Consider the following 49,739-nt stretch of genomic DNA (forward strand, 5'->3'; position numbering starts at 1 on the left):
GATGAACCTGTTCGCAAATGGCTGCAAAAAAAGCTGGCTTAATCAGAGCTAATCTGCTTTATTGTTTATGTAATCAAATTAAGCTATTGCTAATCTGAAAAAGNCCCTGCTCAACTTATTTCAGTCATTCACACCAAGTCGTCCTGCTGAACTCGTTTCAGCATCTATCAGTACAAGTAAACAGATCCTGAAATAAATTCAGGATGACGGTGTGATCGAAGAAGATTCTAATTACCCAGCTCCGTGTTGTTAAAAAACTCAAAATTCGTAAATCAACGATATATAGTTAATAGTAAACTAGCTTTTTAATTGTAAATAATTGATATATAGTATTTTAACTGATGGTATGTTTCTTGAAAAGAGGATAGAAACAAAAAATATTATAATTATGAAACCATCACCAGACTTATTATCCCCAGAAAACCACGCCTTAGTATTAATTGATTTTGAAGGACAAATGGCTTTTGCAACAAAGAGCATTGCCATTACCGAACTCCGTACCAATGTAGCCATTATTTGCGGTGCATCTAAAATTTTTAATATACCAACCATTGTAACCACTGTTGCTGAAGAATCTTTTTCAGGACCAGTTTTTCCGGAAATTGAAGAATTTTATCCTCAGGCCACTTCAAATTATATTGATAGAACTTCGATGAATACCTGGGAGGATGAACCTGCTTACAAAGCAATTACCGGAACAAGAAAAAAGAAACTTGTATTGGCTGGCCTTTGGACAGGCGTTTGCATCGTTGGTCCGGCATTATCTGCTTTATCAGAAGGTTTTGATGTTTTCGTAATTACCGATGCCTGTGGCGATGTAAGCAATGAGGCACACGAACGTGCAGTACAACGAATGGTACATGCAGGGGTAAAACCAGTAACATCGGTTCAATATCTCCTCGAATTGCAGAGAGATTGGGCAAGAACAGAAACCTATGAGCCTGTAACTACATTGATGAAAAAATATGGTGCGGGTTATGGTCTTGGCATTCAGTACGCACACAAAATGTTAAAACACTAATCCTCATTTACAATAAAAATGAGAACCAATTATCCCCATTTGGCATTTATTTTGGCTATTTGTTTTTGCTTATCAACAGCAACTGCATTTGCCCAGAGCATTAAATTAATGCGCTACGATGAGGATTATAGCAATCTGAAAGATTCGGACAGGAATTTCTACAATACATTAAAATTCCTGCCGCTTTCTGCCAATAAAAAAGTTTACTTCAGTTTTGGAGGTGAATTAAGAGCCGAATATGGGGGCAAAATAAATGAAGATTGGATTAAAAGCCAGGGTTATAACCAGTCATTTCTGCAAAGGTATTCGCTTTATACCGATTTAAATATTGGTACAAGATTGCGTTTTTTCGCCCAGGTAAACAGTGCCCTCGAAAATGGCAGTAAATACGGACCATCTCCGGTTGATGAAGATCAGCTTGCGGTACAAAATTTATTTGCAGAATACAGGATTCTTAAAGATTCTACGCAAAAATTAGCCATTAGGGTAGGCAGGCAGGAGATTAATTATGGTTCGGGCAGGCTAATATCTGTTCGCGAGGGTACAACGGTGCGCCAGTATTTTACAGGAGCCAAACTGATGTATAAAACACCCCGTTTTACTGTGGATGCATTTGTGCTGGCGGCTGATGAAGTTAATTTCGGCGTATTCGATAACCATACAAACCACCAGGCCAACCTTTGGGGCGCATATTCAAATTTAAATATCCAGCAAGGTGGAAACTTCGATTTTTATTATTTAGGCATCAGGCGTGATAATGCCAAATTTGAAGAAGGTATTGAAAAAGAAATCAGGCATACCCTGGCTACACGTTATTGGAAAGGTGGAGGTGGCTTTATTTATAACCTGGAAGCGGCCTACCAGTTTGGAAAGTTTGGAAACGGAAATATCAATGCCTGGACAATGGCCATTGAGTTTGGTTATACTTTTGAAGATACCAAATTTAAACCTTCTTTAAACCTGCGTAATGATTACATCTCCGGAGATAAAAAAGCTGGCGATGGAAAGCTTCAAACTTTTAATCCTTTATATCCAAAGGGAGGTTATTTTGGATTTAACCCACTCATCGGGCCTTCCAATTTAATCGATCTGCACCCATACCTAACCCTCAAAATAACCGATAAATTAAGTGCACAGGCAGATGTTGTTTTCAACTGGAGATACTCCTTAAATGATGGGATTTATCGCCCAAGCGGAAATTTTAACACAGCAGGCTCACTTTCAAACCACCGCTTTATCGGTACAACTTATTTGCTCAGTGCAGATTATAAATTCAATAATAATCTTTCATTCAGCTGCGGAGGGCAATATTTTAAGGTAGGTGGCTTTATTAAAGATCTCGTACCACTCAACGATAACTCAAAGTTTTTTAATGCACAAGTATCATACAAATTTTAAATAAAAGAAAATGAAAAATAACTTCACAAAACAATCAAAATCTGCTTTTAAAAGCATTAGGGTAGCTATAACAATATTTTGTGTATTTGTAGCAGGAACAACTTTTGCACAGAGCACAACAACCGCAATTGGAACCTCAAAAGTATGGGGAACAGTAGATGGAATTGCAATCGAAGGCGTAGTTCAAGGTCCTTCAGCGCAGGTTAGCGAATTACAGGTAGCTTGTGTTTTCGAATACACAGAAGGTGATATTTTTAATTCGCCCCCAGCGCTGCCACCAGCTTTAAACGGTTTGGTGCATTTAGATCAGGATACCAAAGGTTTATTAACTGAAATCCGCAAGAGTGGTAAATTTCTTGGTCACGCCAACGAAACATTACTAATTACACCCCCAAAAGGCATAATCGGCGGCAAACATTTGCTTTTAATCGGTTTGGGCGATCGCAGCAAATTTACACCAGAACTTATGACAGGCGTAGGCAGCGTGGCGATGAGAGAGGCATTAAAACTTGGTGTTAGCAATTTTGCTTTCGCAAGCGATTTAAAAGACGCCGGAATTGATTCGCCAACAGCTTTGGTTGCAGGCAATGTGGTAAAAGGTATTTTCGAAGCGTACCGTACCCAGGTTTGGTTAAAAGAAAAGAAAATGACTGCAATTAAACCCATCACAAAGGTAATTCTACTTGCAGGTCCGGCATTTTTTACCACAGCTGGAGAAGGAATTCAGCAAGCCATTGCATCAATTAAAAATTAATCACCATAAAACTGATGAACACGATGAGTGCAGACATGATTTTATTCAATGGTAAAATACATACCATTGCCAAACATAAAAGTGAAATAACTGCGGTTGCCATTAAAGACGGAAAGTTTGTTGCCGTGGGTGCCGATGCAGATGTAATGGCTTTTTCAGATTCAGAAACCAGGCTGATCGATCTTGGAAAAAAACGTGTGGTACCTGGTATAAACGATTCGCATATCCATTTAATCCGTGGTGGGTTAAACTTCAACCTCGAATTGCGTTGGGATGGCGTGCCATCACTTGCCGATGCACTCAGGATGCTTAAAGAGCAGGTAGATGTTACCCCTTCGCCCCAATGGGTACGCGTGGTAGGAGGTTGGTCTGAATTTCAGTTCGCAGAAAGAAGAATGCCAACGCTGGAAGAAATAAATGCCATAGCACCCGAAACCCCGGTTTTTATCCTTCATTTATACGACCGTGCTTTTATGAACCGCGCTGCCCTTAAAGCAGTTGGCTATACAAAAGATACGCCTGCGCCTCCGGGTGGCGAAATCCAGAGAGACGCAAATGGCGAACCTACAGGATTAATTATCGCCAGCCCCAATGCCATGATTTTATACTCAACTTTGGCCAAAGGACCGAAACTATCGTACGAACACCAGGTGAATTCTACCCGTCATTTCATGACTGAGCTAAACCGCTTTGGTATTACCAGTGTAATTGATGCAGGGGGTGGTTTTCAAAATTTTCCTGATGATTATAAGGTAGTAAACGAACTCAACGAACAAAAGCAACTCACCGTTCGTATTGCCTATAATTTATTTACCCAACGCCCAAAGCAGGAATTTGAAGATTTTGACAACTGGACCAGCTCAGTAAAACTTTACCAGGGAGATGACATGTACCGCCATAACGGAGCAGGCGAAATGCTTGTTTTTTCTGCAGCTGATTTTGAAGATTTTCTTCAGCCAAGGCCCGATCTTTCTGATAATATGGAACCCGAACTAGAGCGTGTAGTGCGTTTATTGGTGGAGAAAAGATGGCCGTTCAGATTGCATGCTACCTATAACGAAAGCATTGGCCGTTTTTTAAATGTTTTTGAAAAAGTAAACCGGGATATCCCTTTTGCAGGCTTGCCGTGGATATTCGACCATGCCGAAACCATTGATGAGCGGAATATCGAACGTGTAAAGGCGTTGGGTGGAGGTATCGCAATTCAAAGTAGAATGGCTTATCAAGGCGAATATTTTACCGAACGTTACGGTGCTAAAGCGGCATTGCAAACACCGCCGGTTAAAAAAATGCTCGAAATGGAAGTTCCTGTAGGTGGTGGATCTGATGCTACCCGGGTAAGCAGTTACAATCCATGGGTTTCGATGTTTTGGCTAACTGCTGGTAAAACAGTTGGTGGCTTAAAAATATACAATGAAGAAACTGTTCTTTCAAGAGCAACCGCTTTAGAACTTTATACCCGGGGCAGCGCATGGTTTTCCAATGAACAGCAAAAGAAAGGTGATATTGAAGTGGGCATGCTGGCCGATTTAGCCGTACTTAACCACGATTATTTCGAAGTGGCTGATGATCAGATCAAAAGTATCGAATCTGATTTAACCATTGTTGATGGTAAAATTGTGTATGCAAAAGGAGATTTTTCGCCTTTTTCGCCGCCAAAAATTCCAATTCTGCCCGATTGGTCACCAACAAACAGTTACAACGGCTATTATTCAGCAGCTACCCACAAAACAAATCAGCAGGGAAAAACAAAAGGAGCGAATGGAACAGATGCTGTTTTAGCCATGGTGCACTCGTGTGTAGGCAGTTGCAACGTGCATAACCACAACCACGATGCAGTAAGAACCAGTAACCTACCTGTAAACAACTATACCGCTTTTTGGGGCGCACTGGGTTGCTCATGTTTTGCTTTTTAATTATGGAAAATATCATCAAATACCTGCTTTATTCTGACTTAGGGTCAGACATAAACAATTGGGCCGTACTTATTTTCAGGGTGTTGCTCATGCTTGAACTTTTCAGGGTTCATGGAATGAAAAAATTCCGTGTACAAAACGGAGAAAAAGAGCATGTTCCCAATCCCCTGGGTTTACCAGATAAACTGAATGGGCTTGTGGCTACTTTTTCTGATACCATTGTGCCATTTCTGGTTGCAATAGGGTGCGGAACCAGGCTTTTTCTGCTGCCTTCAATAGGGGTAACGGCAATCGGCTATTTCGTGGTGCACCGTAAAGATTCGATAGAAGTACGTGATGTACCTTATATGTACACACTCGCCATGCTTTTTTTATGGCTCATCGGACCAGGAACATTATCAATAGATCATTACATATTGAACAATTTTTTTAACTAATAAATAAACATCAAAATCACAAAAACATGGAAGCTAAAATTGGAATCAGCGCAGAAAACCTCGCAGAGGTGGCACATTCATTAAGCAAAATTCTTGCTGATGAGTACGTTTTATACACCAAAACACGCAAGGCACATTGGAATGTAGAAGGACCGGATTTTTACAACAAACACAAGTTCTTTGAGGAACAATACACGCAATTGGAAGATATTGTAGATGAAGTTGCAGAACGGATCCGCAAACTCGGTCACTTTGCCCCAGCCTCACTTAAACAGTTTCTGGAATTAACCCACTTAACAGAAGATGACCGCGGTAAAAACGATGCTCCAACTTACATTAAAATGTTACTGGCCGATCATGAAAGTATTTTAATTCATTTGAGAGAGAACATCGATAACTATGCTGGCGCACTTAAAGATGCCGGAACCAGCGATTACATTACAGGTTTAATGGAAACGCACGAAACCATGGCCTGGATGTTAAGGGCACACTTATCATAAATTACAAATAGAATGGAAGAAAAACAGAATAATATCTGGTTTGTAACCCTTGTATTAACCATCATTGCGGGTTATTGTGATACGATTACTTTTGTATCTGCTGATAAAATTTTTTCGGCGCACGTTACCGGGAACTTTATTGTATTTGCCTATCAAATGATTAAAGGCTCAGATGGTGATGCATGGATCAAACTGCTAACTTTTCCAATATTTATGCTCTCGGTAATGGCTGGCGGCTGGATATCGGCAAAATTTTCGAACAGGCATTTTCTGCTTTTATGCGAAGGGATTATTCTTTTGCTCGGTGGCGCATTGGCCTACTCATTAGGCTATATCGATAATACCGAAATTACCTGGCCAATGTACCTGGTTACCATGATAGTGGTTTTTGCTATGGGTCTTCAAAATGCTTTCGGAAAACTTTTTGCGAAAGAAACCTACGGACCAACTACCATGATGACGGGTAATGTAACGCAGTTTGCGCTAGATATCAGGTCTTTTTGCAACTCAGGATTTAAAAATACCGATTTCCTTTCGGGTATAAACAAAGGTTTAATTACGCTTGGAGGGTTTTTAACCGGCTGTATTTTAGGCGCGTGGATTGGGCAGCTTTTTGGCCTGGTGGGTATTGTGCTGCCAGGTATTGCCATGGTAATTTGCTATTACAGCACAAAACCTGTTAAAAACGATGTTATAAGCTAAAGATGCCAACCCATAACAAAATACACCATTTTTGCAGCCATAGCTTTAAGTTTTGGTTAATTACTTTAATGCTAATCAGCCCTGCCCTTGCAAAAGGGCAGGGCATTAGAACCGCAAAAGAAGTAGAAACTGCAGAAATTAAACTCCGCAGGCTTGGCCAAACAGAAAGTAAAGTAGATTTATGGATCGATTTGGGTACTTATTACCTCAATTTACCCGGCGAATTAAAAACCGACCTCGCTAAGGCGATGCAACTCCGTGAACAGGCTTTTGCGCTTGCAGGCAAAATCGAATATCCTAAAGGCATTGCTAAAAGCTTGGTGCTTAAAGGCGATATTTTACGTGAATCGGGTAATAAAATTTTGGCAACAAAAATATATGAACAGGCAATTGCTTACACCTCAAAGTTAAACCTGAAAGATCAATTGGCAGAGGCATATTCTGCCATGGGTAATCTGTATGGTAACGAAGGGGCAGATCTGGACAAAAAAATCGCTTACAATGAGAAATCGCTGAAATTATACCGCCTTACAGAAAATAAGTTAGAAGAAGGTAATTCGCTTAAAAACCTGGGCGATTATTACAATATAAAAGGTCAGCCAGCCTATGCCATAAAGCTGATGGACACTTCGCTTGCCGTTTATCAAACTGTTGGTTTTAAAGAACTGCAAGGGGTTTACAATAACATGTGTATTACCAATATCAGTCTGGGTAACTTTTCAGAAGCCCTAAAGTATGGTTTACTGGCCGAAAAAACTGCCGATCAGCTGGCTGATACAAGTTTGCAAAGGAGTTCAATAAACAACCATTTAGGTTTAACCTATTATTACCTCAGGAATGATCAAAAAGCCCTTGATTATTGGTTAAAAGCAAAAAATATAGCTGAGCGATACAAAGATCCCGGTTATATGCAAACCATCATTGCCAATGTGGCCACAATTTATGTCAGGATGAAAAGGTTTGAAGAAGGAATTGCAGTACTGAAAGAGCTGATAAAAAAATATCCGCCAACAGATACACAGATGAAGCTGCGCATTCCCTACATTTTATTCAATACCTATTATGATATAGCACAGTATGCGAAGGCAGAACCTTATTTTAAAACCCTAATTAAATTTCACCATGAACTACCGAAAGATGATCCGAACCAGATTTATTTATACCGGAGTATTATCAGGAAACTGATTCATGATAAGCAATTTATAGCTGCCGACAGCTATTTAAAAGAACACGAAAAACAAAGTATACAGCAAAAAAACTTACTCGCGCTTTCGCAGCTGCACAGGCTTTGGTATGACGTAGATTCTGCATTAAATAAACCATGGTCTGCTGTGGCGCATTATAAAACCTATAAAAGGTTAACAGATTCCATCTGGAACAATGATAAAAACAAACAGATTTCAGGATTGGAAATCGAATATCAAACAGAGAAAAAAGACAAGGATATTGCGCTGCTTCATCAAAAAAATCAGTTGCAACAGGCACGTATCGGTAATGAGGAACGGGCAAGGTATTTTTTTATCGTTGGCTTAATTATAGCAGCACTTTTTGTTGGCCTCATTTATAACCGTTACCGTTTAAAAAAACGGAGTAATCTTATTTTAGAGCAAAAGCAGGAAGAAATTAACACACAAAACGAACTGCTGCGAAAAATACTCGGCGAAAAAGAATGGTTGCTGCGCGAAATTCACCATCGGGTAAAAAACAACCTTCAAATTGTAATCAGTCTGCTCAATACACAATCCGCTTATCTCGATAATGAAGATGCACTGGTTGCCATAAGGAATAGCCAAAACCGGATGCACGCCATGTCGCTCATTCATCAAAAACTGTATCAGTCTGATAATCTGGCAGAAATAGACATGAAGTGGTACATCAAAGAACTGGTAGAATATATGATCGAATGCTTCGGAACCGAAAAAAGAATTCAGTTTGTTTTAGATACTGAAGCCATCAAGTTAGATGTTGCACAGGCAGTTCCGCTAGGGCTGATTTTAAATGAGGCGATTAGTAACGCAATTAAATATGCTTTTCCTGCCGGAAGAAAGGGAAATGTGAAAATAACTTTTAAAGCAAAAGACGATGGAACCTGCATACTCAGTATTTCTGATGATGGAGTAGGTTTGCCCCTGAATTTTGATGCCGATGATAGCGAATCGTTGGGCATGAGTTTAATGACGGGGCTTACCGATCAGCTAAACGGTAAAATAGAAATGTGGAATGATAACGGTTTAACCTTAAAGGTTTCTTTTTTGCGCCACAATGAATTGTTAGTAGAAAACACCTGATAACCATATATAAATAGTCAATCAATAAAATAAATTTAGCAATATGAACAACAATATTTTAGGCTTGCACCACATCACAGCGATAGCGGGCAATGCGCAACAAAACTTCGATTTTTATACCAAAACAATGGGTTTAAGGTTGGTTAAAAAAACCGTAAATTTTGATGATCCTGGTACTTACCATCTATATTATGGCGATGAAACCGGCTCAGCAGGTACCATTCTTACCTTTTTTCCATGGGATGGAATAGGCCCGGGTACCGAAGGTGTTGGTATGGCTACTGAAATTGGTTACTCAGTACCCGAAGGCAGTCACCAGTTTTGGCTCGAAAGATTTGGTGCGGCAAATGTTAAAACCAAAGAAATTATAGAGCGTTTTGGTGAACAGGTACTGGCTTTTAAAGATCCCGATGGTTTATCATTAAGTTTAATTGTACCCAAAAATGCAGATGTTAGAAATCCATGGGAAACTGCTGAAATAAAGAAAGATACTGCTACCAAAGGTTTTCACAGTACCACGCTAACTTTGCAAAGTATCGATCAAACGGCAAAAATTTTAACCGATTTATTTGGTTACCGATTACTGGGGCAGGAAGAAAACCGCTACCGTTTTGTTACCGATACAGTAGAAAATGCAGCAATTGTAGACCTTTTAGAAGTGCCCGCAGGCCATAGAGGCAGAAATGCAGCAGGTACAAATCACCATGTTGCTTTCCGCGTAAAAAACGAGGATATTCAAATGGAATTAAGGGAGCAGATACTAAGTAAAAACCTGCAGATTACCCCTAAAATCGACCGCGATTATTTCTATTCACTGTATTTCCGTGAGCCAGGAGGCGTGCTTTTCGAAATTGCGACTGAAAATCCTGGCTTTACTGTTGATGAACCGCTTAATGAATTGGGAACACATTTAAAATTACCACATCAGCATGAGCATTTACGCGAAGATTTAGATAAATTACTTCCAAAATTAATTTAGAAAGTTATGGCACAAGTAAAATTAAATATCCAGGAAGGCGAACCAAGTTCATTCGATATCTACGATGAAGACGGAAAAGTTGGCGAAATGATTTTTGATATCAAAGATGCAGACCTAACCGTTTACCACACCGAAGTAGAACCTGCAAAAGAAGGAAAAGGTTATGCCAAAATGTTGCTCGATGCAATGGTAGCTTATGTACGCGAAAATAAATTAATGGTTATTCCAATGTGTCCATACGTGCATGTTCAGTTTAAACGACATGAAGCGTTGTATGCAGATATCTGGAATAAAACAAACGAAGAAGAATAAAATGAAAGAACTTATAAAAGCCGGTAAAAACTTTAATCAGGCAGAAAAAGTGCTGATCATGATTCATGGTCGCGGCGGTACTGCGCAGGATATATTATCAATGTCCGAATACCTTAATGTGTCTAAATTTGCACTCGTAGCCCCCCAGGCAGAAAATAATACCTGGTACCCACAGTCGTTCCTTGCACCACGAACTGCCAATGAGCCATCGCTAGGCAAGGCACTACAAACCTTAAAAGATACCGTCCTTTATCTCGAAGATGAAGGTTTTTCAAAAGAACAGATTTACTTACTAGGTTTTTCACAGGGTGCCTGTTTAACGCTTGATTTTGTTGCAGCCAATGCTGCCCGCTATGGTGGTGTGGTGGCTTTTACAGGTGGACTTATCGGCGAGCAGGTAGATCACCGCAATTATCATGGTAATTTCGATGGCACCCCCATTTTTATTGGCAGCAGTGATCCTGACATGCATGTGCCTGTATCAAGGGTAAAAGAATCAACAACTTTACTCGAAAGTATGGGGGCACAGGTAACCGAAATTATTTACGAAAACATGGGACATACCATCAGCCATTCGGAAATTGAACAGGTAAATAAGCTGATTTTTAAAGATTAGTAAAGCGAATGGAAAAGGAAACAGAAAGAATAGAAGCCTTTAGTGATGGTGTTTTTGCCATTTCAGTAACCCTTTTGGTGCTCGAATTGCATGTGCCAGCACTAAAAGAAGGCAATACTGCCCTTCATTTGTTTGAAGAACTGAGGCTCCAGTGGCCCGGTTATATCGCTTTTATCATCTCTTTCTTTAGCATTTTTATTATTTGGGTTAATCACCACAAGGTTTTTAAACAGATATACAAACGAAACACAGGGCTGATGTTTGCTAACGGGCTCATTTTGTTCCTGGTTTCGCTTGTTTCTTTTCCCAGCGCCTTATTGGCCAGGTTTTTTTTAACAGATTCCAAACAGCTTTCAGTAACCATCTATACCGGCTTGTTTGTTTTAATTAACCTTGCTTTTAACCTGCTATGGCAACAGGCCACTGCTGATAAAAAATTATTGCGCCCAGGGATAAGCAACGCTGCCATCAGGCAACTCAGAAATAACTATCGCTATGGCTTCCCCACATATTTACTCGCATTTTTGCTCTCATTCTTTTATCCCAATTTTGCGCTGCTCATCTGTATTCTGCTTTGGGTATTCTGGGCAGCATCATCAAAGAAAATTAATTTTATCGAAACACAACCCCTGTAGTTACAGAGCTTTAAATTCATAAAATATGCAAAAATACAAAATTGCCGTACTTGATGATTATCAGGATGTGGCGAAATCATATGCCGATTGGACCGTACTTAGCGAATATGCCGATATTAAAATATTTACCGACCATTTGCACCAGGAAAATGAAATTGTAAATCGTTTAATGCCTTTTGATATCATTTGCGTAATGCGTGAGCGTACTCCTTTAACCGCAAGCCTGTTGATACAATTGCCCAACCTGAAATTGATAGTATCCACAGGTGCCAGAAATCGATCTATCGACCTTGTGGCAGCTGAAAAACTGCAAATTGAAGTGCGAAATACAGGTTATTTAGGTCATGGCGCACTAGAGCTCACCTGGGCTTTGTTGATGGCTATTGCCAAACATATTCCGCAAGAAAATGCCAATCTCCGTGCCGGCGGATGGCAGCATATGGTAGGCAACGATTTAAAAGGTAAAACCTTGGGTATTTTGGGCCTTGGTAATCTTGGTGCACAGGTTGCAGCAGTAGCCAAAGTTTTTGAGATGGATGTAATTGCCTGGAGCGAAAACCTAACCACCGAAAAGGCAGAAGCAGGTGGGGCAAGGTATGTTGAAAAGAAAACGCTATTTGAGGAATCGGATTATTTAACCGTGCATATGGTATTAAGCGATAGGAGCAAAGGAATTGTTGGTGCTGATGATTTGGCTTTAATGAAAACAACGGCCTACCTGATTAATACTTCAAGAGGACCTTTGGTTGATGAAAATGCATTAATTAAATGTTTGCAGGAAAATAAGATTGCCGGAGCAGCTTTAGATGTTTTTGATAAAGAACCACTAGATGCCGATCATCCTTTTAGAACATTAAAAAATGTGCTGGCAACACCGCATATTGGCTTTGTTACGCAAGATACCTATCAGCTTTTCTTTAACGATATTGTTAAAGTTTTGGAGGAATGGCTGCCGCAACATTCAAAAAATTAAATTTGGTATTTGAATTAATTCCCCTCTTTCAGAGGGGTGTCCGCAGGACGGGGTGTTCTTTTATTGGAGCCTTTGCTTTATATGTTATAAGGTCTTCATTCCCGCGCATGCGGGAATCGTAATGCGATCGCTATGTTTCACAGACATGTTGACCTCTATGTCTAAGAAGATCGTCATACTGATCCGATTGCTATCGGATTTATTTCAGTACCTTTCCTGCTGTGTTTAAAATGTTGAGGGGCAACATAAATTCGTCCTTCTCCAGCATGGATGGATCCTATGTTTTTCGCTCCGCTCGGGCTTGCCTCGGTTAGCCACCGAAGGGCTCTTACCTTTTTCTTGATAAAAAGGTAACCAAAAATCAAGGCTTGGAACTGATGTCGGATAAATTCGTTAAAGCTTTTTGGTCGTCAGCACAAGTTCCGCCGAAGGGGGCGGAAAGTGTGTGCTGCCTTAATGCAACGATGGAAGGAAAGGTAATGATAAAGCTTTAACGTTTTCTCCTTCCATCATTTCCTATGCCGGATAGCGTGGTGGAAATAGCGAGGTTCAGATAGCGAGGTGCAAATAGCATGATGCAGGGAATGCGTTAAATCCGTGATTGCGAGGCTGGGGAGCGCGAGCCGAAGCAATCTTTAATGTTTTTTAACGCACGGTCGTCATTCTCGCGCATGTGGGAATCTTAATGCTGATGCAATTTTAATACTACTTCGTCATGCTGTTGCTGTTTAAAATGTAGAGTAATCGTCATTGCAGTTAATTCCACATTCTGGAAACCTACTTTACTTACCTAAACAGCCGTTTTAATGGGTAATGATAAAGAAACTTTAGATTAACAATTCAATCATACTCTAAATCATTCAATACTAAAAACCTCCTTACTTTATTTCGTCTCCAAAGTCGCTTTTTAGCGAAATATCGTGAGCCGTTTACGGTAAATAGAGCATCCTTTAGCCATACAAGGCACATTTCTTCCTTTGGCATGTTCTTTGAATTCGCAGAATAAATAATCACAGCAAAAAATCCCTATTGAATCTATATTCAATATGCTGTAATGTCTAAAAATGCAGCATTTGGTTCAAGATGGTGATTGATGTAATATTTAGTCAACCCAATTCCTTTAGGTATTTGGGAAAATCAATTTTGAAAAGAATGAGAAAGCAAGAATCAGATTATCGCTCTACTACAAATGTTGATGAAAACGATGCTCAGCATATTGCAAACACTTATTTTAAACAAAGGGCAGAAACGATTGCTGAACTTGAAAAGAATTTTAGTTTAGGTGAACTGTTTCAAGGCGTGTTTTCTAAGTTGAACCCCTTATTTTCGATTGATTGTGCTGCATTGGTATTGTATAATGAAAACATGGATCACATTACGCGTGCTTACCTCACCGAGGCTATTTCCGGCCAGGTATCCTGTACCGAAATCATATCCGATCCCATTAGTCTTTCGCTCATTACAAAAGAAATTTCGGATTTTGATTTTCCTGTGCTTAAATCGCGGCTAGACTGGATTGCCGATTTTGGCGAAAACCATTGCTTAATCAATCATGCTAAAGAGTACCATTTTCATTGCTATATTCCATTAGAAAATAACGGACGCATATGGGGCACTTTCGAGCTTCACAACAATAATCGGGAATTAAGTGCAGAAGGCTTAACTTTTTGTTGTAACATAGCCGATTTTATTGCAGGCTTATTGGCCGTAATGGAAAAACGGAATACTTTGGATTTGAACCTTGAAACAGTTCACAAAACTCAGGTTACAGATGTTTCAGGAATATTGCTTGCCGAAGCAAAAATTAAAAATTTAGAAGACGAAATTGAAAGATTAAATACACAATTGGCCCAATTTTTAGTTTTTACACCCGAAAACGATGTGGAAACCTTTACAAGCACCGAAATTGTAGGCACCAGTGCAGAAATGCAAGAAGTTTACAAATTACTCAACAGGATCTCTTCCTCAGAAACAACCGTATTAATTTTAGGTGAAACAGGCACCGGAAAAGAACTGATTGCAAAGGCTATTCACAATGGATCACAACGAAGAGAAAAAGAAATGGTTAAAGTAAACTGTGCCGCCATTCCGCCAAATTTAATAGAATCAGAACTTTTTGGCCACGAGAAAGGAAGTTTTACCGGTGCCACAGAAAAAAGAATAGGTAAATTTGAACAGGCCCACAAAGGCACCATATTTTTGGATGAAGTAGGAGAATTACCGCTCGATTTACAAGTAAAACTCCTTCGGGTTTTACAGGAAAAAGAAATAGAACGTGTAGGTGGCAAAACAACCATTCCGACTGATGTACGCATTATATCAGCAACCAACAGAAATCTTTTAGCAGAAGTAGAAGCAGGAAGGTTTAGACGTGATTTATTTTACAGATTAAATGTTTTTCTTGTTTCGCTGCCTCCGCTTAGAGATAGAAAATCTGATATTCCGGTACTCGCGTCTTATTTCCTGGATAAATTTGCAATAAAATCAAATAAAAAGCTCCAGGGATTATCAAAAAAAGCAATTTCAACAATGATGGCCTACAGCTGGCCTGGTAATGTTAGAGAGTTGGAGCACCTGATAGAAAGGCAGGTAGTAATGGCGCAAGGAGCTTTAATTAAAGATGTCGAAATTCCTGCCAGCACAGAAAAATCCAAATCTGTTGTTGCCGGAGTTAAAACCATTTTTGAAAATGAACGCGATCACATTTTTGCTGTTTTAGAATTGTGCAACGGAAAAATCTCTGGTAAAAATGGCGCAGCAAAATTATTGGGTGTTCCTGCAACAACACTTAATTCGAAAATTAAAAGACTTGGTTTAGCTAAAAAACACATTTATTAATCACTGTAATGCAAAAGCATTTGCGCCGGCTATTTAAAAAGTCTTGATAAAAAATGGCGATACCTTGTAATTAAAGATATCGCCATTAATTTTTTAAGTTACAATTGGCTTAAATATCCAATTCGTAAGATGATCTTGAAGCTTTATCAGCTTGATCGAGTAAATCAGCATCGTGTTCGCCAGCCATCTCATCACTTATTACCGTGCTTTGATTTAAGGCATCTTCTTCACTTGTTAATGCATCTTCCTTATCGTCAGAAAGTTCTTCTTTATTTGGGTCTATAATCATGGCTTTTTTATTTAAAGATAGCCATTTAAAATAGTTTAAAGCTAATTTTTTTGCATCAAAAAACTCAATTTTTAATTGTCTTAATTACTGTAAAACACATTTCCTGAAACTGATCATAAATTCACTTTATATCGTCAGTTTTATAATTGTTGTATGTATTTAAGTGTTTGTTTAGCAATATGTTGTGTGTTGGTTTGTTTTTTGGTAAATTAAACACGTCATCCTAAAACAGTACACGATTATGGCCAACGATAATTTGAAACACATTGGAGAAATGACTTCACTTTCTGAAGTAATCAATGCACTTGCAGCACAAGGTTATACTTTGGATTTTAACCTGAGAAGTAGCCAGATCGATGGTGGAGAAAATCCACTGCAAGAATTTCCTGAGCAATTTTTGATTGATAAACATTACCGCTTCGAAGGCGAATCAGACCCGGAGGATGAGGCCATTGTATATGCCATATCTTCTGTGGATGGCAAAACCAAAGGAATACTGGTAAACGGTTACGGAACTTCATCCGAAAATTGTGGTGAAGAAATAATCAGCAAATTAAAAACAAGAACCGAATAATATTTTATCCATGAATAAACTGAAGCTCTACGGTAAACCAGATTCTCCAGAAATTTATCCAATAAGGGATTTTTTAAAACGCAGTGTTGTCGATTTTGAATGGTTTGATATTACCCATGACGATTTGGGCTGGGGACAGGGAATAACCTCCTTTAATAATCCCGATAAACTTCCAGTTATAGAATTTCCTGATGGCAAAGTTATCATCAACCCCAGTTTATCACAAATTGCCTGCAACCTCGGCTGGATTACGCAACCAAAATATACAGAATACGACCTTTCCATTTATGGAGCAGGTCCCGCCGGTTTAAGTGCTGCGGTTTATGCAGCATCAGAAGGTTTAAAAACCATCCTGATTGAACGCGAAGCTATTGGCGGGCAAGCGGGAACAAGTTCCCTGATCGAAAATTATTTAGGCTTCCCCGAAGGTATTTCCGGAGCAAACCTTGCTGAAAGGGCCAGGCAGCAAGCCCTGAAATTTGGTGTAGAAATACTGCTTTTAAAAGAGGGGATTAAAGGCACATTTTATAATAACAGAATACATGTTGATTTTGCTTCCGGTGAAAAACTGGTTGCTAAAACGAATATTTGTGCCACAGGTGTAGAATATGCAAGGTTGAACCTTCCTGATGAAAACCGCTTTTTTCATAAAGGTGTTTATTACGGGGCTGGTGCAAGCGAGGCGTTTTTCTGTCAGGATAAAGACCTGTATATAATTGGTGGCGGTAATTCGGCAGGGCAGGCAGCCACTTATTTTTCTGGCTTTGCCAAACGGGTTTTTATGGTGATCAGAAAAGGAAATCTTGCAGAAACCCTCTCTGAATACTTAATTAAGCGCATAGCTTCTATCAAAAATATTCATGTATTGTATTATTCGCAGGTAACAGCACTCGAAGGAGATGATTATTTGCAACGCATTAAAATTGTTAACAGCCAAAACGGAACTGAAACTTGGCACGATACCTCAAAATTGTTTATTTGTATAGGAGGGAAACCGAATACCGAATGGGCCGCCGAAACCGCAATCTGCAGAGATCGGAACGGATACCTGTATACCGGAAATGATTTAATCAATCTCGATCAATATCAGGGGTGTTGGACGTTAGACAGACCACCTTATCATTTAGAAACCAGTGTTCCCGGATCATTTGCCGCTGGCGATGTAAGGTTTAATTCAGTTAAAAGAGTAGCATCAGCCGTTGGAGAAGGGGCCATGGCCGTTACACAGGTTCATCAATACTTATCAAAACTATAATTATGGAAAGCAAAAATATATGCAGCCATATAATGGCCGTAAAAGCTTTAAAAACAGCAAAAGAGCGCGTTTGTGAAGAATGTATAAAACAGGGTACCGATTGGGTACACCTTCGCACCTGCCAAACCTGTGGAGTTACTTTATGCTGCGATTCATCTCCAATGCAGCACATGTCGCACCATTGCCGTGCAGAAAAACATCCGGTTGTTATTTCATCAGAACCTGGAGAAAGATGGTTATATTGTTTCGTAGATGATGAAATGGCAGAATATTAGGTTTTGCCATTCATCAATTTTTAGCTTTTTGTTATTTGCATCCAGACAAGATTAAAACAGGTCTCGTTACAATTTTCCCTTGTTTATCGGTTATTTCTTCAGTAATTTTCTTTAAGCCGAAAGTTGTAAAGCCTGCTTTATAAAAGAAATCCTGTACCTGGTCGGTTTCATAAAAAGTAAAATCCATTTGCGTCCATGGCAAATCTCCCCCGAATTTTTTTTCAATAAAAGCCAGGTCAAATCTCCCACCAGGAGTTAAAACCCGATAAATTTCTTTGAAATATTCTACCGGATTCTTCCAGAAATAAAGGCTGTTTACCGAGAAACAGTAACTGAAAAAATGATCCTCAAAGCCTAATTTTCCACTTTCTTCAATCCTGATGAATTGTCTCCACTTTTCTTTATTCGTTAATACATTGCTCGATAATGCCTGTTGCAGCTGAATTTCGGAAATGCTAGCACTGTAATATTGACTTTCGGTTATTTTTTGAAATAAAAAAGGAAGATGTTCCCCATCACCAGCACCAATTTCCAATACTTTGGTGTCGGCCTCTAATTCCAGTTCATGTATAAGTTTAAAAACAATTTTATTTTTAGGCAGCGGTGTATCAATTTCAACATCTTTAACACCCGTTTTGCTAACAATAGCCATTTGTTTGCCTTTTGCTGTAATATCTGTCTGCTCGTCCATAATCACATTTTTTTCTCCTCCCGGAATTTTTTCCGTTCAGCGGTTTAACAAGTCGGCAAAGGTGGATAATGCCCATTTTATGTATTTACACAAAAGGGATTTTCTTTTACAAAAAATAGAATTGTTGATAACCGATTTATAATAGTTCCGTTTTTTTTATGATAATTGTCATTATGGGAATCAATGTTGGTAAGGATTACGGGAGCTGGAAAAAGGTAGGGGGCAGTTTTGATGATTTTCCGGTAGAGGAACAATTGGTAACTGAACGGAAAGAGAAATACAGTTTTTCATTTAGTGATGCAGAGCTCGTTCAGATTAATACACCAGATATTTATATCGTTTATGGCGACATTCTTTTTAAACAGCATTATATGTACTTCAGGCCAACTTATGATGTTCCTGATATGATAAAATTGCGCTTTACACTATCCGGTAAGGGAACAATATTTAATAAGGTTAACAATCAGAAATATATTTTTAATTCCAATCAGCAGAACATCATTTATATGCCTGAGTTGGATGGCACCGGTGAATATGATACCGGAAGCAACTATCGTTTTTTTGAAGTACATTTTTCAAAAGAGAAATTTTTGCAGCTCGCTGAAAATTCTTGCAGAACGCTGCAGGTTTTAGCCGAACATATGGATTCAGGTCATTATGCCCAACTGGCAGAATATAATCTTCCCATTTCTTGGGCAATGCAAAATTGTATATCCGGAATACTAAATTGTAAGTATTCGGGAGAATTAAAACTCATGTTTCTTGAATCAAAATGTATCGAATTGCTTGTATTGCAAGCCAATGCTTTTGAAGCAAACACATTTAAAATGAAACAACCTTTATTGGCCACATATGAAAGAGATTGTTTGTTTTACGCACGGGATTATTTAATTGACCATATTGATCAACCACCATCAGTAGCTGAACTCGCTAAAATTTGTGGTATTAATGAATTTAAACTTAAACAGGGGTTTAAAAGCCTGTTTGATAACAGCATTTTCGGTTACTTAAGCGATTACAGGTTAAATTTTGCAAAAACTTTATTAAGTGAGGGTACGCCGATAAAATCTGTTGCTTTTGAAATGGGGTATTCCTCTGTTCAGCATTTTAGCAACGCATTCAGAAAGAAATTTGCAACATCACCAGGGAAATATTGCCATTCTTAATTCAATATAAAAGGTTATCTCTGTAATGGATTGATACTACACCCAATATCTAAAAATTAAATATACAATTTAAATTAATTCCCCTTTTTAAGAGAGGTGTCCGCAGGAAGGGGTGTTCTTTTACTTTAGTCTTTGCTTTTCTAAAACGGTCCTCATTTCCGCCTATCAAGCAACCACGTAGTGCTCAGTGCAACTAATCTTAATGCAGACAGTTATAACCCCTCCTTTTACACCGCGATATTATTCGTCATTTTATATTCAGAAGGAGTGATTCCTGTTTGCTTTTTAAAATACTTGCCAAAAAACGAAGAATTACTAAAACAGAGTTCATTGGCAACTTCTGAAATATTCATAACATGACTCGTTAACAGTAGTTTAGCTTCCCTGATTACCATTTCGTCGATAATTTCCCCTGCTGTGCGGTCTGTAACCTGTTTAACAACCTGCGACAAATGTCTTGGCGTAATACGCAGGCAATTTGCATAAAAAATTACCCGTTTTTCCTCTTTAAAATTTTCCGATACCAAGGCCAAAAAACGGTTTGTGAGCTCTGTTTGGCTATTATGCACAAATGGAGAAGTCTCTTTCTGCTTGTTTTTCAATAGAAATATATCATAAACAAGCTCTAAAAAGCTGTTATGTACAATATTTTGAATTTGCGGCATGTCTTTAGGCACATTCAGTTTTTTGTGCAATGCCAGCATATCATAATAGATAAAAGTATATTCCTCTTTAGATAATGAAAATTTATGCGATTGGCTATCCTGCGACATTCGATAAGTTTCGCCGCTATTAAAGAATACGCCTTTGTTTTTTAAGTAACTTTTATTGAAGTGGATGCTGATAAATGAAACGCTGCTATTATCGGTAATTTCGTAAACAGAATGTGGCAAAACCAATAAAATATCACGGTGATTGAGTATATGATCCACAAAATTAATCTTAATATTCAGCTTACCTTTTGTGATCAGTATCAAGGCATAACTGGATACGCGGAAAGGTTCAGAACTGCAATAATTTGGATCGTTGCTGTTGTGGATTTTGGCCATCAATCCATCATTTAAAGACAGCGCTTCCTCATGGTTTATTTTTGAAAAAGTTTTATTAAGTAACTGTTGTTGCATAAAATCGTTCAGCGGTTTTTTAATAATTTCTTAACAGATACGATCATCTTTTACACACCAATTCCAGCCATCTTCTTTTTGATGGATTTTGCCCTTTTATCTGTCGGATTTTGTAATGGCAAATGTAATATTCGAGATCAATTTTGCAAGTATTTTTTTTTAAAATGACTAATTCGTGATTGATTTTTAAGTTTTTGATTAATAAACACTTTTTCTGTATCGTGCTTTATTACAGTATATTATGTTGTTTTAAACGAATTTTTGACTGGTTTTTATTTTTTTACTATTTTATAATAAAAGTCAGATTGTCAATTGGTCAATTCATTTGAATGTCACATTTTGCCAATCCTACATTTTGACCAATATATCCCACATTTGAACCTTTTTTTCGCTTCAATTCCGCGTTAAAATTGTGTTATCAAATCGTATGGTTAATGCAACCTTAATCTACAGGGTTGATTTCGGTATCAACATATAGTTACAGGAGCAGGCCAAACTTTCAGAACAGGGTTTTAAAAAACTGAAGAACAATAGCGTTCAGTATGCGTAAAAAATTACAAGATAGAATTGCCTCTTTTAAGGATGCAGCTATGATAAAGGAAAAGGGATTATATCCTTATTTCAGGTCGATAGAATCTGCTCAGGATACCGAGGTAGTAATCGACGGGAAAAAGGTATTGATGTTTGGTTCAAACTCTTATTTAGGGCTTACCAATCATCCCAAAATAAAGGAAGCAGCAAAAGCAGCCATCGAAAAATATGGTACAGGTTGTGCCGGCTCAAGGTTTTTAAACGGATCGCTTGATATTCACCTCGAACTGGAAAAACGCCTTGCCGATTATGTTGGTAAAGAGGCTGCTGTGCTTTTTAGTACAGGCTTTCAGGTAAATTTAGGGGTAATATCCTGTTTGTTGGATCGTAACGATTATTTATTGCTTGATGAATACGATCATGCTTCAATTATTGATGGGAGTCGCTTGGCTTTTGCGCGCACCATTAAATATGCACATAACGATATGCAGGATCTGCGCCGCAAAATAAGCCGTTTGCCAGAAGATGCAGCTAAATTGATTGTATCAGATGGTATTTTCAGTATGGAAGGTGATCTGGTTAATTTGCCCGAAATGGTAGAAATAGCCAATGAATTTGGTGCAAATATTATGATGGATGATGCGCACAGTTTAGGGGTAATTGGCTTTAACGGATCAGGAACCGCTTCACATTTCAACCTTACCGATGATATAGATTTGATTATGGGCACATTCAGTAAATCGCTGGCCTCATTAGGCGGTTTTATTGCTGGCAGCACCGAAACTATCGAATACATTAAGCACCGCGCCAGATCGTTAATGTTTAGCGCAAGTATGCCTCCATCGGCTGTAGCGAGTGTTATTGCAGCCCTTGATATTATAGAATCGGAGCCAGAGCGCATCGATAAACTTTGGGCCAATACCGAGTATGCAAAAAAACTTTTAATCGAAGCTGGTTTCGATATCGGGCATAGCAACAGTCCGATTATTCCGGTTTACATCCGCGATAACATCAAAACTTTTATGATAACAAATATCCTGCAACAGAATGGGGTATTTGTAAATCCGGTGGTTTCTCCTGCGGTTCCTTCAGATTCATCATTAATCAGGTTTTCTTTAATGGCCACTCACAGCTTCGATCAGATCGAATCGGCTATAGAAAAATTAAGTGCAGCTTTTAAGGCCGTTAACGTAGAATTAGTAGGAAGCCAATCATGAGAGAACTTATAAAGGTTTCAGGTAAAAAAGCATTGGCCGCATTTGTCGATTTTCCACATGAACTTTATGCGGGCGATGTAAATTACGTACCAGAACTTTTTATTGCCCAGCGCGATCTGCTTACCCCAGGCAAACACCCTTTTTACGAACATTCTGAAATACAGCTTTTTTTGCTGTACAATGATGGCAAAATAATAGGCAGAATTGCCGCAATAAATAATACCAACCACAATAAGGTTTACGGCGGACAAGATGGTTTTTTTGGCTTTTTCGACTGTATAAACGATGTGGATGCTGCCCAACAACTGTTAAAAGCAGCACAAGACTGGCTTTTGGAAAAAGGGCTTAAAAAGGTTTTAGGACCGGTAAATTTCTCTACCAATGAGGTATGCGGATTATTGATTGAAGGTTTCGATGGACCTCCAGTAGCCATGATGCCTTACAATCCGCAGTATTATTTGCCGCTTTTGGAACAGATTGGATTTAAAAAAAATGTTGATTTAAGGGCTTACCGTTACACTGCAGGTAATTACAGTGAACGATCAGTTAAACTGCTGGATAGGATAGAAGAGCGTTTACTCCGGAATGATATCGTGTTGCGCAAAATCAACATGAAGAAATTTAAGGAAGAATGTAATGCTGTAAGAGAGGTGTACAATAAAGCGTGGGATAAAAACCTGGGTTTTGTACCCATGACGGATAAAGAATTCGATTATACAGCAAACGATCTCAAAATGATCCTTGATCCTGAGTTTTGTATTCTTGCCGAACAGCATGGTAAAATTGTAGGCTTTGCTTTGGCCATCCCTGATATCAACCAGATCCTAATCAAGATTAAACGAGGCAGGTTGTTTCCTACAGGGTTGATTAAACTATTGGCCAATAAAAAGAAAATAGACGGCATCCGTATTTTATTGCTGGGTGTGGTAGATGGTTACCGTAAAATGGGTATCGAAGCCTGCTTGTATGGTCGTATCATTAAACATTTCAAGGCCAAAAACATGAAATATGCTGAAGCCAGCTGGACTTTGGACCATAACGACATGATTAATAAGCCTATTGAAGATATAGGTGGCAAACTGTACCGAAAATACAGGATTTTGGAAAAAGCGATATGAAAAAGCGCGTGTTGATAACAGGAGCAACGGGATTTGTGGGCTATCACCTGATTAAATCCGCTTTGGCCAACAATTTGGAAGTTTATGCAAACGTTCGCCACTCTGCTAACGCAACGCATTTAAAAGATTTTCCAATCAACTATGTAGATCTCGATCTTTCTTCGATATACCTGTTAAAAGAGAATATTGAAGATAAAAAGTATGATTATATCGTGCATGCTGCTGCGGTTACCAAAGCAAAAAAACTGGATGATTACAATCAGGTAAATGCTATTTATACCCGAAACCTTGCTGTAGCGGCTTCAAAAGCAACACACCTTATTAAAAAATTTGTATTCATCAGCAGTTTGGCTGCATTGGGGCCTTTAAATCAAAAAAGCGAACGGTTAACTGATAAAAGTGCATCACATCCGGTAACCAATTATGGCATCAGCAAGGCACTTGCAGAAACGTACCTGGCTCAGGTTCCAAATCTGCCCTTAATTGTATTCAGGCCTACTGCGGTTTATGGTCCACGGGAAAAAGATATTTTCATCCTTATTAAAACCATAAAGGCTGGTCTGGAGCTTTACATCGGCAAACAGGAACAAGACCTTAGTTTTGTGTATGCTACAGATCTGGCCAATATCATTGTTAACGCATTGGCCTCTGATGTGGTTGGTAAAAGCTACAATATTTCGGATGGAGCGGTATATAGCCGCTCATCGCTCGCAAATTATGTAAGTAAAGCACTTGGCAAAAAAACGCTGACTGTTAATGTACCTGTGCCACTTATTAAAGGCTTAGCATGGTCTATGGAACGTGTATACAGCATATTTAATAAAATTCCGGCCTTAAACGTAGATAAAATTAAAGAACTCACTGCCCTGAACTGGGGTTGCGACATAAAAAATATCCAGAGAGACTTTGGCTTTACACCTCAATTCGGGCTTGAGCAAGGTATTAATGAAACGATAAACTGGTACCGTAAAAACAATTGGTTATAAGATTTTAAATAAAAATAGAATGAAACAACAAGTAAAAGCAGCTGAAGGCAAGTTGGGTATATTAATGCCAGGACTTGGCGCTGTAGCAACAACCATGATTGCCGGAGTTGCTGCAATTAAAAAAGGGATATCTAAGCCTATTGGTTCGTTAACCCAGATGGGAACAATCCGTTTAGGTAAAAGAACTGAAAATAAACAACCAAAAATTAAAGATTTTGTGCCTTTGGCAGGTTTGGAAGATTTAGTATTTGGTGGCTGGGATGTTTACGAAGATAACGTTTACGAAGCAGCATTAAATGCCCGCGTACTCGATGCAAACCTTTTGCGCGATGTGCGTGAAGAATTGCAGGCCATTAAACCAATGCGTGCAGCTTTTGATAGAAATTATGTAAAAAACCTTGATGGCAAATACGTAAAAGATATTGATAACCGTTACGAACTGGCTTTAGCCGTAATGGAAGATATTAAAAACTTTAAAGCAGAAAACAATTGCGATCGTATTGTTTTGGTATGGTGCGGTTCTACTGAAATTTATTTCGAAGCATCGGAAGTGCACGAATCGCTTGCTGCATTTGAGCAGGGTTTAAGAGATAACGACCCACGCATTGCACCGAGTATGATTTATGCTTATGCTGCTTTAAAATTGGGTATTCCGTTTGCCAATGGTGCACCAAATTTAACGGTAGATATTCCTGCATTAATCGAACTGGCTAAAGAAACCAATACACCAATTGCCGGTAAAGATTTTAAAACCGGACAAACTTTAATGAAAACCATTTTAGCCCCAGGTTTGGCTGCGCGCTCTTTAGGTGTAAACGGTTGGTTTTCTGATAATATTTTAGGTAACCGTGATGGTTTGGTACTGGATGATCCGGATAACTTTAAAACAAAAGAAGTATCTAAACTAGGTGTACTGGAAGATATCTTCAAACCAGACGTTAACCCGGATTTATATGGAGAAATGTACCACAAAATCAGGATCAACTATTATCCGCCTCACGGTGATAACAAAGAAAGCTGGGATAACATCGATATTTTCGGTTGGTTAGGTTATAAAATGCAGATCAAAATCAATTTCCTTTGCCGCGATTCTATTTTAGCTGCACCAATTGTGTTGGATCTTGCCTTGTTTATCGATTTGGCTAAACGTTCAAATATGTCGGGCATTCAGGAATGGTTATCATTCTACCTTAAATCGCCACAAACGATACCAGGTGTACCTGCAGAAAACGATATTTTTAAACAGTTAATGAAACTTCAAAATACCTTGCGTTACATCATGGGCGAAGAATTGATTACCCATTTAGGTCAGGATTACGAAGAAGAACTGATAGAAACCGTATAGTGTTCATCCACAAATTTCTTTCAACGGCTCTGGGAATAGGTTATATCGGCAAAGGTGCTGGTACTTATGCTGCAATAGCAACCTGTATCTGCTGGCACCTTACCCAGAGCCCTTATAGCAACCCCTACTTATGGCCTGTATTAATCACCATATTAATTATAATGCTGGGCATAATGAGTGGAGATCGGGTTGAAGAAATTTGGGGAAAAGACCATCAAAGGGTGGTAATTGATGAAGTTGCCGGAATGTGCATTACGCTGTTATTTGTGCCATTAAAGTGGCAATACACGCTTATCGGATTGATACTTTTTAGGTTCTTTGATATCCTTAAACCTTTTTATATCCGCAAAATGGAAGAATTGCCAGGTGGCTGGGGTGTAATGGCTGATGATGTATTGGCTGGCATTTATGCCAATGTGGTTCTTCAGCTTGTTGTTGTTTTAGCACTCTTTTAATACCATGTTTACTTTTTTAAAGGCACAGGGTTCTTCATTAATCGCTTCAGCAATTGATTTTGGCGTAACGGTTATGGCTGTAAATCTTTTAAGTTGGTGGTACCTCGCAGCAAGCATAACCGGAACCGTTTGCGGTGGGATTGTTAATTTCTCCATAAACCGGAAATGGGTTTTCGAAAGCCAGTCTAAAGCCATTAAATGGCAAATATTAAAATACATTTTGGTATGGGCGGGCAATTTGGCCATAGTTACAACCGGTGTATTTGTTTTTACCCACTATTTTAACCTCAATTACGTACTCGCCAAAGTTTTTAGCTCTGTTTTAACGGGCATAAGCTACAATTATATCATGCAAAAGCAGTTTATTTTTTCAAGTTAAATGAAACCCAACTATTCGTTTTTTCTCACTGTAGCGCTCAGTTTTATCCTGCAGGTAAATGCTTTTGCTCAACGCACCGCAGTTTCGGGTACCGTACGCGATGCCGTAACCAAAGAAACTTTACCTAATGTTTCTGTTTTTTTTAAAGATACCCAGATTGGTACACAAACAGATGTAAACGGAAAGTATACCCTGGTTTCGCCAAATCCGCAAAGCGAAATCAGTTTTAATTATGTAGGGTACCGTACAGTTTATAAAAATATTCTGCCAGGTACAACTCAAGAATCTGATGTGGCCCTTGTGCCTGATGCCAAAGCTTTAGATGAAGTAATAATTGTTGGAGGCAAAAAAATAAAATACCGCAATAAAGATAATCCAGCGGTAGAACTTATCCGCCAGGTAATTGCCCATAAGGAAGAAAACCGCATAAAAAGTTACAACACGGCATCGTACAGGCAATACGAAAAGATGTTGTTTTCGCTAAGCAACGTTTCGGATAAGTTTAAAAACAAAAAAATGTTCCGCAATTACCAGTTTTTGTTTCAGGAACAGGATTCGACTTTAATTGGTGGAAAAAATCTGTTGCCGGTATATATCCAGGAGAAACTTTCTGATAGTTACCTCAGTAAAAATCCTGAAAAAAATAAAACCATTGTAATTGCCGAGAAACAGGTAAACTTCGACAGTAGATACATTGATAATAAGGGAATGAAAACTTATTTCGACCGGATGTATCAGGATATAGATATTTACAAGAACAACATTTCGGTTATCAGTAACGAGTTTTTAAGTCCCATTTCGGATGGTGCACCAGCTTTTTACAAGTTTTTTATCACCGATACACTAAAGAATCAAAAACCTCAGATCATTGAGCTTTCTTTTACGCCCCGTAATACGAATGATATGTTGTTTGAGGGCAAAATATATGTAACCAATGATAGTCATTATGCCGTTACCGGTGCTTCATTTGGGGTAAACAAAAACATTAACCTCAACTTTGTACGCTCACTAAAAATCGACCTTAATTTTGAAACAAATGACAAAGGGAAATACAGCCTGAGTAAAAGTAACCTATTGGCCGATTTTGGTATTGGTAAAACCAAAGGTATAGGCTTTACAGGAGAGCGAACGGTTACTTTTAAAAATTATCAGTTCGATACCGTATTGCCTGATACCATATTTGAGGGTAAAAGTACTGTTGTACTGGCCGATGCAGCCAAGAGAGACGATAAATTTTGGGAAAAGAACCGTTTGGATACGATTTCGAAAGATCAGTTAAAAATTTATGGCAACATAGATACCCTGCAAAACCTGCCGTCGTTTAAACGAACAATGAAAATTGTTACCCTTTTATTTGCAGGTTATCAGAATTTAGGACCCTACGAAATCGGACCGGTAAATACCTTTTACAGTTTTAATAACGTAGAAGGTTTAAGGTTGCGTGTTGGCGGAAGAACCACACCAGAGCTGAGCAAACGATATTATTTCGAAAACTATCTGGCTTATGGCATAAAGGATGAAAAATGGAAGTTTTTCCTATCGGCAACCTATTCGTTAAATAACAAATCGATCTATGAATTCCCTCAGAATTATGTAAGGGCAAGTTTTCAGCGCGATACCAAAATACCAGGGCAGGAGCTACAGTTTGTACAGGAAGATAACTTTTTACTATCCTTTAAAAGAGGGGTTAACGATATGTTGCTGTACAACGATTTTTACCGTTTAGATTATGTAAAGGAATTCGAAAATCATTTTTCTTACAATCTTGGCTTTAAAAAATGGAGTCAAACACCAGCTGGTGGACTTAATTACATCAATTCCAATAATCAATTCGTTAACAGGTTAACCACCAGCGAAGTTTCCTTACAGTTAAGGTATGCACCAAATGAGAAGTTTTACCAGGGAAAAATTTACCGCGTGCCCATTGCCGATCGTTATCCGGTATTTAATTTGCGCTATACCGCAGGTTTAAAAGGAGTATTGGGTGGCGAATACAATTACCATAATATTATGGGTAGCATTGATAAACGCTTTTATTTATCGCAGTTGGGTTATAGCGATGTAACTTTTGAAGGCGGTTATATTGCCGGCAAAGTGCCTTTTCCATTGTTGGATATACACCGCGCCAATCAAACCTATGCTTATCAGCTCAACTCATATAACCTGATGAACTTTTTAGAGTTTGTGAGCGATCATTATGTAAGCATTAATATCGATCACAACTTTAACGGCTTCTTTTTTAATAAGGTGCCTTTAATAAAACGTTTAAAACTAAGAGAAGTGGTATCATTCAAAGCATTGTATGGTGGTTTACGGAATGAAAATAATCCAAATTTTCAAAGCGGATTATATCAGCTTCCCATTTATGAAAACGGTGCACAAAGAACGTATGCTTTAGGTAACGAACCTTACATGGAAGGAAGCGTTGGCATAGGAAACATTTTTAAATTATTAAGGGTTGATTTGGTAAAGCGTTTCAATTACCTCAACAATCCAGAAGTTTCGGAATGGGGAATAAGGGCAAGGGTTAAATTCGATTTTTAATAAAAAGTTATGGAAACTAAATTGCGCGACAGACTGCAGCAAGGCATCTACAAGGTAATTAATCCTTTTGTTAAAGGGTTAATTAAGATTGGCTTAACACCAAATATGGTAACCTTAATTGGCTTAATTCTGAATATTGGAGTGGCGGTTATTTTTGTACTTGGTGCCGAAAAATCAAACCGTGGCGATATGTCGTACATCGGTTGGGGAGGAGCATTGGTACTCTTTGCAGGCCTTTTTGATATGCTCGATGGCCAGGTAGCCCGGTTAGGAAACATGAGTTCCAAGTTTGGTGCCTTGTTCGATTCCGTTCTTGATCGTTATAGCGAAATGATTATGTTTTTGGGCATTTGTTATTACCTGGTAGCGCATCATTATTTCTTAAGTTCCTTGTTTGCTTTTATTGCACTAATTGGCTCAATGATGGTAAGTTACACCCGTGCCAGGGCAGAAGGTTTAGGGGTAGAGTGTAAGGGCGGTTTAATGCAACGGCCAGAAAGGGTAGTTACTATTGGTGTATTTGCCATTGCCTGTGGTGTTGCAGGGCATTTTATTGGCGGCAATTATAAGGTGTATATGCCGGGTATTTCATTCCATGTGTTCGAAACGATATCTATTTTTACCATGCCCATTACCTTAATGGCGGTATTAACAAATATTACCGCTGTAAAACGTTTGCAAGATGCTAAGAGGGGCTTAGAGGCGCAGGAGTTTAACGAGCGTAAAGGCAATAACAGGGCAGCCCTTGTTGCTGGTTTGATATTGATGGGAAGTTTAAGCCTTGGGTTATCTTTCAATGCAAATGCACAGGGGGCAGATCCTTCTCCAATTACTTTTCCTACACCGAATGGCATCAATAACCAGTTGTTTTATTTACAACGCGATCCGAATACAAATACCATTATCTGCCAGTTAAATGTAGATAAACGCGGTGTAGTGGATAAAAACCAGCCCGTTAATGTATTTTGGATGCGGTATGGTGACAATGGAGAGAAGAAAGATTTAAGTTATATCCAGCGGAAATTCGCCTACGGAATTATTAGTAAAGATTTGGGCAATGGCCAGTTTGAGCTTCGATTTACCTCGCACAAAAAGTTACCAATGTACCTCAATAAATTAGGTGCAGATAAAAAATACCATGTATTTGCCACCATTAACAATAAAAAAATGCAGGTAGAGCGCATATTTCTTCGCATTGAAGGAGGTACATTTTGGTTTCCGAATGTGAAATATGTAGAAATAAAAGGGTTTGATGCTTCAGAACCGTCAAAAGTGTTGGTAGAGCGGATTAAGGTTTAGCGGAGGGTGTTGAGCGTTTTGCGGGTGGCGTCCCCACCTAATCCGTCATTGCGAGAAGGCTTTTTCAGCCGACGAAGCAATCTCTCTTGAATCGTCATTTCGAGCGGACCCGATAGCTATCGGGTGCAATGGAGCCGGGAAATCTAACTAGATAGATCTCTCAATTCCGCTACCGATGAAGAATCGGCAGACTTCAGTCGAGGTGACGACCGAACATAAATAGAGTTGAATGTCAGTCAAAGCGTAGGCGAAGACAAAAAATAATTTTATCAAATGAAAAAGAATTTTGTATCTAATTCAACTGCATCCATCAGGATGTTTAAAAACGACTTTTTAGAAAGCCTGTCGAAAGTGCGGTTTTACGTACCATTGGTTGTTTATATCCCTGTAATTGCCTTCCTTTTCTGGAAAGCACTTGGCGAATTACAAATGCCTGTCTTAATTTTTGCGGGTTGGTTTCTGCTCGGTTTGGCCATCTGGACCATCACCGAATACATCCTGCACCGTTATGTTTTCCATTTTGAACCTGATGTAGAATGGGGTAAAAAGATCCATTTTATTTTCCACGGCGTACACCACGATTATCCCAATGATGCCAAAAGACTGGTAATGCCACCTTCGGCCAGTATCCCTATGGCTTTGGGCTTTTATTTTCTTTTCGATTGGTTATTGCCAGAAACGATGGTCTATCCTTTTTTCTCTGGCTTTATGATTGGCTATTTATTTTACGATATGGTGCATTATGCGCTTCACCACGCCAATTTTAAAAGCGGTTTCTGGAAACAGTTAAAACAGCACCATATGCTTCACCATTATTCTGATTCGACAAAAGGCTATGGGGTAAGCTGGACTTTCTGGGATCATATTTTTAGATCTAACTTTGATAAAAAATAATATGCAGCAAGAGATTTTGCTCAAAAACAATTTTTTTACCATTCGCAATGTTTATCTAACAGTTGCTATATCTGTTGGGTATCTATTGTTATCAGCATTTCTGGTCGGCTTTAAAACCGATCAGCTCGTATTGATTTTTATTTTTAACAGTCTTTTTTACCTCTCTGAAGGTACCCGTCGCTTTATACTGGGCTTTTCGATTTTCATCGTATACTGGATTCTTTTCGATTATATGAAAGCATTTCCAAACTATCTTTTTAATGTAGTTCACATTAAAGATTTATACGAAATGGAAAAAAATGTATTTAGCATACATCAACATGGCCTAACGCTTACGCCCAATGAGTATTCGAAACTGAACAGCAATTCATTTTTGGATGTATTAACAGGTATTTTCTACCTGATGTGGGTGCCCGTTCCCCTTGCTTTTGCCACTTACCTTTTCTTTAAAAATAAAGAACAGTTTGTACGGTTCTCGCTCACTTTTGTTTGGGTAAATTTATTGGGTTTCGTGGTTTATTATGCATTTCCGGCAGCGCCACCTTGGTATATTCAGGAGCATGGCTTTACATTTATTGCCAAAACTGCAGGCAATACAGCAGGCTTGGCCAGGTTTGATCATTATTTTAATATTACCCTTTTTCAAGGGATTTACAGTAAAGGATCTAACGTTTTCGCAGCTATGCCCTCGCTGCATTCATCATATCCGGTTATTGTGGTATATTATGGGTTAAAGAACAAGCTTGGAAAAATTAATGTTTTCTTTTTGGTAGTAATGATCGGCATCTGGTTTTCTGCTGTTTATACCAGTCACCATTACTGCCTTGATGTTTTGGCTGGAATAAGTTGCGCTGTAATTGGGATTATTAGTTTTAACTACCTGGTTAAACAAACCAGATTAAGGGAGTTTATCGGGTATTATGTTAAGGTATTAGCAAGGCACTAAGATCACAGAAGTAGCGATAAATCGTTATTGTAAAGATGCTTTTTCTGCCCGATGAGCAATCTTCCAATGATCGCATTAAGATTGCTTCCTTCAATAATCGGCGCAGACTATGCTTCGAATTTCCGAACGCTCTTTGGGGTTAGTTAATGCTAGCGAATTGAAAACCACTTTAACTAATTGGCGTTAAAATTATCCATTGAACCAATTTTTTTTATGCGGGGTATTAAAAAGTTGTAAATTGAGTGCTCAAACCCTGCATGAACATGAAATACAACCGACGGAATTTTATCGGAGGAAGCCTAGCCTTAACGTCTGCTTTATTTTTAACCCCAACAGATACATTCAGTTATCCTGATATTGAACCAGTAAAAACATCAAATGGATTTGCTTTACTCATTATGGCACCATATTGGGGATTTAATGGCTCGGTATCTGATTTTTGCAAAAAAGCAAAAAAGGATGGTTACGATGGAATAGAAATTTTATGGTCGGCAGAAATTGCAGATGAATTATTTAAGGCCTTAAAAGAACATCAGTTAGCAGTTGGTTTCCTTTGCCGAGGAGATGAACCTCAGTTCGGTACACATTTTACAACGTTTAAAAAAGTATTAAAAGAAGCTGCAGAAAATAAAGCGCAAAAACCACTTTATATCAATGTTCATTCGGGCAAAGACTTTTTCACTTTCGAAGAAAATAAAAGATTTATTGATTTTACTGTACAGTATGCAAAAGAAAGCGGTGTTCCGATTTATCATGAAACCCATAGATCCAGGATGCTGTATTCGGCACCGGCATCTTTACCGTATTTAAAAGAAAAGCCTGATTTAAGACTTACGCTTGATATTTCTCACTGGTGTAACGTAAGCGAAAGCCTTTTAGAAGATCAACCCGAAACAGTTGCACTCGCCATTTCCAGAACAGACCACGTACACTCAAGGGTTGGCCATGCGGAAGGACCACAGGTAAGTGATCCAAGGGCTCCGGAATGGAAGGAGGCCGTAGATGCCCATTTTAAATGGTGGGATAAAATAGTGGCCATTAAAAAACAGCAGGGGAAAATCCTTACGATGTTAACCGAGTTTGGCCCACCCAGTTATATGCCAACAATTCCATATACCAACCTTCCAGTGGCCGATCAGTGGGCAATAAATGTTTACATGATGCAGGTTTGGAGAAAAAGGTACCAGTAATTTAGCAATTGCTTTTTTCCATAAAATCACGAAATCCGCTTTGGCCAGCAAATTATTTAGCCAATTGTACCAGTGATTGTGCAGTTAATGTTTCTTGAGATTTATCAACATTTGGCAAACGCATTTTAACCACTTTAGTTTCCAGATTTAAAGATGGGTTGTTGGTTTTTGTAAGTGCTGCAATGTCTCTGGTGGTTGTAGATAACATTTTTAATGAAAGCAGGAATAACCTTTCATTTTGAAAATCGTTATCAGATTTTTCACTGTAGCTGTATTGAGCACTATCCAGCAACACTAGTTTTTGCGTAATTTGAGCAAGTACCTCCGTAGATAAAGCTAAACCTTGTATGCCTATTACGCGATTATTTTTTATAAGGTAATCAAGGCCGTTAAAGGTAATGATGGTTAAATTTTCTCTGTTGATAAAATACTCAGGTTTAGAAAGTTTTCCTTTTTTACGGTTCTTAATAAATTCGTCACCCAATCTTTCGATCATGTGATTCCCATTTATTCTGTCAACATTTTCGAAAGAAACAGCTTGTTTATTTAGGTTTTGAGCCAACACCTGGATTGATGTTGAAGAGATTGAAGTAATTACAAGAAATATAAATAACGTTTGTTTGGCAATTTTCATGGCACAAAGATAAAATTTCATTTTCTATTTTGGAACTTTATGTATTTTTAATACTACAGATTTAAACGATTTTTGAAATTTTAATGATGATAAAAATCAACAATTTAATTTTTACACATTATTTGCCTCATAATACCCTGATAATTGTAATTATAGTGTCAGCTAGCTCCTGTATGCGTTATTTTTCCGTTTCTGTAACACCTACTCTGCAAAAAGAGGTTAAGCGATTTTAAATGCTTAAATTTTGGCAACAAATTTTAAGGCATCGCCTGCTTCATTTATGGTATATCTAAATGCCTGTGTTAAATATCCTGATATTAACACAACCTTAATATTTGGTTTATAATTCAGTCCTACTTTTGTGGTGTAAATATTTGGTTAGTATTATACAGTTTAGTTAGTTGATTAGTAAAAGGCTACAATGGATATTGTAGCCTTTTGCGTTTTAATAACTTAAATAATCTATTTTCTGAGCTATAGAGCAAGCCAATTAAGGGTTGTTAATAATTAATTTCTGGTAATTTTTCTTTGACACTCCTTGCTTTTTTTGTAATACCTGGTTAGTTAACTTAAAGAAGATCAGGCAATATCGCTTAAATAAAGAAATAGATAAGTGTTAAAAGAAAAGGATTAATTGATGTGAATGCTTCATTGTTAATAAAATTATTAGTTTTGCGGTCCGTTTATTGTAGATCGGAAAGAATATATTTAATTACGGATGGTCTATCATCCTATTAAAAAGAAAACATTATGGACAAATTTAAAGAAGTACAAGATCTGATTTCTTCAGTTGAAGCAGATGTAACCAAGTTTTATGATGGTGGTAATGCAGCTGCTGGTACACGTGTACGTAAAGCAATGCAAGACCTTAAAGTTTTAGCTCAAGATATCAGAGCTGAAGTAACAGAAAAAAAGAATAGCGCGAAATAATAACATTATTGCGTTTTGGGAAAACAAAGCCTCCTGCCTCACGGTTGGAGGCTTTGTTGTTTAACAGTCACCCATAACCTTACACTGTTGCGTGTGGAACAAACTTTAACTCGCGGTCGTCATTCTCGCGCATGCGGGAATCGTAATGCAGTCGCTATGTTTTTGCCTCCGCTCGGGCTTGCCTCGGTTCGCCGCCACCGAAGGGCTCTTACTTTTGGCTTGGCCCAAAAGTAACAAAAACCCAAGGCTTGGAACTGATGTCGGATAAATTCGTTAAAGCTTTTTGGTCGTGTGCTGAGCTTTTTGGTCGTCAGCACAAGTTCCGCCGAAGGGGGCGGAAAGTGTGTGCTGCCTCTACGCAACGATGGAAGAAAAGGTAATGCTAAAGCTTTAACGTTTTATCCTTCCATCATTTCCTATGCCGAAATGCAGGAAGCAGAAAGCAGGGTGCAGATAGCGGGAGTTTAAATAGCATGATGCAGGGAATGCGTTAAATTCGTCATTGCGAAGCTGGGGGAGAGCGAGCTGAAGCAATCTTTTTAGTTTTAACTCGCGGCCGTCATTCTCGCGCATGCGGGAATCGTAATGCGATCGCTATGTTTTGCCTCCGCTCGGGCTTGCCTCGGTTACCGATATGAAATCGGTACAGGTCAGCAACCACCAAGTGGCTATTACTTTTGGCTTAGCCCAATATTAACAAACCTGAGCGTAGCGAAAGCATGACTACCTATAAAAATAACAATCATCAATGCATAAACCCAAGGCTTGGAACTGATGTCGGATAAATTCGTTAAAGCTTTTTGGTCTTCAGCACAAGTTCCGCCAAAGGGGGCGGAAAGTATGTGCTGCCTAAATGCAACGATGGAGGGAAAGGTATTGATAAAGCTTTAACGTTTTATCCTTCCATCATTTCCTATGCCGGAAAGCAGGGTGCAGATAGCGAGAATTAAATAGCATGATACAGGGATTGCGTTAAATCCGTCATTGCGAAGCTGGGGGAGAGCGAGCTGAAGCAATCTTTTTAGTTTTAACTCGCGGTCGTCATTCTCGCGCATGCGGGAATCGTAATGCAGTCGCTATGTTTTGCCTCCGCTCGGGCTTGCCACGGTTACCGATATAAAATCGGTACAGATCAGCCGCCACCGAAGGGCTCTTACTTTTGGCTTGGCCCAAAAGTAACAAACCTGAGCACAGCGAAAGCATGACTACCTATAAAGACAACAAACAACAAGGCATAACTGAAAGGCTTGGAACTGATGTCGGATAAATTCGTTAAAGCTTTTTGGTCGTCAGCACAAGTTCCGTCGAAGGGGACGGAAAGTGTGTGCTCCCTCAATGCAATTATTAAAGAAAAGACATTAATAAAGCTTTAACGTTTTCTCCTTCCATCATTTCCTATGCCGGAATGCAAGGAGCAGAAAGCAGGGTGCAGATAGCATAATGCAGGGAATGCGTTAAATCCGTCATTGCGAAGCTGGGGGAGAGCGAGCTGAAGCAATCTTTTTAGCCTTAACTCGCGTAGTCATTCTCGCGCATGCGAGAATCGTAATGCGTTTGCCGTTTTTCGCTCTGCTCGGGCATGCCACGGTTATTGATATGAAGTCGGTACGGGTCAGCCACCGAAGGGCCTCTTACTTTACCAATGTATAAACCCAAGGCTTGGAACTGATGTCGAATAAATCAATTAAAGTGTGTGCTGCCTCACTGTAATAACAGAAGAAAAGGTAATGATAAAGCTTTAATGCCCTGAGCGTAGTCGAATGTCTCCTTCCATCGTTTTGCAGGGGCCCAAAATCGCGCATAATTGGCAGCCGCAAACTTGCAGGAGATCAAAATCGCATAAAATTGGTCGTTACATTTCTGCAGGTGCCTAAAATCGCGCATAATTGGCAGCTGCAAACTTGCAGCAGAGTAAAATCGCATAAAATTGGTCGTTACATTTTTGCAGGGGCCCAAAATCGCGCATAATTATCAGCTGCAAACTTGCAGGAGATCAAAATCGCATAAAATTGGTCGTTACATTTTTGCAGGGGCTTAAAATCGCGCATAATTGGTAGCCGCAAACTTGCAGGAGATCAAAATCGCATAAAATTGGTCGTTACATTTTTGCAGGGGCTTAAAATCGCGCATAATTATCAGTCGCAAACTTGCAGGAGAGTAAAATCGCATAATATTGGTCGTTAACGATATGCACATTGATTAAAAGTTTGGAAAATTTAAGTCCGCTGATCATCAGCTGTATTTATTCGGGATTCCACTTGGATGATATGCCGGCTCAAGTTAAAAATATGAGCAAGGGCAAACTTGTTGGGGTTTGAACAGTCGGATATAGCATGTTTTACAGCTCAACCTTTCGATGTTTGGTTTGCTGCAAATCTTAAACAATCATTATCTTGGTACTCAAATCAAATCCCTGATAAAAAAATAAGCGCATATCCCATGACAGATTTCAGCAAACTTAAAATGCACATCCAAAAACGCCATGCTTTCACAGATAGCGAAGCCGATGATTTTTGCGGGAACTTTAAACTGATGAGGGTAAAGAAAAGACAGTTTATTGTTCAGCCCGAATTTATTGCGAAGAATAGGTTTTATGTAGTACAAGGAAGTTTCAGGGCTTATGTAATTGGTGATGAGGGGCAGGAACATACCATTCAGTTTGCCATAGAAGATTGGTGGATAACCGACTACAATAGCTACATTTTTCAACAGCCGGCTTCAATGTTCGTAATGGCCCTGGAAGACAGCATTGTTTTGCAAATCAGTTATGAAACAGAGCAGCAACTAAAAAAACAGAAACATCTCTTCGAAACTTTCTTTCGGGTGCTGGCCGAGCATACCGCTGCACACATGGCCCGCCGTGTAATTTTAAACTTAACCAAAACGGCAGAACAGCGTTTTGAGTTTGTTCAGGAACGTTATCCCGATATTGTAAATAGAGTACCACAGTATGCACTGGCATCTTTCCTGGGCATTACTACAGAATACCTTTCAAAGTTGCGCAATAAGCGTGTAACTCAAAAAAGTTAATCTACTTCAACTTTTTACATTGAACCAGTTTGTGCTCATTTCCTAAACCAGTTCATCGTTAGAGAGATAAAGACTTGCCAACTTTGTATTGTTACTTAAACATATTTTAAAAAGTAAAAACACAAAATATAATGGCAAATCTAACGAAAACCCAGGTATTGATTATGGCTACTACAGCAGGAATTGCAGTTGCCAACGTTTATTACAGCCAGCCTATTTTACAGGCCCTGGCAACACATTTCCACATCAGCATTGAAAAGGCCGGTAACATTTCTGTATTTTCTCAAATCGGCTACGGGCTAGGCCTGTTCCTCCTTACACCCATAGGAGATATGATTGAGCGTAAGCAACTAATATTTTATCTTCAAATTGGATTGATAGTTTCTCTTCTGCTCATGGCTTTTGCGCCTAACATCATACTTCTTTATTTAGGCAGTTTACTGATAGGAGTTTTTTCAGTAGTGGCTCAGGTAATTCTGCCCATGGCTGCCAGTTTAGTAAAAGAAAACCGTGGTAAAATAGTAGGGCAGATATTTACCGGTCTGTTAATTGGAATTTTGGTTGCAAGAGTGTACAGCGGTTTTATAACAAGTATGTCAGGGTGGCAATACGTATATATTATTTCTGCAATTATGGTATCGGTTACAGCAGTGTTAATGCAGCGCGATTTCCCTTCAACTGCAGAGCGTTTTAGTGGTACATACACAGGTTTGCTAAAATCTACCTTTGCCCAGCTTGGCAGGTTCCCTTTATTGCGAAGAACTGCGCTTACCGGTATGTTGGCATTTGGTACCCTTAGTGCTTTCTGGGTAAGCCTTACTTTTTACCTCAGTAGTTCTCAATTTAATTATTCATCATCAAGCATCGGCATGTTTGGTTTGCTTGGAGCCGCAGGTGCCCTGGTTGCTCCGGTTTTTGGTAAGATGGCAGATAAAGGATCTCATGCAAGATCACTGATATTTTCAACCGCACTAACCCTCATCAGTATACTGCTGCTAAAGCTGTTTCCAGGATCAATTGCTGTTATCTGGGTTACTGTTATGCTTTTGGATATTGGTGTACAGGCCACTCAGGTAACCAATATAGCCGTAATATACACACTTGATGAAAAGGCAAACAGCCGCATAAATACGGTTTACATGACCAGTTATTTTATTGGTGGCGCATTGGGTTCTTATATTGCTATTCAATTTTACCAATTGGGAGGGTGGGGCTTATCCACTACATTCATGGCCGTGCTGGCTTTGGTGGCCATTGCAAATGTGGTACTCACAAAACGTTTTTCTAAAAACACTCAACAACTTAAGAAATGAAAATAACAATAATAGGAGGCTCAATTGGTGGGCTATGTGCCGGAATTGCACTGATTGAGAGGGGCTTTGATGTAGATATTTATGAACGCTCAGCTAATGAATTGAAAGATCGGGGTGCAGGGCTTGTAATCCAGCCCGATATGATGGATTACCTTATCGAAGCTGGCGTGTCTACAAAGGAAATCTTTGGTGTTTTGGCAGCGCAACGTCAGGTACTCGATGATAATGGGAATCCATCATTGATTTATCCAAACGATACGGTTTTTACTTCATGGAATTACCTGTGGAAACAACTCAGAAATGCTTTCCCATCCTCAAAATATCATCAGGGATATGAGTTAACAAGTATTCGTAATGAGGAAGGGCAGGTTTGGGCGAGCTTTAAAAATGGCCGGGTTATCCAGGCCGATCTGCTTATCGGTGCCGATGGAGTAAACTCTGCAGTAAGAGCACATTTATTTCCAGAAATTCATCCGAGGTATGCAGGTTACATTGCTTACAGGGGTTTGATTTCGGAAAGCGAGCTCAGCGCAGCTGAAATTGATTTCTTTTCAGATAAGTTTTCAATATATCCCTATGCTAACTCACATTTGCTTTGTTATACCATTCCTGGGCCTGGTGGTGAACTCGGAGAAGGAAAACGTATCCTGAACTGGGTATGGTTTCAGAATAAGTCATTACAACAGCTTAAAGATCTTCTTACCGATAAAAATGGAACCGTCCACGAATTTTCCCTTCCCGCCGGTTACCTGAGTGATAAAAACTTAAGTGAGCTTAGGGCAAGGGCAGATGCCGAACTACCAGAAATTTTGAGAAAAAGAGTGTACCAAACTAAAGCACCCTTTATACAGGCTATTATGGATATGGAAGTGCCAAAGATGTTTATAAGGCAGGTTGCTATATTGGGCGATGCAGCCTTCCTGGTGCGCCCCCATACGGCCTCAGGTTCGGCCAAGGCATATAGGGATGCAATTACGTTAGCCATGGCTATTCAAGATGTTGGCAATCTTCAAAACGCACTCGAAGGCTGGAACAATCAGCAGATTGTACATGCAAGAGCGTTGGCTATCCATGGCACACAGCTTGCATTAAGGAGCCAGCTAGGCCAGTAATATCAGTGTATATCATCATGAATGGTAGACTGGCAAGTCAGAAAGGTTGGATAAAATGCTGGCAATTGTGGCGGTTTAGCTATCAGGTTATTTGTAGGTATCGATAACAAATCGTTATCCTTCCAGATCAATACCTTTCGAAGTATGCAGGCAATTAAATGCTACTATTTTTATTGTGGACGTAAATCCTCGTTTTCAAGAACGGAGCTGCTTAATTTAGGCAATATAATTAGCCCTTCCTCCGGATCACCTATCGACTCATATTGACCAGCAATGAAAAACAGACCAGCTATAGCAGCTGTAAGGGCATCTGCTTCATCATGGCTTATATTTGTTTTTAAATACTCACCTCTTATACCCAATGCCGAAATGCCTGCAATAAGTTCTGGCAAACCTTTTTGCTTGCGTGTTAAGCCAAGTATATCCTGGCAGCCACCGGGAAAAGTCTCAATTACAGTATACCCAAGTTGCCTGAATTGCAATGCCAGTGATTTACCTCTTTGGGTAAGTTGTTGCATGCTTTTAATCAACGGCGGATAAGATCTGATGCCACGCTTTAACAACAACCGTTCGCACAACCTGGTAATTCCGAATTCACTTCTTCCAGGGTCGTCGTCAAAAACCGTAAGCCTGCCATGGGGCAGTGTAAGCGGAGCATCAATGGAGATAACTGCTGGTTGTTGTTCAATAGCCAGGTCAATCATTTCCTGGTCAGTTTTAACCCTTTTGGTTTCAACAATATTGTTCTTCAAAACTGCCCAGCCAGAAGGTTTCTTTTCGGAACCGGTAAGATCAATACCAATTACCGCTTGTTGAGCAATATTACCAGTTTCAGCATTGTTTTGTTTATATAAGGATGTTAACATTTTCTTAGTGGGCTCTATAATAAATTGCTGCTCGTTTGGTCGTAGTCATTTACGCGTTCGGCTTTCGCCTTTTACAACGAACGTTACAGATGGCAAATATCGGTGAAAGTAAAATGATTTACTGAAGGATTTATCCTGCCGAACATTTTAAAGGAATCATGATTTTAGCTTATAAATTAACATCATTTTTTAATAGGATAGGAAGTTGGAAGCTTCTATAGAAACATAAAGTGGGAGGTTTTTTCACATTATCGTTTGTTTAAGTTAAAAAGGTGCGAAAAAACACTTTCGTAGCGGTTTATTATCAAACTGTTAAGCTTTTGGTCAATGCTTTTTAATGTCAGCTAAGTCACTACTTTTGCGGTGATCAATAGAAAATGATCGATGTAGAGCGCTTTTTGGTAGCAGGCCGAAGGTTCGATTCCTTCCTCTACAACTCCAATAATGAAAGATTTGTCGTTCATCTGTTCAATACCATGTATTGATAAAACTTCATTTATTTTTCATCTTCCCGTGTTAGTTTTGAAGAATAAATATCATAGATATTGGTTATATTTGGTTAGTAATAAGCTGCAGTGGATGTTGTGGCTTATTCTGTTTTACCTCAAACCATAATTCAGCTAATTGAAATCAGGCAGTTACATTCTTCTCGAAGTAGATGATATTATTATCGAACTTACCCTGGTAAGGATTCCCTTTTTGCCTAAAACCATTGAACAGCAAAAAACGCTGACTGCTGGGAGTGGCCGTAGTTGAAAACAGGATGCCCTGGTGATCATTGATTTTTTTGAGTAACATTCGTTTCAAGGTACTGCTGATTCCTTTTCTGCGGACAGATTCACGCGTAAAAGAGTAACCTACCTCCAGAAAATTTTGATGGATTCCATTGCTTATACCAGCTTTTTGATGTACATCTTTCAGATAAGTTAAGCTCGGCTTTTTAATGGCTGAAATACCAACCAGCCTTTTGCCATTGTAGCAAAATGCCAGAAAAGCTGCATTGAAAATCTTTAGCGGCAAATCTACAGGCGAAACCTTGTTACCCTTTTTTAACAACATATAAAAATGGTGGAGTTGTGTGATCGAGCAATCTGCCGGTTTTTTGATTTCGAAATAGCAATTGCCAAGAAAATTCGGCTCATCGTATTGGTCCTGGTAATATACCAGGCCGGTAGGGATATGCTGGTTCATAAGAATAGGTTTAGGTAAAAAGCAGAGATGGTTCAGCCTTTAGGCCAGCTTATCTGCGTTTGGCTCTCATTGATTCTTTTAATGATCCGGACAGCGAAAGCATTTCACAAACCTTATCATTCCAATCGATTAGTGCGTCTTCAGGCGAGGTTCCCAAGCCCGAAACATCGTGTTCATCTTCGAATGATAATACGGCATAGTAAGAATCACCATCCTGATAGACGGATGGTTTAAATTGCATCACAAATGTAGGTAGCTTGTACCTGTTGTAATCAAAATCCACAAGTCTTCCCGGGATCGTTCTGGCCTGTTGTTTCATAATGTATCCGTTTTTTTTGATTGTTGTGCAATCGCTAACTGTTTCCGACAAACAAACGTGTTTCCAAATTAAGTGTTTCATGTTTCCTTAAGGTTAGAACCTTGTTGTCTGTTTGTTAAATTTATTTGAGTTTGTTGCGTGGCTTTCGGTCAGCGTCGTAAGCTTGACTAGAATAAACAGCATAACTCACAAAAATATCTTGTCGGTAAACGGATCTAGACTTTTTGAGACCGGCTATTATTATGCTTATTGAATTAAGTTTAAGATAGGAAAAAGAGGGCGCTGGTATACGCCCTCTTATTAAATTTGCTGGAATTTTGAATATCAGGAAAAATGCCAATACACCAAACCTTTGCTACTGGCAAAAGTTGTACGGCGGGATCTGATAAATGGTTATGGTTTGGTTTAGTCATCCGAGCCCCTTTTCTTACTAAATCCTAATGAAAATAAAAAAGCCTGCAATCATACGATTTGCAGGCTTTTTTTATTTTTAAACCATTTGTGCGGAGAGCGAGGGATTCGAACCCAGATCTAAAATTCCGCTTTAATATGTTTTGAAAGTCGTTTCAAAAATTTGACTCACCGAATCACTTACCGCCTTATTTGATTGCAAATTATTTCTACAATATACGAGATTTTTTAGTAAATTAAAAGTATAAACATGAGTCATTTCAATCCATCAATAGTTCCCAATGATCAGCTTGGTATGCTATATTTACAAATCATTTTTTATAGTGGGTTCGAGCCCCATCAGCCACCCAGAATTTTGAAAGGTCTTGACATTACGTTGAGACCTTTTTTTGTTTAACAGCAGGCTCTTAAAATACATTGTTTAGTTATTTCGTGGATCAAGCAAAAAAGTTGGGGGAATTAAATAATTTCTTTCTTTTGTAGTTTGTAAAACCAAAAGACTATTTCATTTTGAGCCAAGCCGCACAAACACTCATCGGCCTATTGCTTCCAGAAGGTATCCTGGACTATTTCGAACTTACATCCGTAGGCAAACTAGGAAAGGAACTGCAGATCCTTGGAGAGAAGAACATTCCCACCCGTGGATATAGAAAAGAGGAAATTTCTTCCAAGGGCTTTTTTCCAGAGGTCAGCATCCAGGATTTCCCTATACGAGGACAGAAAGTCGCTTTATGCATCAAGAGGCGTCGGTGGACGGTAAAAAGTACTGTCAATTACTATTTCCATGATGCTTGTTACCCTATTTATAAATGATTATTTACTGAGTTTTAATCTATTATTTAATCTTTACTCACTGTCATTCGCATCCTCTTCCATATCATGTCTTTCGGTTTTTATTAGTGAAGCTTCCACAAGTTCATATGATTTTTTCAACAACTCTTTAATAACATTATCAGGAATATTTTTATTAAAATGGATACTTATCCAATGTTTTTTGTTCATGTGATATCCCGTAGTTATCTCCTCATATTTTTCCTGCAGGATTTTAGATTCTTCTGGATCACATTTTATGGTGCAGAAATCAAACTCATCTACATTAAAAAAACAGAACCACTTATCTTTTACATAAAATGCCAACAGGTTTCTATCGTATTCAGCTTTAGCCTTTGTAAAAGCCATTTTATTGGTTACTCCCTCAAAGGAAAGACAATACTCCCTTAAACTTTCTGCATCCATATTGTACTACATTAACTTTTTAAAAAAACTAGTCTATTGCAACCACAAAGGTCACGGTTTCAATAAAATTAGGTATTATACTATACTTTTCTCGTTGCCGAATTTCTTATCCATGGGGCGGATAAACGACCATGTGGAGTGGATAACCCGCCACTGTACATCTGCCTCTTTTTGATATACCTCAACGCAGTTATATTCCAGATCTATAAGCGTAGTTTTTGCAAAAACCTGAAAAGTAAGCACGGCCATGTCTTGGCCTATCTGTACACGCGGACTAACAAAATCATAGGTGCCAGCAAATAACTTGCCCTCGATAGTTTCTAGAAACCTGGCAATAGTGGCATGGTCGTCTATACGCTGGGTAACAACCGCATCGAAATAAGTAAAGCTGCGTTTAGGCCAAAGTTTTTCGTAGCCAGAAGTGTCATCATTGAACCATTTGTCGAGTGCTGATTTTTCAAGCCCAATGATATGTTCAGCAATTATGCGTTCTTCCGCTGTGTAATTTTGCTCGTGAGCAGGCTTTTTCGTTGGCATGTTGTTTCTGCTTGCTTTAGAATTAATTTTCTAAAGATGGATAGTCTGTGTAACCTTTTTCTCCACCACCGTACATCGTTGCCGGGTCTGGTTGGTTCAGTTCAGCGTTCTGCACAAATCTTTCTGGCAGGTCAGGATTTGCTACAAATGGCGAGCCAAAAGAAATTAGTTTAGCTATGCCTTTGTCCAGTTCAGCTTCTCCGCTTTCTTTCGTATAGCCTGCATTTGCGATTACCAAATGGGTGCTCACACGGCCAAAAGTTTCCATTACATTTTTTTGATAGTGGGGAAGGTGATCCAGCGGAAACATGCCGTTCATCAGATGAACATACGCTAAAGGCAATTCATTTAATGCTTCGATTAATGGTTTGAATTGTGCCTGTGGATCACTGTTCTCTATATTATTATAATAGATAGTTGGTGAGAGTTTAATTCCCACTTTTTCATTGCCTGCTACATTAACCAGTTCCTGCATTACTTCGAGCACAAAACGGTTTCTGTTTGCTATGCTTCCACCATATTCGTCGTTACGCTTGTTGGCGCTTTCTGATAAGAACTGATTGGGCAAATATCCAAATGCCGCATGTAGTTCGACTCCATCGAAGCCAGCTTCTACAGCATTTTTTGCAGCCTGGCCATACTCCTTTATGATTTGTTTAATTTCTGAGTTAGGCAATTCCCTTGGCGTTTCGTAATCTTTCATACCCTGTGAGGTATAATGCTGCTGTCCCTGTATACCGATTGAAGATGGTGCGACGGGGAGGATCCCGTTTTTATCAACCGAATGTCCAACCCGGCCAGTGTGCCATAGTTGTGCATAGATAACACCTCCCTTGGTATGTACGGATGCGGTTACCTTTTTCCAAGCCTCAATTTGTTCATGGTTATATAACCCAGGTGTGAAAGGGCTACCAGTTGCTTGTTCAGATATATTTATTGCCTCGGTAATGATCAAACCGGCACTTGCTCGCTGTGTATAATACAATACGGTAAGGTCCTGTACAACACCTGCGATGCTTGCACGACTACGGGTCATTGGTGCCATTACAATCGCATTTTTTAGGGTTTTTGCTCCCAATACTACTTTTTCTAATAATTTCATGTTTTTTATTTTAGGTGATGAACAATATTTTGTTTACAAAATATTTTTACAATTGGATAAGTTGCTGTCTTTTAAGTTTCTAGTTAGATCAATCCACGGTCACTGCAATAGTGTCTTACGCTTTCTTCAACAGTTGGAAGTTCTCCAAAAAGTTCTTTTTGTTTCTCTGTGTTTTTGCTAATATAAATACCAGTATCGATCCATTTTATCATTTGAATCATATCATAAATGTTATCATTAAATTTCCCGACAATAGGCAGTATAAATTTAAGAACGAATGAGGGAATCACTGGCTTAGCTTGAATGTCTTTTTTAAGAACACTTGCATATGCAGCTTTCAGTATCTTCTCGTTTACAGGTCTTTCCCAACCTACATCAATAGAAGTATTTAACTCAGTATCAGGTAGAATAACAGCTGCCATAGCCGTATATTTCGCTAATTGTGGTGTGTAGATAATCCCGTAAGTTCCAGTTAAGAATGTTGGCAGTATTCCTTTCTTAATTTTATCGATTATAAAATCAGGTGTCTGATCTAAAAATGCTCCTGGCCTAAGGGCAATGTAAGGTTGTTTTTCTTCTCTAAGGTATTTCTCTATCAGGAATTTGTTGTGAAAATGGGGCACTGTTGTAGCTTTGTCAGATTCGAGGATTGAGATCAATACAAAACGAGGAATCCCAGCTTTTTTAGTAGCGTCAACCAGGTTTTTGTAACCGACTGTGTCCGTTTTTGCACTGTCTCGTTTTTTACGACGTGTATAACCTGCGGCACTAGCAACAATGGCATCGAAACCATGGTCTGGTGACAAAGCTTGGTTTAAAGAAGATGCATCCATCATATCACCTACTTCAAAATATTTAACACCCATTTCGATGAGCGTACTTCTATTACTACCCGCTCTAACCATAGCAGTGACATCTGCCCCTTGTTTAAGCAACTCTTTTACAATCTGACTTCCCAGATATCCAGTGGCACCTGCTACTATAACTTTCTTTTTACTCATTTTATTAGATTTTAATTGTAAATTATTAATCTACTGTAAGAACAACCTTGCCATTTACGCCTCCAGCTGTTAAAAAATCTTGGGCAATAGCGGCTTCACTTAGCTTAAATATTTTGGAAACAACCGGTTTGAATATTCCATTCTTTATCAGTTCGATACCATTTTCAAGGGTTTGAGCTAAGATATTAGAGGCCACAAAACTTGCTTTGACCTTGTGTTGTTCTGCCAGTTCTTGTGATGGTGGGACCACTATGCTCAATAATGTGCCGCCCTGTTTTAGAATGGAGAAAAGTTTTGCCTGTCCTTCGCCACCAGCAGTATCTACCGCCAGATCCACATTGTTAACAAAATCCGTAACGTCATATAGTTTATAGTTTATTACTTCGTCGGCTCCAAGGCTTTTTGCAAGTTCCACACCTTTTCCCGATGCGGTTGCAATGACATATGCTCCGGCAGCTTTGGCCATCTGTACCATCGCACCACCCGCTGCACCTGCACCACCTTGGATCAATACCCTTTGTCCCTTTTCCAATTTCCCAGCCATAAATAACACACATTGTGCTGTTCCAATATTAACGCCTATCGATGCTGCTTCCACGAAAGAAAGATCTTGTGGTTTTAGCACCAGGAAGTTTTCATTTACCGTTACATATTCTGCATATCCATTTGTTTTGGTCAGGGCAATTACTTCGTCGCCCACTTTAAACCTTGTTACCTGATCTCCAATGGCGATAATTATTCCTGCTATTTCTCCTCCTGGTGTGAACGGCATTTGGACGGGGCGGGCAGCTTTCATTTGACCCATCCTTATCTTGATATCTATTGGGTTCACGCCACTGGCCTTAACCTGAACCAACAACTCATTTCCACTCTGGATAGATGGTGCTGGAACTTCAACCTGGGCGATGACTGCGGAATTTCCGTAGTCTTTGTATTGTATTGCTTTCATTTTTTAATAGGATCTAATAAATAGCCAAGTACATTCCATCAATTGTGATGAACCTTTTTTGATACTAATTATATAATCAAAGGTATTTGAAAGCTATTGGGTAAAATAGCTGTAAAAGACAAAAGAATAGTCTTATCCGACAATAGGAAGGATGTTAATAGGGGATACTTGAGGTCTAAGCTGTGTAAGAGAACTTTTTGGGCGTAACGCCGTACTGTTTCTCAAAAAGTCTGCTGAAGTGGCTCAAGTTCGAAAACCCAAGCTCGTAGCCGACTTGGGAAACGGAGTGCTTGGCCTGTTTTAATAGGAAGGCAGCTTCTTCCATTCTGGCCTTTTGGTAATAACTATAGATTGTATCGCCAAATGTCTGTTTGAATAGCTGTTTCAATTTGGTCTCGCTCATAGCCGAGATAGCTGCTAGCTCACCGATAACAGGTGGAGTGCTGAGGTCGTCAATTATTTTATTACGGATAAACAAAAGTTTTTCTGCATCGTTACTATTTATACTTTTAAAAGTAGTATTCTCCCTAAGTGAAAGCTTTCTGAAAAGCAGATACATCAATTCCTGAACCTTGATTTGTACAAAGAAATTACTCATAGAATTGTTCATATCAACAGATACTATGTTTTTAAGAAGCAATTGCATTTCGGTATCCAGACTTTCGAAAAAGAGAAACGAAGCATTTGCTCCTGTGATGGTTTTTATAGTACTATTAGGGTTTTCAATTGATAGGAGTGTACGCAGTCTATCGGCAGCAACTGCAATTACTGCATAATGGATATTACTGTTAGCCGGAAAACGGATTTCTGACTTCAGGTCATTGGTAGATAAAAGTATAGAAGCGTTATTTTTTTGTGAGAATGGTACATTCGCTTCATACTCATATTTAACTTCAAGCTCTTGATTGGTATTATAGAAGAAAAAAGTACGTACGCTATTCGTATCTGGGGAAGGATTTCGCTTGATAATCAAATCTTCCTTTAAGGTGTAATGATGAATCGTTAATTTAAAATCGCTCCCGAAGCCAACTTTGCGCACATAACCTTCTCCCATTGTACTTGGAAGTTCCATGAAATTATCCCTGACGGTTGCATTGATATGCCTGGCGAAAAATGTAATAAAATCAAAGCCGGGGGCTGTTGTAAATTCAAAAATCATTTAAATAAATAATTGATAAACTAAAGATGATGTAAATCGCTTAAAAATACATCAATTTATTAAGTTATTCCAGGTTTGATTGATCTTCCAAAATTTTCGAAAAACCGCCTATTTCAATCAATTCGTCCATAAAATGGTTCGAATTACGCACCGCCACTGACCCGTAAGTAGAAAAGGCTTCGAATTTCGAAGCCTTTTTCTTTTGTGCGCCGGGCATGGCAATCGACTATAGGGTTCAAGTCCCGAACACGCTTAGCAGTAGGAAGTGTTAGCTCGAGACAAGGGTGTCGTGGGTGACTGCG

The 49,739-nt window shown here is 39.0% G+C and carries 47 protein-coding genes; 33 read left to right on the plus strand and 14 right to left on the minus strand.

The window, feature by feature from the left end:
- The first annotated feature begins 388 nt into the window (after positions 1-388).
- From ASE74_RS08600 to ASE74_RS08670, 14 genes are all read left to right on the plus strand, one after another.
- Entirely contained in the window at positions 389-1,021 is a 633-nt protein-coding gene (locus ASE74_RS08600; protein WP_082458710.1) for a hydrolase, read from the plus strand.
- A gap of 18 nt (positions 1,022-1,039) precedes the next feature.
- Entirely contained in the window at positions 1,040-2,419 is a 1,380-nt protein-coding gene (locus ASE74_RS08605) for an alginate export family protein (RefSeq protein ID WP_055907189.1), read from the plus strand.
- Between the two features lie 10 nt (positions 2,420-2,429).
- Positions 2,430-3,173 (plus strand): M17 family peptidase N-terminal domain-containing protein, encoded by a 744-nt coding sequence (locus ASE74_RS08610; protein ID WP_055907192.1) that lies wholly within the window; start codon positions 2,430-2,432, stop codon positions 3,171-3,173.
- Positions 3,174-3,187: 14 nt separating this feature from the next.
- Complete coding sequence (locus tag ASE74_RS08615) at positions 3,188-5,089, plus strand: amidohydrolase (protein ID WP_235526038.1); 1,902 nt, start codon at positions 3,188-3,190, stop codon at positions 5,087-5,089.
- 2 nt (positions 5,090-5,091) lie between these two features.
- Entirely contained in the window at positions 5,092-5,526 is a 435-nt protein-coding gene (locus ASE74_RS08620) for a DoxX family protein (RefSeq protein WP_055907195.1), read from the plus strand.
- A gap of 26 nt (positions 5,527-5,552) precedes the next feature.
- A complete protein-coding gene (locus ASE74_RS08625) occupies positions 5,553-6,026 on the plus strand; it encodes a Dps family protein (protein WP_055907198.1) in 474 nt (157 codons plus the stop codon).
- Between the two features lie 12 nt (positions 6,027-6,038).
- Entirely contained in the window at positions 6,039-6,728 is a 690-nt protein-coding gene (locus ASE74_RS08630) for a YoaK family protein (protein WP_055907200.1), read from the plus strand.
- A 2-nt stretch (positions 6,729-6,730) separates the two neighbouring features.
- Complete coding sequence (locus tag ASE74_RS08635) at positions 6,731-9,016, plus strand: histidine kinase dimerization/phosphoacceptor domain -containing protein (RefSeq protein WP_082458707.1); 2,286 nt, start codon at positions 6,731-6,733, stop codon at positions 9,014-9,016.
- Between the two features lie 43 nt (positions 9,017-9,059).
- The gene (locus ASE74_RS08640; RefSeq protein WP_055907205.1) at positions 9,060-9,995 is read left to right on the plus strand and encodes a ring-cleaving dioxygenase; all 936 of its coding nucleotides are present in this window, start codon (positions 9,060-9,062) and stop codon (positions 9,993-9,995) included.
- A gap of 6 nt (positions 9,996-10,001) precedes the next feature.
- Entirely contained in the window at positions 10,002-10,307 is a 306-nt protein-coding gene (locus ASE74_RS08645) for a GNAT family N-acetyltransferase (protein WP_055907208.1), read from the plus strand.
- 1 nt (position 10,308) lies between these two features.
- A complete protein-coding gene (locus tag ASE74_RS08650) occupies positions 10,309-10,923 on the plus strand; it encodes an alpha/beta hydrolase (RefSeq protein WP_055907211.1) in 615 nt (204 codons plus the stop codon).
- A gap of 8 nt (positions 10,924-10,931) precedes the next feature.
- Positions 10,932-11,558, plus strand: a complete 627-nt coding sequence (locus tag ASE74_RS08655; protein WP_055907214.1) for a TMEM175 family protein — start codon at positions 10,932-10,934, stop codon at positions 11,556-11,558.
- Between the two features lie 25 nt (positions 11,559-11,583).
- Positions 11,584-12,531 (plus strand): D-2-hydroxyacid dehydrogenase family protein, encoded by a 948-nt coding sequence (locus ASE74_RS08660; RefSeq protein WP_055907216.1) that lies wholly within the window; start codon positions 11,584-11,586, stop codon positions 12,529-12,531.
- A gap of 1,152 nt (positions 12,532-13,683) precedes the next feature.
- Entirely contained in the window at positions 13,684-15,369 is a 1,686-nt protein-coding gene (locus ASE74_RS08670) for a sigma-54-dependent Fis family transcriptional regulator (protein ID WP_055907221.1), read from the plus strand.
- Positions 15,370-15,478: 109 nt separating this feature from the next.
- Here the strand turns inward: ASE74_RS08670 and ASE74_RS08675 are convergent, their stop codons facing one another.
- Positions 15,479-15,658: a hypothetical protein gene (locus ASE74_RS08675; RefSeq protein ID WP_055907223.1), complete on the minus strand. Its 180-nt coding sequence runs from the start codon at positions 15,656-15,658 to the stop codon at positions 15,479-15,481.
- 241 nt (positions 15,659-15,899) lie between these two features.
- Here ASE74_RS08675 and ASE74_RS08680 point away from each other — a divergent pair, with 241 nt between their 5' ends.
- From ASE74_RS08680 to ASE74_RS08690, 3 genes are read left to right on the plus strand one after another with little or no spacing between them, the layout of a single operon-like run.
- Positions 15,900-16,232 carry a phosphoribosylpyrophosphate synthetase gene (locus tag ASE74_RS08680; RefSeq protein ID WP_235526039.1) on the plus strand — a complete coding sequence of 111 codons (333 nt, stop codon included), beginning with the start codon at positions 15,900-15,902 and terminating at the stop codon, positions 16,230-16,232.
- 10 nt (positions 16,233-16,242) lie between these two features.
- Positions 16,243-17,487 (plus strand): NAD(P)/FAD-dependent oxidoreductase, encoded by a 1,245-nt coding sequence (locus ASE74_RS08685; protein WP_055907226.1) that lies wholly within the window; start codon positions 16,243-16,245, stop codon positions 17,485-17,487.
- Positions 17,488-17,489: 2 nt separating this feature from the next.
- Positions 17,490-17,762: a UBP-type zinc finger domain-containing protein gene (locus ASE74_RS08690; protein ID WP_055907230.1), complete on the plus strand. Its 273-nt coding sequence runs from the start codon at positions 17,490-17,492 to the stop codon at positions 17,760-17,762.
- A gap of 31 nt (positions 17,763-17,793) precedes the next feature.
- Here the strand turns inward: ASE74_RS08690 and ASE74_RS08695 are convergent, their stop codons facing one another.
- Complete coding sequence (locus ASE74_RS08695) at positions 17,794-18,453, minus strand: class I SAM-dependent methyltransferase (protein WP_055907233.1); 660 nt, start codon at positions 18,451-18,453, stop codon at positions 17,794-17,796.
- A gap of 173 nt (positions 18,454-18,626) precedes the next feature.
- Here ASE74_RS08695 and ASE74_RS08700 point away from each other — a divergent pair, with 173 nt between their 5' ends.
- Positions 18,627-19,619, plus strand: a complete 993-nt coding sequence (locus ASE74_RS08700) for an AraC family transcriptional regulator (protein ID WP_055907237.1) — start codon at positions 18,627-18,629, stop codon at positions 19,617-19,619.
- Between the two features lie 227 nt (positions 19,620-19,846).
- Here ASE74_RS08700 and ASE74_RS08705 read toward each other — a convergent pair whose 3' ends face one another.
- Positions 19,847-20,743, minus strand: coding sequence for a helix-turn-helix domain-containing protein (locus tag ASE74_RS08705; RefSeq protein ID WP_055907239.1), 897 nt, complete (start codon positions 20,741-20,743; stop codon positions 19,847-19,849).
- Positions 20,744-21,285: 542 nt separating this feature from the next.
- Between ASE74_RS08705 and ASE74_RS08710 the strand changes: the two genes are divergently transcribed.
- The 11 genes from ASE74_RS08710 to ASE74_RS08760 all read left to right on the plus strand — a co-directional run bounded on the left by ASE74_RS08710 (position 21,286) and on the right by ASE74_RS08760 (position 33,647).
- Positions 21,286-22,491 carry a pyridoxal phosphate-dependent aminotransferase family protein gene (locus ASE74_RS08710; RefSeq protein WP_055907242.1) on the plus strand — a complete coding sequence of 402 codons (1,206 nt, stop codon included), beginning with the start codon at positions 21,286-21,288 and terminating at the stop codon, positions 22,489-22,491.
- Positions 22,488-23,609 carry a hypothetical protein gene (locus tag ASE74_RS08715; protein ID WP_055907244.1) on the plus strand — a complete coding sequence of 374 codons (1,122 nt, stop codon included), beginning with the start codon at positions 22,488-22,490 and terminating at the stop codon, positions 23,607-23,609. Before ASE74_RS08710 ends, ASE74_RS08715 begins: the two co-directional genes overlap by 4 nt.
- Positions 23,606-24,595, plus strand: a complete 990-nt coding sequence (locus ASE74_RS08720; protein ID WP_055907248.1) for an NAD(P)-dependent oxidoreductase — start codon at positions 23,606-23,608, stop codon at positions 24,593-24,595. Before ASE74_RS08715 ends, ASE74_RS08720 begins: the two co-directional genes overlap by 4 nt.
- A 19-nt stretch (positions 24,596-24,614) precedes the next feature.
- Positions 24,615-25,940 carry an inositol-3-phosphate synthase gene (locus tag ASE74_RS08725; protein WP_055907251.1) on the plus strand — a complete coding sequence of 442 codons (1,326 nt, stop codon included), beginning with the start codon at positions 24,615-24,617 and terminating at the stop codon, positions 25,938-25,940.
- Complete coding sequence (locus ASE74_RS08730; RefSeq protein ID WP_235526040.1) at positions 25,940-26,395, plus strand: phosphatidylglycerophosphatase A; 456 nt, start codon at positions 25,940-25,942, stop codon at positions 26,393-26,395. Before ASE74_RS08725 ends, ASE74_RS08730 begins: the two co-directional genes overlap by 1 nt.
- Before the next feature lie 4 nt (positions 26,396-26,399).
- Positions 26,400-26,774: a GtrA family protein gene (locus tag ASE74_RS08735; protein WP_055907257.1), complete on the plus strand. Its 375-nt coding sequence runs from the start codon at positions 26,400-26,402 to the stop codon at positions 26,772-26,774.
- Positions 26,775-29,318, plus strand: a complete 2,544-nt coding sequence (locus ASE74_RS08740) for a DUF5686 and carboxypeptidase-like regulatory domain-containing protein (RefSeq protein WP_055907260.1) — start codon at positions 26,775-26,777, stop codon at positions 29,316-29,318. It begins immediately after the preceding gene.
- A gap of 9 nt (positions 29,319-29,327) precedes the next feature.
- Positions 29,328-30,617 carry a DUF4833 domain-containing protein gene (locus tag ASE74_RS08745; RefSeq protein ID WP_055907264.1) on the plus strand — a complete coding sequence of 430 codons (1,290 nt, stop codon included), beginning with the start codon at positions 29,328-29,330 and terminating at the stop codon, positions 30,615-30,617.
- Between the two features lie 273 nt (positions 30,618-30,890).
- Positions 30,891-31,511: a sterol desaturase family protein gene (locus tag ASE74_RS08750; RefSeq protein WP_055907267.1), complete on the plus strand. Its 621-nt coding sequence runs from the start codon at positions 30,891-30,893 to the stop codon at positions 31,509-31,511.
- Position 31,512: 1 nt separating this feature from the next.
- Positions 31,513-32,457: a phosphatase PAP2 family protein gene (locus ASE74_RS08755; RefSeq protein ID WP_055907270.1), complete on the plus strand. Its 945-nt coding sequence runs from the start codon at positions 31,513-31,515 to the stop codon at positions 32,455-32,457.
- 263 nt (positions 32,458-32,720) lie between these two features.
- Positions 32,721-33,647 (plus strand): sugar phosphate isomerase/epimerase, encoded by a 927-nt coding sequence (locus ASE74_RS08760; RefSeq protein ID WP_055907273.1) that lies wholly within the window; start codon positions 32,721-32,723, stop codon positions 33,645-33,647.
- Between the two features lie 52 nt (positions 33,648-33,699).
- Here ASE74_RS08760 and ASE74_RS08765 read toward each other — a convergent pair whose 3' ends face one another.
- Complete coding sequence (locus ASE74_RS08765; RefSeq protein ID WP_055907276.1) at positions 33,700-34,281, minus strand: hypothetical protein; 582 nt, start codon at positions 34,279-34,281, stop codon at positions 33,700-33,702.
- 750 nt (positions 34,282-35,031) lie between these two features.
- Here ASE74_RS08765 and ASE74_RS08770 point away from each other — a divergent pair.
- The 4 genes from ASE74_RS08770 (at position 35,032) to ASE74_RS08790 (ending at position 40,666) form a co-directional block, all read left to right on the plus strand.
- Positions 35,032-35,211 carry a histone H1 gene (locus ASE74_RS08770; protein ID WP_055907279.1) on the plus strand — a complete coding sequence of 60 codons (180 nt, stop codon included), beginning with the start codon at positions 35,032-35,034 and terminating at the stop codon, positions 35,209-35,211.
- 2,439 nt (positions 35,212-37,650) lie between these two features.
- Positions 37,651-38,241 carry a Crp/Fnr family transcriptional regulator gene (locus ASE74_RS08780; RefSeq protein WP_055907353.1) on the plus strand — a complete coding sequence of 197 codons (591 nt, stop codon included), beginning with the start codon at positions 37,651-37,653 and terminating at the stop codon, positions 38,239-38,241.
- Positions 38,242-38,372: 131 nt separating this feature from the next.
- Positions 38,373-39,554, plus strand: coding sequence for an MFS transporter (locus ASE74_RS08785; protein ID WP_055907284.1), 1,182 nt, complete (start codon positions 38,373-38,375; stop codon positions 39,552-39,554).
- Complete coding sequence (locus ASE74_RS08790) at positions 39,551-40,666, plus strand: FAD-dependent monooxygenase (RefSeq protein ID WP_055907287.1); 1,116 nt, start codon at positions 39,551-39,553, stop codon at positions 40,664-40,666. Before ASE74_RS08785 ends, ASE74_RS08790 begins: the two co-directional genes overlap by 4 nt.
- 170 nt (positions 40,667-40,836) lie before the next feature.
- Here ASE74_RS08790 and ASE74_RS08795 read toward each other — a convergent pair whose 3' ends face one another.
- The 10 genes from ASE74_RS08795 to ASE74_RS24710 all read right to left on the minus strand — a co-directional run bounded on the left by ASE74_RS08795 (position 40,837) and on the right by ASE74_RS24710 (position 49,654).
- Complete coding sequence (locus ASE74_RS08795; protein WP_055907290.1) at positions 40,837-41,532, minus strand: DUF429 domain-containing protein; 696 nt, start codon at positions 41,530-41,532, stop codon at positions 40,837-40,839.
- Positions 41,533-42,162: 630 nt separating this feature from the next.
- Positions 42,163-42,723, minus strand: coding sequence for an N-acetyltransferase (locus tag ASE74_RS08800; protein ID WP_055907293.1), 561 nt, complete (start codon positions 42,721-42,723; stop codon positions 42,163-42,165).
- A 49-nt stretch (positions 42,724-42,772) separates the two neighbouring features.
- Positions 42,773-43,123, minus strand: coding sequence for a hypothetical protein (locus tag ASE74_RS08805; protein ID WP_055907297.1), 351 nt, complete (start codon positions 43,121-43,123; stop codon positions 42,773-42,775).
- Positions 43,124-44,299: 1,176 nt separating this feature from the next.
- Positions 44,300-44,689, minus strand: coding sequence for an MmcQ/YjbR family DNA-binding protein (locus ASE74_RS08815; RefSeq protein WP_055907304.1), 390 nt, complete (start codon positions 44,687-44,689; stop codon positions 44,300-44,302).
- Between the two features lie 75 nt (positions 44,690-44,764).
- On the minus strand, positions 44,765-45,226 hold the full coding sequence (locus tag ASE74_RS08820; RefSeq protein WP_055907307.1) for a hypothetical protein: 462 nt from the start codon (positions 45,224-45,226) through the stop codon (positions 44,765-44,767).
- 22 nt (positions 45,227-45,248) lie between these two features.
- Entirely contained in the window at positions 45,249-46,328 is a 1,080-nt protein-coding gene (locus ASE74_RS08825; RefSeq protein ID WP_055907310.1) for an alkene reductase, read from the minus strand.
- Positions 46,329-46,411: 83 nt separating this feature from the next.
- Positions 46,412-47,329 carry an SDR family oxidoreductase gene (locus ASE74_RS08830; RefSeq protein WP_055907313.1) on the minus strand — a complete coding sequence of 306 codons (918 nt, stop codon included), beginning with the start codon at positions 47,327-47,329 and terminating at the stop codon, positions 46,412-46,414.
- Between the two features lie 25 nt (positions 47,330-47,354).
- Positions 47,355-48,278: an NADP-dependent oxidoreductase gene (locus ASE74_RS08835; protein WP_055907316.1), complete on the minus strand. Its 924-nt coding sequence runs from the start codon at positions 48,276-48,278 to the stop codon at positions 47,355-47,357.
- Positions 48,279-48,453: 175 nt separating this feature from the next.
- The gene (locus tag ASE74_RS08840) at positions 48,454-49,437 is read right to left on the minus strand and encodes a helix-turn-helix transcriptional regulator (protein ID WP_055907318.1); all 984 of its coding nucleotides are present in this window, start codon (positions 49,435-49,437) and stop codon (positions 48,454-48,456) included.
- 64 nt (positions 49,438-49,501) lie between these two features.
- Positions 49,502-49,654: a hypothetical protein gene (locus ASE74_RS24710; protein WP_157255380.1), complete on the minus strand. Its 153-nt coding sequence runs from the start codon at positions 49,652-49,654 to the stop codon at positions 49,502-49,504.
- Positions 49,655-49,739: the final 85 nt, after the last annotated feature.

Origin of the sequence: Pedobacter sp. Leaf216, assembly GCF_001421515.1 — a bacterium.
In the GTDB taxonomy this organism is placed as follows: domain Bacteria; phylum Bacteroidota; class Bacteroidia; order Sphingobacteriales; family Sphingobacteriaceae; genus Pedobacter.

Excerpts from the sequence above, each read along its gene's own strand:
- ASE74_RS08600 (WP_082458710.1), top strand. The coding sequence starts at position 389 with ATGAAACCATCACCAGACTTATTATCCCCAGAAAACCACGCCTTAGTA.
- ASE74_RS08605 (WP_055907189.1), top strand. The coding sequence starts at position 1,040 with ATGAGAACCAATTATCCCCATTTGGCATTTATTTTGGCTATTTGTTTT.
- ASE74_RS08610 (WP_055907192.1), top strand. The coding sequence starts at position 2,430 with ATGAAAAATAACTTCACAAAACAATCAAAATCTGCTTTTAAAAGCATT.
- ASE74_RS08615 (WP_235526038.1), top strand. The coding sequence starts at position 3,188 with ATGAACACGATGAGTGCAGACATGATTTTATTCAATGGTAAAATACAT.
- ASE74_RS08620 (WP_055907195.1), top strand. The coding sequence starts at position 5,092 with ATGGAAAATATCATCAAATACCTGCTTTATTCTGACTTAGGGTCAGAC.
- ASE74_RS08625 (WP_055907198.1), top strand. The coding sequence starts at position 5,553 with ATGGAAGCTAAAATTGGAATCAGCGCAGAAAACCTCGCAGAGGTGGCA.
- ASE74_RS08630 (WP_055907200.1), top strand. The coding sequence starts at position 6,039 with ATGGAAGAAAAACAGAATAATATCTGGTTTGTAACCCTTGTATTAACC.
- ASE74_RS08635 (WP_082458707.1), top strand. The coding sequence starts at position 6,731 with ATGCCAACCCATAACAAAATACACCATTTTTGCAGCCATAGCTTTAAG.
- ASE74_RS08640 (WP_055907205.1), top strand. The coding sequence starts at position 9,060 with ATGAACAACAATATTTTAGGCTTGCACCACATCACAGCGATAGCGGGC.
- ASE74_RS08645 (WP_055907208.1), top strand. The coding sequence starts at position 10,002 with ATGGCACAAGTAAAATTAAATATCCAGGAAGGCGAACCAAGTTCATTC.
- ASE74_RS08650 (WP_055907211.1), top strand. The coding sequence starts at position 10,309 with ATGAAAGAACTTATAAAAGCCGGTAAAAACTTTAATCAGGCAGAAAAA.
- ASE74_RS08655 (WP_055907214.1), top strand. The coding sequence starts at position 10,932 with ATGGAAAAGGAAACAGAAAGAATAGAAGCCTTTAGTGATGGTGTTTTT.
- ASE74_RS08660 (WP_055907216.1), top strand. The coding sequence starts at position 11,584 with ATGCAAAAATACAAAATTGCCGTACTTGATGATTATCAGGATGTGGCG.
- ASE74_RS08670 (WP_055907221.1), top strand. The coding sequence starts at position 13,684 with ATGAGAAAGCAAGAATCAGATTATCGCTCTACTACAAATGTTGATGAA.
- ASE74_RS08675 (WP_055907223.1), bottom strand. The coding sequence starts at position 15,658 with ATGATTATAGACCCAAATAAAGAAGAACTTTCTGACGATAAGGAAGAT.
- ASE74_RS08680 (WP_235526039.1), top strand. The coding sequence starts at position 15,900 with ATGGCCAACGATAATTTGAAACACATTGGAGAAATGACTTCACTTTCT.
- ASE74_RS08685 (WP_055907226.1), top strand. The coding sequence starts at position 16,243 with ATGAATAAACTGAAGCTCTACGGTAAACCAGATTCTCCAGAAATTTAT.
- ASE74_RS08690 (WP_055907230.1), top strand. The coding sequence starts at position 17,490 with ATGGAAAGCAAAAATATATGCAGCCATATAATGGCCGTAAAAGCTTTA.
- ASE74_RS08695 (WP_055907233.1), bottom strand. The coding sequence starts at position 18,453 with ATGGACGAGCAGACAGATATTACAGCAAAAGGCAAACAAATGGCTATT.
- ASE74_RS08700 (WP_055907237.1), top strand. The coding sequence starts at position 18,627 with ATGGGAATCAATGTTGGTAAGGATTACGGGAGCTGGAAAAAGGTAGGG.
- ASE74_RS08705 (WP_055907239.1), bottom strand. The coding sequence starts at position 20,743 with ATGCAACAACAGTTACTTAATAAAACTTTTTCAAAAATAAACCATGAG.
- ASE74_RS08710 (WP_055907242.1), top strand. The coding sequence starts at position 21,286 with ATGCGTAAAAAATTACAAGATAGAATTGCCTCTTTTAAGGATGCAGCT.
- ASE74_RS08715 (WP_055907244.1), top strand. The coding sequence starts at position 22,488 with ATGAGAGAACTTATAAAGGTTTCAGGTAAAAAAGCATTGGCCGCATTT.
- ASE74_RS08720 (WP_055907248.1), top strand. The coding sequence starts at position 23,606 with ATGAAAAAGCGCGTGTTGATAACAGGAGCAACGGGATTTGTGGGCTAT.
- ASE74_RS08725 (WP_055907251.1), top strand. The coding sequence starts at position 24,615 with ATGAAACAACAAGTAAAAGCAGCTGAAGGCAAGTTGGGTATATTAATG.
- ASE74_RS08735 (WP_055907257.1), top strand. The coding sequence starts at position 26,400 with ATGTTTACTTTTTTAAAGGCACAGGGTTCTTCATTAATCGCTTCAGCA.
- ASE74_RS08740 (WP_055907260.1), top strand. The coding sequence starts at position 26,775 with ATGAAACCCAACTATTCGTTTTTTCTCACTGTAGCGCTCAGTTTTATC.
- ASE74_RS08745 (WP_055907264.1), top strand. The coding sequence starts at position 29,328 with ATGGAAACTAAATTGCGCGACAGACTGCAGCAAGGCATCTACAAGGTA.
- ASE74_RS08750 (WP_055907267.1), top strand. The coding sequence starts at position 30,891 with ATGAAAAAGAATTTTGTATCTAATTCAACTGCATCCATCAGGATGTTT.
- ASE74_RS08755 (WP_055907270.1), top strand. The coding sequence starts at position 31,513 with ATGCAGCAAGAGATTTTGCTCAAAAACAATTTTTTTACCATTCGCAAT.
- ASE74_RS08760 (WP_055907273.1), top strand. The coding sequence starts at position 32,721 with ATGAAATACAACCGACGGAATTTTATCGGAGGAAGCCTAGCCTTAACG.
- ASE74_RS08765 (WP_055907276.1), bottom strand. The coding sequence starts at position 34,281 with ATGAAAATTGCCAAACAAACGTTATTTATATTTCTTGTAATTACTTCA.
- ASE74_RS08770 (WP_055907279.1), top strand. The coding sequence starts at position 35,032 with ATGGACAAATTTAAAGAAGTACAAGATCTGATTTCTTCAGTTGAAGCA.
- ASE74_RS08780 (WP_055907353.1), top strand. The coding sequence starts at position 37,651 with ATGACAGATTTCAGCAAACTTAAAATGCACATCCAAAAACGCCATGCT.
- ASE74_RS08785 (WP_055907284.1), top strand. The coding sequence starts at position 38,373 with ATGGCAAATCTAACGAAAACCCAGGTATTGATTATGGCTACTACAGCA.
- ASE74_RS08790 (WP_055907287.1), top strand. The coding sequence starts at position 39,551 with ATGAAAATAACAATAATAGGAGGCTCAATTGGTGGGCTATGTGCCGGA.
- ASE74_RS08795 (WP_055907290.1), bottom strand. The coding sequence starts at position 41,532 with ATGTTAACATCCTTATATAAACAAAACAATGCTGAAACTGGTAATATT.
- ASE74_RS08800 (WP_055907293.1), bottom strand. The coding sequence starts at position 42,723 with ATGAACCAGCATATCCCTACCGGCCTGGTATATTACCAGGACCAATAC.
- ASE74_RS08805 (WP_055907297.1), bottom strand. The coding sequence starts at position 43,123 with ATGAAACACTTAATTTGGAAACACGTTTGTTTGTCGGAAACAGTTAGC.
- ASE74_RS08815 (WP_055907304.1), bottom strand. The coding sequence starts at position 44,689 with ATGGATGCAGAAAGTTTAAGGGAGTATTGTCTTTCCTTTGAGGGAGTA.
- ASE74_RS08820 (WP_055907307.1), bottom strand. The coding sequence starts at position 45,226 with ATGCCAACGAAAAAGCCTGCTCACGAGCAAAATTACACAGCGGAAGAA.
- ASE74_RS08825 (WP_055907310.1), bottom strand. The coding sequence starts at position 46,328 with ATGAAATTATTAGAAAAAGTAGTATTGGGAGCAAAAACCCTAAAAAAT.
- ASE74_RS08830 (WP_055907313.1), bottom strand. The coding sequence starts at position 47,329 with ATGAGTAAAAAGAAAGTTATAGTAGCAGGTGCCACTGGATATCTGGGA.
- ASE74_RS08835 (WP_055907316.1), bottom strand. The coding sequence starts at position 48,278 with ATGAAAGCAATACAATACAAAGACTACGGAAATTCCGCAGTCATCGCC.
- ASE74_RS08840 (WP_055907318.1), bottom strand. The coding sequence starts at position 49,437 with ATGATTTTTGAATTTACAACAGCCCCCGGCTTTGATTTTATTACATTT.
- ASE74_RS24710 (WP_157255380.1), bottom strand. The coding sequence starts at position 49,654 with ATGCCCGGCGCACAAAAGAAAAAGGCTTCGAAATTCGAAGCCTTTTCT.